The following is a 57,671-nucleotide window of genomic DNA, read 5'->3' on the forward strand; positions in this document are numbered from 1 at the left end:
CAATGAAAACATGTTCATTTATGGCCGCTTTTTCATAAGGAAAATCTGAACGGACGATTGCAGTTTTGCCGGTTGTAGCACCATCTTTCACAATTAAAATATCGCCTTTCTTGATTTTTCCTTTTGTCATTTCATTAAAAAATTCAATTGGGACATATTTAATTTCATCAAAATTGAATTTCCCTTCTGATGTAAGATGCTCTCCCCCGATACTTGGAACACCAGATTTGATATGCTTTGCACCACCTTTTGGACGTCCGCCAGATTCAAAGGTTTCCAGTATTTCCGATAGTCTTGCCAAAACCCAATTTTTAGGCACCGGTTTCATACAACTCATCTGACATACGCTCTTGTAATATAATCATTGGGTATGACATCTATGAATGGTGATTGTTTCAGCTGATAGGATTTTTTTAAAAAAGTGATTCCAGCAGATCTCTTTCGTGCATGAAAAAGGTATAGTTCTCGCTTAGCGCGGGTCATTGACACAAATAGCAATCGAGCAGCTTCAGCACATTCATCTTTGTTTTGCATTTCCGACTGAGTAGGAAATACACCTTCGTCCAACCCAAGTATGAAAACGAAATCTGCTTCCAATCCTTTTGCGCTATGCATTGTAAGCACGCGAGCCGTTTCTTTTCCTACACGAGTGTTTGATAATTCTTCAGTGAATTCAGCTATCTCTTGCAAGAAGTCTTGTGGATTTTTCCATATTCCAAATTGTTTTGTCACAGTATTTAGAAATTCGTGTGCTTCCTTTGATAAATTTGTGCGCATACTATCAAAAATATTATAAATGTTTTCTATAGTTTGACTAGTGCATGACAATTCTTTGAGTGATGCAAAGAGCGATATCTGTTTGTGGAGCGCATGATTCCATATTTTGGCAATACAATCATAAATCTCGCTTTTTTCAGTTTTATTCAAAGTTTCCCCCTCAATCAATGCATTAAGCAGCTCGCGGAGAGCAAAATTATCATCCGCATTATCTAACCACGTTTTTATAACCTGTAGACAATATAGCCCACTTTCATATATATTGGGACGGCAGGTATAATTGACACATTTATTTCGCAGTGCTTTCTTTAATGGTTGGGCGAAATTCCATCTAGGCAATAAGATAAGGACTTCCCCCAACGGCAACAATTCTTTAGCCCTTTGTGCAATTATCTCTGCTTCCTTTACTTCACTGGGTACATCATATATAACTATTTTCTTATTCGTTTGGTTTTTGAATGTGTATACCCCTTTTCCTAAACGGTTAGTGTCAAATCTCATGACAACCTCAAGCGCTCCGCGGAAAATATAGGGTGGACATCTAAAGCAAATATCCTTTTTCTCTATTTTAGCATTCCTATAGTCATTCTGAAAATTTCTTATGAAACGCGGTGTTCCGCCTCGGAAACTGTATATACTTTGATCATCATCACCAACCACCAAAAGCCCATCTGTTTGGTCTTTAGTTAAAAGATTAATGAATCTAAATTGTGCTGCATTGATATCTTGGTACTCATCAACTAATAAGTAACGTGCCCTGGATTGTTCTTTTGTCAATATGTCAGGATAGTGTTGGAGAAGTTCATTAGCCATTATTATCTGATCGTCATAATCAATAGCATTACAACTTCTGAGAAGTTCTGTATACTTTGCACAAATTTTGCATTTGTTGTTATTGGAATCCTTTTTGCAATCTCCCATCCGGCGACACATTTCCGTTTCCTTCGCTATACTTTTATCAATACCAACTATTTGGGCTGCATCTATCATCATAATTGAAAGCAACGGTGGCAGAGTTAATACTCTAATATCTTCAGGTAATTTAACCTTACTATGATTCTCTCTAATTATGCGATAACCAAGGCTATGCATAGTTGAAATATTTGCTGGCTGCATTTCTGGTGGCAAGAAAACATCGCTTTTTTCTTCATCGCTAAGTCGATTCTTCATATTTTTGGCTGCCTCATCGGTGAAGGTTATAACCGTTATCTTGTCTCGGTTGGCTGGGTCTTTCTCGATTAAATATTTTATTTCGAGAGCTAATTGATGGGTTTTACCAGTACCTGGACCCGCAAGTAAAAGAATTGGTCCAGTTTTGCTTGCAAATATACTCTTTGATTTTGCCATTAGAAGGTGTCCGTTATATTAATTATCTGATTCATCACACCTCCATATTTCCATCCCACAGAATTTTATCCATTTCATTCCTACCCCAGAAGTGTGCAGGGTGAAAAACAGAGATGGAGAGACAAGGGGAAACGGAGACAGGGAGGTTGGAAGAAACAAAACTGAGATTGCCACGGCTTGTTTTGGCAGGCTTGTCTGCCTGCGGCAGACAAACAATGACGATAGAACCGAGATTCTGAAACAAGTTCAGAATGACGCTTTGGAGATACTTTACAACTAATAGGAAAGGTTCCATTTCATCTCCCGCAATATACCCCTCACCCTTACCCCCGTATCAAGCACGGGGCAGACTCTCTCCCACAGGGGGCGAGGGGATATAGTAGTAAACCTCGCCATTCTACTCCTTTATAAACCCAATCCTTTTATCTGATTTTTCGGGTGGCGTCATCAGTTGGCGGATTGCATCAAATATCGCCTTAATTTCCGCATCATGTCTTTCAATTCTCCGTTCAAGTTCAGATAATTTGCGTGCAAGTTCTTTGTGAGCAGACAGCATCTGTCTTAACCGGACGAATGCCTTGATAATTATAATACTTATTTTTACTGCTCTCTCGCTTTTCAAAACACTGGCAAGCATTGCAACACCATGTTCTGTAAAGGCATAGGGCAGAGTACTTGAATGTTTCATTGTCTTGAACCGGTGACAAATTGTCACCAGTTCATCTTTTTCCTCTTTTGTTAGTCTAAACATAAATTCTTCAGGGAATCGTTCGCGATTTCGTTTCACCTGTCTATTCAGATATTTCGTTTCTACTCCATATAATTCAGCAAGGTCTCTATCAATCATTACTTTTTGTCCTCTTATCAGAAAAATCTTCTGTTCAATCATTTCCTGCGGGATAATGTCTTTCATCTTCACCTATCCTTTAATTTCTGTCAGAGGAAGAAATAGATGAGATTGACTCCCCGCCAAACATCCGCCATAAAGAGTGGCGGATGGCGGGTCGCAATGACAGAAAATGGGAATATTGTGGAATTAAATTCATCTCAATTCCTTCAGTCTTTTTTCTGCCCAGTATTGACTGGGAATTTTATCTGAGACTGTTTCTTTTAAGCGATTGAGATTTCTTCGGGAGAGTTTGCCTTCATATTGTAAAACACCAACAACAAGTGCCGGACTGACACCTACTTCCCTGGCACAGTCATTAACACGCCACTCTGATATGTAGGTGTCTATGCCTCTGAAATATTCTTTGATTTGAGATGCCTTTATCATTTTTAGTGCATATTCATTGGCTTCTCTTTCCTGTTTGGTGGTCATTGCATCAAGGTTATCAACAAAGTAGTCATTTTTGTTTCTAACATGGCATAGAATATGGGCTATTTCGTGAGCAACTGTGAACCAGAAATTGTCAATCCTGTTATATCGCATTGTGTAAACAATTACCGGATTACCATTATCAAAGAAGGCTGCACCATCAAGGTAAGTTTTCTGCAGATGGCTTAAAACAAAGAATTTTACACCAGCGCTATTGAGGTCTTTCAGAAATTTTTTGATGGACAGGTTTGTTAGTGTATAATTAGCAAAATCATCAGAAATCTGTTTGAACTGATTTTCGCTATATTTACCGACAATAAATATTTTCGCACATTTTTTTGCCATCTGAAACCAGGTATGGGCATAGAATAGATTGAATTGATTATAAGCTGTTGATTTACGGAGATTCGGTAGGGCATTAACATCAAGCCAGGAGAAGTCCAGGTTATCTTTTTTCCAGAAATTAAGGACTTGTGATTTGAGGTCATAGGGGTTTTTGTATCTCTTCAACCATCCTTTTGCAACCATCTCTTTGATTGGCATAAATTTGAAGATTTGTGCCATCATTCCGACGCTCTTTGACCGCTCTTCATCCTGTTTAAGTCTGAGTCTATAATTGGTATCCAGATTGAGCCAAAATTGAGCAGACTGACCAAATGCTTTACTCAATAGTTGTGCAGTTTCAACCGTGATTGTCTGCTTGTTCTTTATCAATTGATTAACCGATTTTAATGACATACCAATAATTGCTGCTAGGTCTTCCTGTCTCCAATTGCGCGCCTTTAATTCCTCTTTTATAAAAGGACCCGGACCAATATTAAAGTGAGGTTTGTATTTTCTTGACATCATTTTAATCCTTTCTATTCATAATGTTTTGATATTTCAATGATTTTAACGACACCGACTGTCTTTTTATCATCAGTCCATTCAATTTCAAACTCCAGTCTATGTTTTTTATCAATCCTGACCGAATATCTCTTATCATAACCTGTCATCTTCTCAAAATGCAATGATGGTGATTTCCATAAATCGTATATGTTGACGGCTGCCTGTAGAATTTCAATTCGTAAAGAAAATTTTTTAACAACTTCAGAACCCAGAACGTATTTTTTGCTCTTGCCCTTCTGGTAAAGTTCAAGCAACTTAGGGTTTCTGAATTTAACTTCCAAGAATTTCTCTCCATATCATAATAACTATATTCAGATTTTGTAAATTGTCAATAGTCATTTTACCTTAAAGGTAAAATTTAAAAATGAAATTCATTTTACCTCACCTTTATTCTTTTCCTTTAAGGGAATGGAAAATGTTAGGCATGGGATTGTTTGCCATTCACTTCGTTCAGGGCAGGCGTTATTTCATTCCTCGCGATATACCCCACACCCTTACCCCCGTATCAAGTACGGGGCAGGCTCTCTCCCACAAGGGGCGAGGGGATATAGTAGTGAACTTCACCATTCTACTCCTTTATAAACCCAATTCTTTTATCTGATTTTTCGGGTGGCGTCATCAGTTGGCGCATGGCATCAAATATCGCCTTAATTTCTACATCGTGCTTTTCTATTTTTCGCTCAAGTTCAGATAGTTTGTGAATCAGTTCCTTATGAGTCGCCAGTATCTGTCTTAACCGGACGAATGCCCTCATTATCGCAATGTTGACCTGTATTGCTCTTTTACTTCTCAAGACACTTGAAAGCATTGCGACACCCTGTTCTGTGAAAGCATAAGGATTTGCTCGTCTTATTCCACCCCAACTTGAAATCACAATTTGTGATTTCAAAGTCTTAAATTCTTCGTCAGAAAGTTGAAACATAAAATCTGGAGGGAACCGCTCTTTGTTTCGCTTCACCGCCTGAATCAACACCCTAACCTCAACACCATATAATTCTGCCAGATGGGTGCTGAGCATCACCTTATGTCCTCTAATCATATAAATTCTCTTTTCAATTACTTCTTGTGGGATTAAATTATTCTTCATAGGCCCCCATTATTCTATATCCTTCGCAGCAGGCTGTCTGCCTGTTGCAGGCAAGTAGCCCCTCACCCTTACCCCCGTATCAAGTACGGGGCAGGCTCTCTCCCACAAGGGGCGAGGGGGTTGTGTGGTGGACCTCTCCCACAGGGGGCGAGGGGATTTGTTAATAGTGGTATTCTGAAACAAGTTCAGAATGGCAAAAATGGAATCTTCAGAATGGCATAAAATCAGATTCATGCAACCAGCACCTCGTTTAGTTCGGATAGAATGGTATTCAATTCTTTGCCAAAGACCTGATTGGCTTTAATCGGTCCGCCTTTTTCAAAAAATGGGGCGAGTTCAAAATCGTCAATTGTGATTGCTAATGATGTGGCAATATGATTTTTTATCATTGTCAGCCAATCCAACTGCTCAGGTGTAAATTTCCTGCCAAGTTTTTCCTGTTCATTCAACCAGGTTCTAAATCTCTGCTCAACGGTTTCAGTAAAAGGCTCCAAGTAATTGCTTTCACCAATTGCAAAACGAATAAGCGAAATAATATTTGTTAATAACTTCTGAGGACCTGCACCCCTGACCCTTGATTTTTCAAGTTGTTCATAGGCAAGCCATAGTTTCTCCGTGGTCAAAAAATATGGCGGTTTGCTTATCGCCTCAGCGAGTTGTTTAATCTCATCGTAGGTTACAAACCTTTTACTGTGAGGTTTACTGTAAATAATCTGGAGCGCGGTCAGTTCATTCTTATTCTCTTCAATAAATTTCTTAAAAGTATCAATCACAGTCCGGGCAGCCTCTTTTGCCTTTTCATCAAATCCGGTTAATAATACAATATCCTTGCTGATTGTATCAATTATCTGCTCGTTTTTCTTTTTAATTTCAATAAGCAAATTTCTCAAATCAGGATTGTTAAAAGGTTTACACGCATCATCAATCAAAATATCACTTGCCTTTGCAATCTGTTCATCAGTTGGCGACTCAGTCTTAAAAATCTCCTTTGCCTTTTCTATCTGCTTATCTGGATCAATTGCATCTAATAACCGATTACTTAAATCCTTAAGTGAATTGCCACCAGATATCTGGGTTATTTTTTCGCTGTCTTTAGAATCAATCTCATGCTCCATCCTCGCCAATCTACCGGCAAGAGATGATATTGCATCCTCATCCCGCACACCCATTGCAATACCAATCAAGAGTTTGTCAAAAGCAACATATCTCTTCCGTTCAAGGGGTTGGGAATCAGTTTTGTCATTTTCACAAACACCAACCGCATCAATGATAACAAAATGGGTCTTATGAAGGGCATCGGGGGTCACTGCCATCAGGTCAGTTGCGTTTATGACCCTTGTACCCCTGCCTTTCATCTGTTCAAAATATACCCTTGATTTCACATCCCTCATAAAAATTATACATTCAAGCGGTTTTATATCTGTGCCGGTTGCAATCATATCCACAGTCACGGCAATCCGGGGATTGTATGAATTATGAAAACTCGCAATCAAATCCTCGGGTTTTTCACCAGTTGTCTTATAGGTTATCTTTTTGCAAAATTCATTTCCTTTTCCGAATTCCTCACGCACAATGTGAACAATATCTTCGGCATGGGAATCATCCTTGGCAAAGATTAAGGTTTTGGGAACTTCTTTTCTTCCAGGAAAGATATCAGTAAAGAGTTTTTCCTTAAATGTTCTGATAATAGTCCTTATCTGGTCTTTGGCAACGACTGAACGGTCTAATTGTGTAGCATCATATTCAAGGTCATCCTCAAGCATTTCCCAGCGCACCTTTCTGGTCAGTTTATCCCTCTTGTCCACATAATAACCGGCATCAATCTTACTGCCCTGCTCGGTGATGGCAGTTTTTATGCGATAGACCTCATAACCGACATTTACACCATCAGCAACCGCATGTTCATGATTGTATTCAGTAACCAGATTCTGGTTAAAAAATCCAAGGGTCTGCTTTGACGGCGTTGCGGTTAAACCAATTATAAAGGCATCAAAGTATTCAAGAACCTGACGCCACAGATTATAGATTGAGCGATGGCATTCATCAGTAATGATAAAATCAAAGGTTTCAATCGGGATTTTGGGATTATAACTGACCTCAACCGGTGTTGTACTTACAATTGCATAATTCAAGATAGATTCTTCTTCAGTCTCTGCATCAAATTCAGGTTCACCTTTAAGCATAGAATAGAGACGCTGGATAGTTGTTATACAAACTCGGCTGACAGGGTCAATGGTATTTGTTGTTAGATGCTGAATATTATAGATTTCGGTAAATTTTCTTCCATCATCAGGTGTTTCATATTCCTGAAATTTTTGTAAGGTCTGTTTACCCAGGGTTCTACGGTCAACCAAAAAGAGAATCCGTTTGGCATCAGCAAATTTGAGTAAGCGATATACCGCACTGATAGCAGTAAATGTTTTACCAGCGCCTGAAGCCATCTGGATTAGGGCGCGGGGTCGGGCATCAAAGAGAGATTGTTCAAGCCCTTGAATTGCATCAACCTGGCAATTTCTCAGTCCTTTGGTAATTAAAGGAGGAAGGTTTCGCAATCTTGCACGCAGGGTGGTTTCTTTGGAGAGAAATTCATTTAATCCATCAGGCGTATGGAAGGCAAATACACGCCGGGAACAGGGTTCAGGATCACGAAGGTCACGGAAAAATGTCTCGGTACCAGTGCTCTCGTAAACAAATGGAAGCGGCAAATGGTGGTGTGGTACATTCTCGGGGAAACCAGCAATGTATTTATCAGATTGGAAATCAACACCACCTAGCGTTGTGCCCTCAGGTTTGGCTTCAATTATACCTGCTGCCTTACCGTTAATAAATAAAAGATAATCAGCAAAACCTGTTTTTAATGGAAATTCCTTGACTGCAACACCGAGTCCAGCATCACGGTTTAGATTATTCATCTCCTGAATAATCCAGCCCGCATCTTTGAGTAATTTCTCTATTTTCTGCTTTGCAAGCTCCTCAGGTTTCATCTATTCGCTCCGTACATAAAAGATTTTTGTATCATAAGTACCAATATCTCCTCAAAATAAAACCTTAGGGGCCATTTCTTAACACTAAAGAACAAACGTTAATCAGTATAAAAAGTATATAAATATTTACAAAAAAGTCAATGGGCGAAGGATTATGTTGAAATACCGAATTAGATAACTATTTTATATCTTCGTTAGTTTTTCTTTATGGATTTTTTCTCCCGCATTCAATATTATAAAATAAACCCCGCTGGGAATCTTTTTACCGCTTTGATTTTTTCCATCCCAGAAGATTGTATATTTACCAGCAGGCTGAAAATCATTATGCAGATTTTTTACAAGATTACCCGATGTATCATAAATTGCAATATTCACCCGTGAGCTATTATTCAATTGATAATGGATTCTAACTTTATCACGAAAGGGATTCGGATTTAACGAAAGAATGCCTTGATTTTTTGATTCCTGCTCCTTTATCCCCACATACTCCTGTCCTGCAGAAAATATAAATAATGGCAGATCGGTCGTCGGTATGCCAAGGGCATTTATGATAGCAGTCCGCTCACTTGAAGAAAAGTTTGCAGTAAAATAACCCTGTAGATTTATACAGGTTGCCTGGAGCAGGGCGCTCGCCCCGGCAAAACCTGCCTCAAGCAATTGATATCTGCTCGCTGTTGTAGCACAATAGACAAAATAATTTGGCGCGGTCTGAGGTAATCGTGGAATTGCACTTCTCAGCTGGGGTCTTCTATCACCATCCGTTACCCTTTCAATCCGATGGTCACGAGAACTTGCACTTCCTGAAGGGAGTCGGATATGGTATCTTTCAACACCCACCGAGCGGACGATATAGATCTTACCAGTGAGATAGTAGTTTGCCACGGCTGAAGGCACGGTTATACCTGCCCTTCCATTTGATGTAGTATGGGGTGTATTGCCATACGATGCCCAGGCAAGCTGGGATAATTGATTAAGATTCAGCTCGGTATCACTAAAAAGATTGCCATACTTCAGATTTGCCAGGGCATTTTCAAGAATGATCGTACCATTGGTATTCGGGTCAGGTAAAGAACCGTTTGAAGAATGTGCCACGCATTCTGATGTTATTCCACTTACCGAACTCATCAATCCATAGACATTCACCATTTGGACAGTCAGAGAAGGGCTCCAGGTGTTATTGGCGTTGGTTGTCGCACTCTCTTTGGGACAGGATGCGGGTTGGTTTGAGTTTGTATTCCAGAACGAAATTGAGGCAAGTTGGGCAAATTGAATAGATGTGCCTGCATCTTCAGCAATATCACTGGCAATTCCCACTTCAAATGCGGCGTTTGATTCTGATTTATGATTTCCTGATAAATGGAGAACAATATCATGAGAATTAGGGTCATAACGATAGACATTATCAGTTCGGGCAACATATATAATACGATTTGTTCCAATCAATGGGGCACGGGATGCTGCCCATAAAATATTAGCAAGAATCTGATCAGAGAGACTGCTCGTGTAACCACTATGATATGAACGCCTGCTATTCAAAACTATCTCTGATGAAAAATTGTTAATCTGTGGTGGTGGTAAATATCGTGAATCTGTAAAGATAGATGAAAGCGGGTTGGTTAAAGGTCTATTTATTAATGAACCAAGACTACCTGCCAGCAGAATTTTTAAAAATTCTCTTCTTTCCATAATAACCTCCGTAAATAAAGTTTATCCATAAATTTTAGTTTGTCAATCCACGCGCCTGGAGGGATTTGAACCCCCGGCCTGCGGGTTCGAAGCCCGCCGCTCTATCCACCTGAGCTACAGGCGCACCTTAAAATGCATCTTCAATATACTCGTATTCTACACCATCCCCACTCTGATTTATCGCCAGAACATCAAAATGAACTTCGGTATCTATTGGTAGATGTCTCTTTTTTAACCATAATAGTGCCACATATTGTATCTTCTTTTGCTTTCTCTTGTTTACTGATTCCTGGGGTAATCCATATTCAAGTGTCCTGCGATATTTTACCTCTACAAAATGGAAAGATTTTCCTTTCCTTAATACCAAATCTATCTCCCCATACCGGCAGCGAAAATTATGGTCAATTATATTGAATCCTTTTTTATTTAAAAATTTTCGGGCAAGTTCTTCACCCTTTTTTCCCAATTGAATTTTATTTATCATCATTCAATAATTTAAATGTCTTTCTGTGAATCGGACAGGGACCGTATTTTTTGATACATTCGCGGTGTAATAAAGTTGGATAACCTTTATGTTTATCAAACCCATACATTGGATATTGTTTATGATATTCAAGCATTATTGAATCTCTCTTTACCTTTGCTAAGATAGATGCTGAGGCAATGTTAATGCTCAAACTATCACCTTTGATAATTGGATATTGTTCTATTGAGAGGGTATCAATCTTTAAGGCATCTATTAAAACAATTTCAGGCTGGGGTGATAGTTTATTTATCGCCTCAGACATTGCCATTTTCGTTGCTTGCAATATATTTACTTCATCTATGACTTCAACCGGAACGATGCCGAAGGAAAAACTGACCGCAGCCTTTTGTATAATAATAAACAACTCTTCCCTTTTTAAAGGAGAAAGTTTTTTTGAATCATCAATCTCAGGGTGATAAAAATTTTTAGGCAGAATTACAGCAGCGGCAACCACTGGTCCGGCAAGAGGACCCCTCCCTGCCTCATCGCAACCAGCAATAAAATCAAATTTACTCCAGAATTCTCTATCAATTGTTTGTTTCAACTTTCTTTTCTTCTATTTTTTCCTCATTTCCTTCTTTTATAGTTACCTCTTGACTCTTTAACTTCTTCACCTTTTTGTTTCTCAAATAGGTAAGTTTTGCCCTGCGTACCTTGCCTCTCCTTTTTACTTCAATTTTGGCGATCATTGGTGAATTCAAAGGAAATATCCTTTCTACACCAATACCGGCTGATACTTTGCGCACAACGAATGTCTTACTTTCGCCACTTCCTTTCATCTGGATCACAACCCCCTGAAAAGGAGAGAGCCTTGTTTTATCCCCTTCAACAACCTTTACATAAACCTTTATTAAATCGCCTGGTTTAAAATCAGGATTTTTCGTCATTTAACACCTCCAATAATATTTCAAGGTCATCTCTTGAGAAAACAACATCGCTCAAAAGTTCTGGTCTTTTCTTCAATGTCCTTTCTATAGCCATTTTTCTTCGCCAGCGGGCAACTGCCTGATGATTGCCGCTTAATAAAATTTCCGGAACTACATAGTTTTTAAAACTTGCGGGACGGGTATAGACGGGCGCGGATAAAATGCCATTTTGCAATGAATCTTCTTTTGCAGAATCAATATGCCCGAGCACCCCGGGCAGTAATCTCGTTATTGCCTCCATAAGGACAATAGATGCTGACTCGCCACCGGATAATACATAATCACCAACAGATATTTCTTCAAGAGATATCAATCTACCCAGCCTTTCATCAATCCCTTTATACCTTCCGCAGATAAGAATTATATCATTTTCTTCAGCCAATTTCTTTACAAGATTCTGGGTGAGGACCTTACCGGTCGGGCTAAAATTGATAATTAAGGATTTTTCTTTTTTTATTGAATTTATTGCCTTCAAAATTGGTTCAAGTTTGAGCACCATCCCTGAGCCACCACCGAATTGATAATCATCCACGATACCATCAATCGTAAAATCCCTTGGATTTAGAATATTTATCTTGATCGCTCCTTTTTCCTGTGCAATTCTCAAGGTCCCACAGGATAGAGGACCGTTAAAGTATTCTGGGAAGATTGATATTATATTAAACTGCATAGTTAAAGGTCTTATTGGGTACTACAAAACAAAGAAGGGTATCAAGGGTAATCCAGTTTCCCCTGATACCCTTTCTTATTAAAAAGGCAAGAGAGGTCAGAATGCATTATTCAATGATTTCCAATACCGCGCGTTTTCCTTGTTTCATTGCTGCCGCGGTAATGATTGTTCGAATTGCCTTCGCGGTTCTACCTTCTTTACCAATAACCTTACCAAGATCACCTTCGCCGACTCTAAGTTCATATATTATGCTCTTTTCGCCAGCGACCTCTTTTATATTTACTTTATCGGGATTATCCACAAGCCCCTTAACGATATATTCTATAAGCTCTTTCATGATGAACCTCCTTTTGCTTTAGAAATTAATTTAGCCACCGTATTGGTAGGCTTGGCTCCTTTAGATAACCAGTATTCAATGCGATCCCGATTCAACTGCAAATTTTTGGTTCTGGGATCGTAATGACCAAGGTTCTCTATGTACTTACCATCTCTTGCCTTTCTTGAATCTATAGCCACAATCCGGTAAAAAGGAGAATTGTGCCTACCCATCCGCGTCAACCGAATCTTAACCATGGTATATTATATTGAAATTCTGCAAAATGTCAATACCTATATGACGATAACCTTATTCCTGCCTGTCATCTTTCCCTGGTACATTGCCTTGTCCGCCCTGCCAATCAATTCATCACGGGATAAGGCATCTTCAGGAAAAGTTGCAACACCAAGGGTCACCGATACATTGAAATATTTACCATCCTGGGCAGGAAAGGGCTTTTCCTCTATTGTCTTTCTGATTCTCTCTGCAATGATGGCTGCAGTTGGTTTATCCGTATCCGGTAAAATGATAATATATTCATCCCCTCCATAACGAACTGCAATGTCTCTTTCCCTGATTACACTCCGCGCCCTTTCACCTATTAACCTCAATGTCTCGCTTCCCACAAGGTGTCCATAATTATCATCAACCAATTTGAAAAAATCCACATCAAAGAATATTAAAGAAATCTTTCCTTTTGTTTTTACCCTTTCTTTTATCAATTCATCAAGTTTTTGATTACAGTATCTGGTGTTATATAGTTTTGTCAGGTCATCAGTAATACTTGTCTCTTCCATTTTGCGATAAATCTGGGCGTTACGCAGGGCAATAGTAACATGTTGAACAAGATTTTCAAATATCTCAAGGTCGTCTTTTGTGAAAGGTTCACCACCAATTTTATTGATGACCTCCACAACACCGATAATCTCATCACGACTTTTCATTGGCACACATAAAATTGATTTTGTTGTAAACTTTGTTTTTTTATCTACTCCATCATAAAAGCGCGGGTCTTTTGACACATCTTCAACAATCAATGACTTACCTGTTCGTGCAACCCAGCCTGCCACGCCCTGGTTTATCTTCAATCTCATACCAATCAGTTTTTCGCCTGCCTCACCTGCCGCTGCTTCAAACACAAGTTCCTGGCGGTCTTTATCAATAAGGAGTATGGACCAGCCTTCAGCCCTGATAAAATCAGCAGTTTTCTCCATAATAATCTTCAATATCTCTTTAGGTTCGAGTGAAGAGTTAATCGCCCGAACAATTTCATTTAATGTTTCCATTTCTTTAATCTTTCTCTTCAAAGATTCCACAGTCTTAAGGTTTGTAAGGTATTGTTCTCTTCGTTTTATTGCTTTTTTTATTAACTTCTTTAAATTGCTGAATGTATAAGGTGTTTTGATTATACCTATTGTATCAGGAATGATTATGTGTTCATATTTTAATTTGTCAGATCCGGGAACCGTTAGTATAATAGGAATGTTCGTATTTAATTCATCAAGGGTTTTTATTATCTTTCTGGCATCAATATTCAAAACAATTATATCAACTTTATCCTTTTTTATTGTTGGAATTATTGCTGATTGCTTTTTAGTCAAAATAACTTCAAGTTCAAGTTTCTTTAAATACCGTAAAAATTTTTCTTTGTCAGCATTATTAGGTTGGTAAAGTAAAATTTTCATTGTAAAGGAATGACCTCATAAAATGGTTTTGCCTTTTTCTTATCTTCGCTATATAGTATCCCCGTTTCATCAATCATCAGATTTCCGGATCTTATTTCAGTCAGGGCTTTTTTCTTATCCAATTCTTCAAGGATATGTATTCCCCTCGGTGCAATAGAAACCTTTAACTCGGGATACACATAACCATGGGGTAATTTTCTCACATCATCAAGAATTCTTAGATATTTTTCAAATGCAGATTCCTCTATGGGAAACTCAAAATTTTCTACATTTAACATAAAGTTTATAAAAGTGGGCAAATCACATATTATTACCGACCTGCCGGGCTGCCTTTCCATTGAATATAGATGGGCATCTGCAAGTATCGGACCTACAAGGTCTGGATCACCATAAGAATTTGCGGATAACACAACATCCCTTTCGGGCAATCCCGATGCAATTCCAATGCCGATTCTAAATAGACTCTTGAATTCGGGGGGTAAGAGTGCATAGGTTACACCATCTATCTCCATTGTTCTTTCTGCGACCGTAGCAAACCAATCACGATAATGCATAAAATTTGCACGGATAAATTCTTCAGCCTTTATTACCATTTCCCGGGCACATAATATCGCCCTTTTTGCCGCATCAAGCGCCGGGATTAATTCCAGCTCTGTTCCTGAGAAGATAGAATACCTTAAATTTATACCCTTGCCGGTTGTGGATTCTGTATAAAGGTGTCCATATAGACTCTCAGAATTTTCTGCAAACCAGATAATACCACCGTCACCAGTGTCTTTCAATAAAAATCCCCCATAATTTTTTCCAATCGCCGCCATCTCTTTAGCAAACTTATATTTAATGCGCTGCTCCTTCAAGGCATTATGCAATTTTATGCCCATATATGATGAACCTCTGATATCATATACAAGGACTGTGATTGCCTTGCGGTATTGCTCAATTAAATTTTTAATTTCTTCTGCCAATTCGTTTTGTCTCTGGCGTAGAATCAGGATTTCTTTACCTTCAAGAAGGTAATAGGTAAGATTGGCTAAATCTCTTATCACTTTTTTGGATTCTTTCTCTGAAGGAGGGAGGCAATTGACAAGTTCAAAAAGGCAACTACCTATATAAGCTGGAATCAAATCTTTTTTCATAAATGTTGCATATGCTTCATTTACTCCATCAAGGTCTAATTCCACACCGAGCAATGCCTTCTTCTCAAATCTCGCTAAAAGTGGTAAATCCCTGCTTTTTTGTTTGTGCAGTTCTTCGAAATAATACATTATATTTTTCGCAAATATCTTTTCTTCCTGTGGATTAAATGTTCCAAATTTTTGAGCGAATGCATATTCCTCAAACAATTCGCCCACCAATTTTTTTCTATCCAGCATTCTCTTTTCTATTATTGATTGAGCATTCTCTTCTTCTTTTATAATCCTTTGCAATTCTGCCTTTTTCTTTTCGTAATCTTTTAAATGATGGACGTTGCCCAAAAAAAGCCTCACCAGACGAGAAAAAAGATTGGATGTTTTTTGAGTTATAAGATCGAAGTCGGCTCCTTTTGCTACAAGATTATCAAGAATATCCTTTAACCCTGCATTCGTTTCTGTATTAAGTGTGAAGATCTGTTCTTTTAAACGTTCTGCATACAGGTCTATGCTGCGCATTTCTTCAACGATTCGTTCACGGTCACGCGTAAGCATAGCACTAATCTTTTTGAATATCTTCAATAACGATGGCTCTGATAAATAATCAAGGTAAATCCTGGGAATTTTATCAACCGCCTCCGCGAAGGTTTTAAATGTCATTCTCTCGATGTCTGCAAGTAAATTTGGCAGGATGTATTCTAATCGTGCATTTATGTATGATTTATGGATAATCAAAAATATCTCACAGGACATTGAATAGTTTTTCAACTCCTGATTGAATTCATAAATTGACTTATAACTTTTAAGATTATCAATCAAGGATATTATCTGTCCGGGGCATTTATCTTTCAAACCGGCAGGAATGGGAAGCCCTGTTTTTCTATGCCCAATATACAACGCCCATTCATAGTTTTTATACTGAGTAATGGGGGCACCAAGCCAGATTAAAAAAAGATTTAAATTTTCAAATATTTTTGATAATTCTTTTGGGAAATCCAGTAACTGGAATCCCAATTTTATATCATCGGTCAATTTCTGAAATCGTTTCTGGTCTAAATATCTTTCTTTAAGAAATTTTAAATACTGACTCTCTTCTTCAATAATGTTATGCAATCCAACAATGTTTATATTATTCATTTTGGCACCTCATAGGATAATTCAAAAAGGAATTTGCCGCGACCGCCCTTACCATCTTTAATCTCTCCAGTTTCTTCTATAGCAATATCGGAAACACCCAGGAGAATTTTTAAACTGCCTGGATGGTATATTTCTTCTCCCATCTTAGAAACAAATATTCGGTAGAAATCAAGTATGAAGCCCCTGCGGGTCAATTTCTGGTTTATCCAGAACTCTAATTCTTGTTCTATATCCATTGACTCCGCAGTAAGTTTAACACCCGTATCACTCAGGAAGGAAAATTTATCAATATTAAGAAGCAAATTAAAAACTGTAGCATCATCACATATAACTGTTGATTTTTCACGGCTCTTTATCTTTGAATAGAAGTTTGATTCACGTACCAGCATGCCTGTCAGGTCAAGTTCACCAAAGGCATTGCGGTCGAGATAAACTTCTTTTGGATATTCTCCAGAAGCAATACCTACGCCAATCTGGAATATGGATTGATATGCCGGGGGCAATGTGGCATAGGTTATACCCTCAAAATCAATCTTCCTGTCTTCTGCTTCTTTAAACCAGTCCTTGTAATGTTCTATATTCTCCTGAACAAAACTTATTGATTCTTTGACCATTTCTAATCCACAACGGACTGCATTGAGCACACTACCGGGCTCTGGTATCTTTGTCTTTTGGTTTTTTATCTCAAAGTTGTTATTAGCGAAAAGAATGATACCACCGTCGCCTGTATCCTTAATTGGCAGTCCGCCGAATTTTTCAATTACTGTTAACATTGTTTCCTGAAAAAGATTTCTTATCTCATTCTCCTTTTCGGCGTTCTGCAATTTCGTACCCATAAATGTTGAACCCCTTATATCGTAAGTCAAGACCGCAATCAGGTTTTTATAACGCGATACACTCAACTTTGGCGTTACTTCAATTAGAGGAACAGTTTTTATCTCTTTTTCCACCACCTGCACCTTACCATTCAATGTTTCTTCTGCTATAAACCGGATATTTTCAGGGGACGGGGTGCCGCTTACCTTTGGATAATAATCAATCAATTCTTCCAGGAGCAGGGTTTTTAAATATGGTTCAAACAATTCTTTAATTATTAAATCAAACCGTTTCATGATTTCTGTAGTATTATATCGCTCTTTAAGAAAGCCAGGGATGCGAAATTCATTTATAAGATTTGCGTATTCTTTATTATTTTTTATCTCATTTGCCACTTCCTTGATAATATTCTGGAATGTCTCATCTTCTATAGTATTTCTTTCGCCAATGAGAAAGAGCAGATATGGGTCCCATTCGTTTTTGGTAATGAATTTAGAAAAATCAGCTATTTTTAATTTCAAAAGTCCTTCTAATTCATTTTCCTGTTTTTGATATTCCTGATATTCAAGGCGAAATCTTCTAAGGTCATAACCGAGAGAAGTCAGATTATGTTTGAGTTTTTTAAGATGAATCTCCAAGCCTTCTTCGGTTGAAAAATTCCTGACCTCATTTAATAAATCATTACTCAAATCGGTGCTTATCTGTTCCATTTTTTTCTCTAAATCTGCAATCTGTTTTTCAATTACCAATTTTTTCTTTCTTGCCTCTTCATAGACACCCTGGGCAGTGCTCTGGATTGCAGTAATCAACTTTAGCATACCATCCTCATTCGGGAATAAAAAACTTGTATTCAATAACGCAGTAATCTTTTCGCGATTGAATGCCTTACCAAGTCTATTAATCTCGTCAATCACGCGCTGAAGTCCTTCGTTATAACTTGTATTCAATAAATTTTTAAGAATACCTGAAAACAATGGCTCCGGAAGTCCCTTTTTAAAAATCAATTTTGCCATTAACTTTGTTAGTTCTGCTCTTGTACTTTTAGGATATAGGGGTATTTTCTCATAGGAATCACAGATTAACCGGTCCTGCACCATAACATTTCTCGTCAGGGAACGTCTTATGTAATTGAATATCTGGTTTACAACGACTCCAATTCTTTCTGCAATGTATGCCTTTTCATCCGCACTCCGGTTTGCAATCTCTTTAGTAAGAATATCCCTTAACAATTTTCTATTCACGATCTCAAAGATAAAAATTTTGTATGGATCAATCTGGGTAAAACGTTTATATATATCAAATATTGTATTACTGTAGCGCTCAAAAAACTCATCCCATTTGCCAATCAATGATTCGTCTTTTAAAAATTTTAAATAGTTAATAACAAATTCTTCTTGAAGGGCGAATAATTTTCTCCCCAGAAAAATAATTTCCTTTCCTTCTTTGTTATCAAAATATTTTAATACAGGATCATTGTTTGATACCTTCTTTAATACCTCAAGATAGCGTCTAAAATTTGTTGAATCACGATAGATCTTTTTCATTCTCTGGTAATAGGGGGTTTCCGTGAGTAAGATTTCTTCAAACTCATTTCTTAGCATTATAATACTCCTTTGCGGTCAGATGTTCCTTATAGGTCTTTGAGAAATGGTGGTAACCATCCCCCCGGGCAACGAAATAAAGATAGTCCACATCTGCTGGATATAATGCTGCCTTTAATGAACTAAGACCCGGTGAACATATTGGTCCGGGTGGCAAATTAGGATATAGATAGGTATTGTAAGGCGAATCATATTTTAAATCTTTTTCTCTGAGATAGGTTATCACTGTATCTGGATTCTTTAATTTATAGGCATAAATTACAGTCGCACAGGATTCAAGTGGGCGATGGAGTTTGAGTCTATTTAAAAATACCCGGGCAATGATTGCCCTTTCTTCATTATATTTTGCTTCTTTTTCAACAATGGATGCGAGTATTACAGTATTTTGAATAGAATCCAATGGAATATCGGTAATGTTTTTAATTTTTGTTTCAAAATTATCAACCATTTTTTTTATTATTTTTGCTTCATCAACATTTTCTTCAAATGAATATGTATCGGGAAAAAGGTAACCTTCGAGACTTCGTAGATTAAGCCCAAGGCTTTTTATGAAATTTCTGTCCTTACACAGGGAAATAAATTTTGCCTTGCTTTGAATAGCATTCTTTTTATACAAAATATCAGCAATCTCCTCTATTATAAGTCCTTCAGGGATTGTGATTGTAATATCGCTCCTCCCTCCTTTAATGAGTTTATATATTACATAGACTGGATTTTTGTAAATAGCTAATTGATGCCTTCCTGAACGGATATGATTTTCTTTTCTGAGAATCTTAAGCCAGAATAAAAATTCATAAGAATTAATGATAATATGTTCTCTTGAAAGAATATCGGCCACTTCTTTCGCAGTGGCATTTTTTGGTATATTAATTTCTTTTTGTCCAAGATTAAGTGGCTGGAGCCAGCACAAAAATAAAATAAAGAATGCTGTAAATAAAAAAAAGATTTTTTTCATAAACTAACATTCTGCCGAAACATTTTCCTTTTGTCGCAAATACTCCTCAAGCATTAAAGAAGCAGAAATCTGATCAAGATTTTTGTTTTTAATCCCAAAATCTTTTAATAATTTTGCTGCGAGCCGGCTTGTATATCTTTCATCCCATAATTGAACTTCAATATTTAAAGATTTTTTTAATCTTGTAACAAATCTCTTGATTTCATCAGACATAGCACTATCTTTACCATCCAGAAGCAATGGATTTCCTATAAGAATCAATCCAACATTATTTTCTTCACAAATAAACTTAAGTCGTTTGATAAGTTCCTTATATGATTTATAGCGAATCGTCAAATAGGGCTGGGCAATAATACCAAGTGGATCCGTAAGGGCAATTCCGATATGTATTTTTCCATAATCAATCGCCATAATCTTCATCGTTAAAATTATAATTATTTTTTTTTTATTGTCAACAATTATTGACTTTTGCAAAATCAGGGATATAATTGAACTATAGGGGGTAAAATGAATAAACTTATTCTTTCGCTCTTTTTAACGCTCTTTGTTTTCTGTGGCGGTCCTCAGGGACCTGTCCCGGGTGGCGCACAACAGGGACCGAATATTGCGTTTGGAACACTCACAGAGGGTGAATTACAAAGATTCATAAAAGTATTGCCCACATTTATTGAAATTGTGGAAAAAGAAGGTAAAGATATACAACTTGATGTCCGTCCCGGTGACATAATGTCAGCATTTCAAGGAATGAGTATCCTTGACAAACAGATTGCAGCACTTGATTCAAAACTGCGGGCGGCAGGTATGGGTTGGAATGAATTCTGGCCTGCTTATGCAAAAACAATGCTTGCTTATGCCGCAATTATGCTTGATTCAATAAAACTTGAAATACAAAAAAGTCAAGCTGAAAATCAGGCACAAATAAGACAAATGGAGGAATTACTAAAGGACCCGAAAATTCCAGAAGCACAGAAAAACGCAATAAAGGCATCCCTTGAGGCGTACAAACAAAGTAGCCAGATTCTAAATCAAGTGGATACAATTTATGCTAAGGTTCCTCAAGCGAATAAAGACCTCGTAAAGAGATATTTTAAAACAATCAGCGATATTTTAAATCGGGACTAAATTTTACTGAGGATTTTTAAGGGTATTTAAAAGCCTCCGTGCACCAGTATCATCCGGGTTAAATCTCAGCCATTCTTCAAGCAATTTTATAGCAGAATCGGTGTCATTGAGGTCAAGATAAGTATCAATCAGCCCATTATATGCGGATGGGTTGCGTGCATTTATTCGCAATGCCTCTTTGAAATATTTTATTGCCCGGTGATAATCACGATTCTGTCTGAATGATTCGCCAATCTGAGCAAATATCTGAGATTCTTTTTTATCAATACGACTGAAATAATAATCTGCTGAATCGGTCTGGTTTAATTGATTAAATAACATTCCAAGGTTAAAATACAATTTCCATGATTCCTTTCCCAGAGATTCAAATAATAAGCCAAAACGCCAGGCGTTTAATGCGCCATCAAAATTATTGTAATCCCTGAGTAGAAATCCTAAATAGATCAAGGCAATTGCATAATTGTAATATAGATTCACAGTGTTCTGATCCTTTATTGCTTCATATCCAAAAAATTCTCCCTCATTCTTCCTCTTTTCAAAATCATAGAGAATCTTTGCCAGTGCTTCATACTTTTGCGGTGAAAAGAATCCCGTATAACGATAGGTTTGGTAAAATAATTCCTTAGTCCTATCAATATTCATATTCCTCGGAAAAGGAATACTATCGCCAGTGACGCGGTAGACAATGCCTTCAATCTTGAGATATGGTTCAAAACCCGTGTAATTTTCATAATCAACTGTAGACGAAAAATAAATTGGCCTTTTGCCTTGATAATTTTTTAAGACCTTCTCTGCAAAACTCTCTGCTTTTACAAAATAATCCTGCGGATTAAGCATTTTACCCGCATTCATAGCAAGAATATCTCTTATCATAATATCTTTCACAAACATAATTTTTCTATCTTCCGACACAAAATACCCCTGTTCACAAATTTTTTTTATGGTTGTATTATCAAAGCTTATTGGCACTCCCCAGTATTTCAAATGTCTGATATACCAGTCGGTATTGATAAGAGAAAGATTTGCCACAATCACATCTCTTCTAACTCCCAAAACTTCCTGAACAAACCATAATGGGAATGTATCGTTATCACCATTGGTGAATATAATGGCATTTGGTGCACAGGAAATCAATAGATTATAACCATAATCACGCGGGATGAAGTTCTTGTATCTGCTATTTAGTGTAAAATTGAAAAATGCCGGCAGGATTGAATATAAAGTCAGGATGGGTATGAGAAGATTTTGAATTTTTAACTTTTTTATTCTTTCAAAAAGTCCTAAAATTCCAAAGGCAATCAAAAGTCCGATATATAAAAAACTTGTATGGAAAAAATAATCACGCTCCCTAACTTCCCTGGGTTGATGAGCAGGGTTTGCATCTGAAGGAGAAAATTTTAAATTGAGATACCCAACTATCCCGATAGAGACAAAAAAGAGTATTAACATTAAGAATACAAATATCCTCTGCTCACTTTTATATAATTCTAATATACCGTTTATGACTAAAAGATAAAATATCAAAAGTAGAAAAAAGCGTAAAAAGCCATTTAAATATTCCGGTGCAATCTGCCAGGAAAGATAACGGATATAAAGGGCAATTTGATGATAAACACCTTCTATTATACCAGCACCTTTGACCTGGGTTTGTCGTGGCAATATCTTCTGCCCTCCATATTGCGAACGATGGAGCACACCAAAAAAGGCAGAGAATGATTCACCTGGTTCATTCATATTAATACGAGGGGCGATATTCTCACCTTTAAGATATTTTTCGGTAATTCTTTTATCTTTATAAAATTCAGTCAAAATCCTTGACCTTATTGGTAGATACAATTCCGAACTCAATCCTATTAGAATAGAAAAGACACCAACCCAGAAGAAAGTTCGATTATTTGCCGTTACATTTTTACCCATTGAAAATACCACTGAAATCAATAGTATCAAAATCAAAATAGCCAGTGCTGGTTTAAGGAGATTATCAGGTAGTAAAAACATATATAAGAATATAACAATCTGAAAAATGCCAAGCAACAAAAATAGTCTGTCCCTAAGAATATGAGGATTGATCAGATAAACAAACACATATATTGGAATAACCATCAAGAATGGAACAAGTTGTATACCTGTGGCAAGAAATATGAGATAAAAACTCAATAAGAGATATTTATTATCCGGTTGATTTTTCTTCACACTCTCATACCAGAGCAATATAAGATAATTTATTAGAACAAAGACAAAGCTCCCCGGTGCATAGACCTCGGTTTCAACCGCATTCCACCAGATTGAAAAATAGAAAGGGATACCAAGCGTCGCAATAAATCCTGCCCATATACCATTATTATTCAAACCCGATTTACTTAATGTCAATATCTTTAATATAATTTTGTAAATCAAAAATACTGAACCGAGAGAAAAGAATATTGCCAGAAGATTCATATGCCAGGCGACCTCTTTAGATATCGGAAAAATCGTAGCAAAAAAACCTATCACCATCAACCAAACCCTACCCAATATCACATAAAATGGCGTGCCTGGTGGATGGGGTATTGCCAGGGTGTAGGCAGAGGTAATAAATTCTCCGCAATCCCAGAAAGAAAGTGTTGGTGCAACCGTGAAAAGATATATAAAGCCGGCAATTATCATTACAATTATAATAAGAATTGCCTTTAAATTTTTTTCAATAATATTCATTAAATTTTTTGTAATAAAACAAATATGGAATATTTATTTAACAATTTTGCCATCTAATCAATATTATAGGCTGTCCAGTTTCTTAAGTGCCTCTTTAATTTGTATATATGTCCTATTCAGTGCCTCAGAAAGAACCTTTGTATCACTTATGACCGGCATAAAGTTTGTGTCACCCAGCCACCTTGGCACAAGGTGATAATGCAAATGGTCAACAAGCCCGGCACCCGCAACCCGCCCCTGGTTTATTCCTATATTAAATCCTTCAGGATGGAATGCCTGATTCATCGCCATTATTGCACGGGAGAGCAGCCTATGGATTGCTATGATTTCTTCATCATTGAGTAACTCAATCTGTCCGATATGTCGAACTGGTGCAATCAACAAATGTCCATTATTATATGGATAGCGATTCATAATCGTAAAACCAAATTCTATTTTTTCAATTATGAAAACCTGTTCTAAATTTTTACTTTTTAATGCGGCACACAAAAAACATTCTTTATTGGGGTTTCTGATATACTCCATTCTCCAGGGTGCCCAGAGTCTTTCCATTTATCCAATCCGGTATTTGTTTAAGTCTTCATCTTTTATTGGGGCAACTTTTATCTTACCGGTCTTTCTACCTTCTTTATACCAGACCTCAACCTGTGGTTCGGATTTTTTATCACTATATCGTGCGACAACCTGGGCAGAAAGTTTCAGAAATTCTTTATCTCCAATAAGTAATCCAATTGGACTTCCGGTATCTGGAACATAAAATAGAAAATCAGCAAGGGAAATAAATTTTTCAAGTTTTTCGTTCTCTTCTTTTTCCCTTCCTACGATAAGTTTTGCCTCAGGAGACAATCTAAAATGCCGACCAATCTTTAACAAAGCGATATCGTCTGGTTTTATCTTTTCCTGGTATCTCATCAAATCCGCCACTCTACGCGAGAAGCCCGGGTCCGTGAGCAAACACCCGCCACTGGGGGTTTGAAATTCTGTAATATTCATTTCCTGTGCCAGGGCAAGGGATTCCCTTCTTGATCTGCCTTTTATCTTTAATAATTTCTCTCTCTTTATCCACCCCTTCTTTTCCGGTATCGTCTCCGGTAATAAACCACCACTCAATGGTCTTACCACCAATCCCTCAAGTTCTGCCTTTTTTACTACAAGATTGAGCATCTCCATCCTCTGCGAAAAAGGTCTCTGGTCAAGAACTTCACCTGTGACTATAAAATCTGCCTTGATTTCTTTCATATACTCCTTTGCCTTTTTGAGCATCAATATTCTGCAATCAACACAGGGATTTAGATTTTCGCCAAAACCGTATTTTGGTGCTCTTATTATTTCAATCAATTCTTCAGTAATATCAATTGTCTTTAATTTAGGAATTTTCGGCAGAGTCTTTGATGGAAGAAATTGATGGGTGAGATGGAGCGGATAACAAGTTATACCCCAATCCTTGACGAGTTCAAGGGCAAGGATTGAATCAAGCCCTCCGGAAATCAATACAACCGCCTTTGGCATTTTTACCCTCCTAATTCCTTCAACATATTTAAGGCACTGGTATCAGAAGGATTTATCATCAACCACTGCCTTATTATCTTTTTCGCTGATGCTGTATCATGCATATCCAGATATGTTGCTAAAAGTGCCATATAGCCCTGGGCGTTTCGCGGCTGTGAGGTGACAATCTCCTGGAAATATTCAATTGCCTTATCATACCTTCCCATTGAACGATAAACCATACCGAGCCTCATTAGATTATGTGGATCTTTTGTCTTTATCTGTGAAAACATAGCATCCGCAGAATCAAGCATTCCGATCTGGGCATAAAGAAGTCCAAGGTTGTAGATAAAAGGAAATTGTTGACCTGCATCAAATGCCAGTGCAAAACGCCAGGCGTTGATCGCACCTTCAATTTCTCCATTTGCCTGCAGTGCAAGCCCCAAGCTGAATAACCCGGCTGCATAATTTCCATAAAGCCGTTCTGAATTTTCATCTCTGACAACATAATAAGCAGGAAATTCGCCTTTTGCCTTTCTGTTTTCAAAATCAACAAGGATCTTTGATAAAAATGGATAGTGCTCAGGTTTGAATAATCCTGTATAACGGAACTGTCTATAAAAGAAATCTTTTGTCTTTTCTATATCAACATTGTAGGGAATCTCCATACTATCCCCGGTTACTCGGTTGACAAGTCCTTCAAGTTTTAAATAAGGGTCAAGACCTTTGTAATTATCCGGTGATACAGTTGAGGCAAAATAAATAGGTCGTTTCCCTTTGTATTCTTTCATATATTTTCTCGCAAATTCATCAAGCGGAATAAAATAATCCCTATCTTTCAAATCAATCCCTGAATTTGTAGCAATTATATGTCTGATCATTATATCCTTCACATATATTATTCGTCTGTCAGATGTCATTTGCGGGGTTAATCTATTTATTATATTCTCACTGAATGAAATCGGAGCACCCCAGTATTTTAAATGCCTTATATACCAATCGGTATTAATAAGGGAGAGATTTGCGACGATAACATCCCTCCTCACCCCCAGGACTTCCTGGGCAAACCATAATGGAAATGTATCATTATCACCATTGGTAAAGATAACTCCATCTTTATCACAGGAGATTAACATATTTATTCCGTAATCCTTAGGAATAAAATTGCCGTAGCGATTGTTTAAAGTGAAATTTGTAAAAAGTGGTATAATACCAAAGACAATTATGCCGGAATACGCACCAATATTGGCGAATCTATTATTTTTACTTTCTTTCTTTATCCATTCTACAAATGCATAAAAACCGAGCCCTACAAGTAAACCAAAATAAACATAGGTAGTATGAAAGAAATAATCACGCTCCCTTACTTCTCTTTCCTGATGTTTGGGGTTTGAATCGGAAGGTGAAAATCTCAAATTCAAATAACCAATCATCGCGAATGAGAGCATAAACATAATGAGCATCATAAAAATGAATAATTTTTTCTCTCTTTTAAAAAGTTCAAATATACCCCATATTCCTGCAGCGTAGAAAATCGTGAGTAAAAGCGCACGCAAAAATCTATTAACACTCTCCGGTGCAATCTGCCAGGATAGATATCTTATGAATAACGCAAATTGCCAGAAATATCCTTCTATAACACTATAGCCTGTCTTTTCCTGAGTCTTGCGCGGCAAAAGATATTGTGGTCCATATTGCCGTCTATGCAGGGCATCATCAAAGGCCTTAAAACTTGCACCCGGTTCACATTCATTTATCCTCGGGGCAATATTTTCACCTTTGAGATATCTTTCCTGTACCGTTTTATCTTTATATAATTCAGTAATCTTCTTTGACCTTATCGGTAAATATAACTCCGTTGAAATACCCACGATTACAAGGGCAACACCAGACCAGAAAAAGCGCCAGTGGGAATATTTTTGGGGATTATTCAAAGGAAGAATAACTGCAATCAGTAGAATTATTCCAAGAATAATAACCAAGAGGGTGTAAAGATTTTCTGGAACAATGAATAACAAAAGAAAGAAAAAAATCTGGAATAAACCGAGCAATATTAATAGCCAGTTCTTTAAATATCTTCTATTCACAATAAAAATAAAACCGTATAAGGGAATAAAAATCAGAAATGGTGTTAAATGTATTCCGGTGGATAAGAATATGAGATAAAAGGCAAGTAAAATATATTTATTTTCAGGTTCTCCTTTCTTTACACCTTCATACCAGAGTATAACAATATAATTCACAAGCAGAAATACAAAAGTTGATGCAGCATAGACTTCGGTTTCTACGGCATTCTCCCATATGGTATAAAAAAAACTCACCAAAAGCGTTGTACCAAATGCGACCAAAATCTGATTTAAGCGGTTCTCTTCCTTTGACCATAATTTGAAAATCTTCAACAAAATTTTATAAAATAGCACCACGGATAAAAGGGTAAAGGTTATTGCAATCAAATTCATATGCCAGGCGACCTCTTTAGATATTGGAAGAATCGCAGCAAATAAACCTATTAACATCAACCAGACCCTGCCCAATATCACATAAAAGGGCGTGCCTGGTGGATGGGGTATTGCCAAAGTATATGATGAAGCAATAAATTCGCCGCAATCCCAGAAAGAGACCGTAGGGGCAACGGTATATAAATAAACAACACCAGCAAAAACTAAAATAATAAAAAGAAGAATCTTCTCAAGTTTATCGTAATTCATAAAACCTCCAGATTTCAATAATAATCAAAAATCAATGCCTGTCAAGAGAGCATTCTTCTGGGTCCTCTCCGATTTTCCTTTTCTTTTAATTTTAAACCTTCATACCAAGTGTTAATATGCTTTTCTTTTTCCGCTATTAATCATAACACTTTTCGCAAATATGTATGAAATGAAAATTTAAATCCACCTCTTTCCCCCTTTCATAAAGGGGATAAAATCAGAATATTCTTCATAATCTACTTCTCCTTTTTGCTCCGGTCTACTTTAACCGTTTTGTAAAGTTTTTTCATCGTTATGCCGGTGCTCTACCAATGTTGTATTTTTGTTTTATCTTTCGTAAACAAATTAATCCAGTTGACCAATAATTAAATATCTATATAATCAGATATGGAATATGCACGCAATCTATGGGACCGCTTCTGGTCCCAGAAACAACCTGAAGCAATATATCCCCCCGTCACGGATATTGTTCAGGAATTGGTTCATTTCATTAACCCTGAAAATAAAATTATCCTTGAACCCGGGGCTGGAACCGGCAGGGATGGAATCCGATTGGCAAGATTTGGGGCAAATGTCTTTTTACTCGATTATTCAGAAAAAAGTTTACAACTGGCAAAGAATTATTTAAAAAATGGAGAATCACGTGTTCAAATGATTATGGCAGACGCACTAAATACACCGTTTAAAAACGAAACTTTTGATGTGGTATTTCACCAGGGGCTTCTTGAACATTTTAAGAATCCATCACCATTAATTAAAGAGAATTATAGAATTCTAAAAAAAGATGGGTTATTGATCGTCGATGTTCCACAAACCTTTCATATTTACACATTGATAAAAAATATTCTTATACTATTAAAATTATGGTTTGCCGGCTGGGAAAGACAATTCACGATTGGTTCGCTTGGTAATTTATTAAAAAGCCATAATTTAGAACCGATACATTACTATGGGGATTGGTCAAGACCAGGGATAATTTATAAAATCGTAAGGGAAATTCTTTTGCGTCTAAAAATCAATCTACCAATGTATCCTAACTATTTTGGACGGCTCACTAAAAAATTTTATGAAATCCAGAATTCACTAAAAAAGAAAAAAATTTTTCTTTATACCGTTCTCTCTATTGGCATTATCGCACGTAAGAAATAAAAGATTGCTTAAATTACTAAACCGTCTTTGATACGATCAATTCTTTTAAATCAATATTTGAGCAGCAAAGCACCCTTGAGACCTGGGCATCGCGGAAATATCGTTCAACCGGATAATCCTTCATATAACCATAACCACCATAGACCTGGATTGCATTCGTTGTGACCTCCGCAACTGTCTGATTACTAAAATATCTGGAAATCGCAGCGGCACGCGAGAAATCTTTATTGTTATCTCTGATGTAAGCAGAGTCATATACAAGATTTCTAACCGCCTCAATCTTTGTTATCATATCCGCAATCATTTCCCTTACCATACCAAAGTTAATGATCGGCTCACCAAACTGAACCCTTTCTTTTGCATACTTTATTGCATTCTCCATACTTCCTTCCGCAATCCCTAAATTTATCGCCGAAAAACATAGATTGGCAAAAGCCCTTATTTCTTCAAGAATAAATTTGCCATCACCATCTTTACCAAGGCGATTGTTTAAAGAAATCTTAGAATTTTCAAAAACAACCTCAGTTATACCGCCTGCATGCATTCCAATGATATTGTCTTTTTTATTTCTGACTACACCTTTGACCGTTTCATCAACTATAACACTCTCAATCTTGCCGTCTGACTCAAAAATGAGTATAAAGGGACCGTTGGCAGTCCCATTCAACAAGAGTTGATTTTTGCCTGTAATTAGATAATAATCACCTTCTCTGAGGATTTTCAGTTCATTGGTCATAATTTCTACAAAACCACCAATGATTTCTCCTGTTGCAGCAGACAGCAGATATTTCTTTTTCTGTTCTTCAGTTCCAAATTTTTCTATGGGATATGAAAATAGAATATTGTGTGTAAGTAGTATCAAAGCGGTTGATGGGCAGATTTTGCTTATCTCTTCAAGGGTTACAATCAAAGAAACGGTGTCCAATGCACAACCACCATAAGACTCAGAAATTGTAGAACCAAGAATACCCATTTCACCAAGTTTTTTGATATTTTCCAGCGGGAATATATTCTGTTTATCAAACTCATCTACCTTTTCTGATATTACTTCCTTGGCAAACTTTCTGATTTCATTCTGTAGCAATAAAGTCTCTTTACTCAATTCCATCTTCACTCCTTTTTGTACCCAACTTCTCTAATAATCTCAAGGGCGATCTGACCCCTTTGAATTTGATTTGTTCCCTCATAAATCTGCGTAATCTTTGCGTCGCGCAGCATCTTTTCAACATTATATTCTCTGAGCAATCCATAAGGACCCATTATTTCAATCGCATCAAGTGTGGTTTTCATCGCAATATCCGAAGGAAATAGTTTTGCAAAAGATGCGGGTTTTGTGGTATTTTTTATTCCTGCATCAATAGAACGGGCAGACGCATAAATCAATGCGCGCGCAGCCTCAATCTCAGTTGCCATATCTGCAATCTTGCGTTGAATATATTGATTGCCGAGAAGATTCTTTTCTGCCGTAAATTTCAGAACGGCTTCGTAAGCACCCTGTGCCACACCCAGACCAATTGCACCCACCCCGGGTCGTGCACGGTCAAAATTCCGCATTGTATAAATAAATCCCATTCCTTCCTTTCCCATTAAGTTCTCCTTCGGTACCCTGCAATCAGAAAATACGAGTTCGGTTGTGGTTGATGTTCTTATTCCAAGTTTATTCTCATGTTTACCAAAATCAAAACCCGGCATTCCTTTTTCAACGATGAATGCGGAAATGCCTCTTGCACCCCGAGATTTATCGGTTGAGGCAAGCACCACATAGACATCGGCAATACTACCATTTGAAATGAATTGTTTAACACCATTTAAAATATAATAATCCCCCTCTTTTCTTGCGGTTGTCTGAATATTAGCAACATCACTTCCTGCCTGGGCTTCGGTAAGTCCAAAGGCACAATAGAGTTCACCACTGGCGATCTTTGGCAGATACTTCTTTTTCTGTTCTTCAGATGCGAAGTAGATTATCGGTCCTGAACCAAGTGCACCAACTGCATAAGCAGTGGCAACACCTGCACAAACCCGCGCCACCTCTTCACAGGCAATACTCATATCCATAATCTTTGCGCCGGTGCCGCCATATTCCTTGGGTATAAAAATTCTCAAAAGTCCTTCTTTTGCCATTCGGTCAATTATCTCACGAGGAAATTCTGCCTTTCTATCGAGTTCATCACGCATTGGAAGAATCAATTCTTCGGCAATCTTTCGCACCTTCTCCTTCAGCGCTTTTTCTTCATCAGTCAAAAAGTATTCCATAAACCTCCTTTTCAAATAAAAAGTTGATAATCTTCAATTCTATAAATTTTTTATTAAAAGTCAAGATTGATAACTGATGTATAGTATATACTTGACTTGAAAATGAAATTGGATAACATAGACCTATGAAAATAAATATAAATAAAAGAATTTTTCTCATTATATCGCTTTTGTGTTTATGCATAACCTGTGGTACACAAAAAAGCGAGGAAAAGATTCTCACAAAAAAAATCAAGCCAGCTCCAGAAGGAATGGTGCTCATCCCCGGCGGATATTTTACAATGGGTTCAGATTCAATAAATGAAGGTCCGAAACATAAAGTCTGGGTTGATACATTTTATCTTGATAAATACGAAGTGACGAATAAAAAATATATGGAATTTGTAAAGGCGACCGGGCATCCAAAACCACCCTTTATCAAAGACTCAAGTTTCAATGCACCTGACCAGCCGGTTGTGGGCATAAGCTATTTTGATGCACTATGTTATGCAAAATGGGCAGGAAAAAGGCTCCCCACCGAGGCCGAATGGGAATATGCAGCAAGGGCTGGGCTTGTTGATAAAGAATTTCCCTGGGGTGATGAACAGCCTTTTAGAAGGTGTAACTATGCACCAGGGGGAGACCTTGAGGCTGATGGCTATAAATATACTGCACCAGTGGGCAGATTCAAACCAAACAATTTCGGATTATATGATATGGCAGGTAATGTCTGGGAATGGTGTTCAGATTTTTATGACACAAACTATTATAGCATAAGTCCGGAAAAGAATCCACCCGGACCTGATTCAGGATATATGAGGGTTGTGCGAGGGGGTTCCTGGTTGAGTTTAAATCCCAAGCATTTAAGATGTGCTTCAAGGATGGGATTAAAGCCATTTGTCCAGGACCGCTATTATGGTTTTCGCTGTGCAATGGATGTAAAAAGAGAAGAATAACTCAAGTATTGACTTATTTTAAATTCTGATTATAATTATTGCGAAAGGAGATTTTATGAAAAAATTAATAGTGTTGGTTCCTGTTGTGCTCTTTTTGGTCGGTTGTGGTGGCGGTGAGAAGGATTACTGGCCACTAAATACCGGAAATGTCTGGGAATACCAGATGGTAACGACTGTAACGACACCCGATACAACTATCACTATGAGCGATACAATGAAGACCGAGGTGACCGGCAAAACCACGCTCAATAATAATACCGAAGTCTATGAAGTCATAACAACCTCCGGGACATTCGCCGATACCTCATACCAGCAGAAAACCGATGATTACATATTCTCTTATGAAGATAAGGCAGATACAGAACCAGATACCATACTTGCTCTGCCCATAGAAGAAGGAAAATCCTGGAATGTTCATAAAGATTCATCATACACTGAAACCATAAAGATAATGACGAAAGAGTCGGTTACAGTCCCGGCCGGTACCTATGATGACTGCTGGAAGGCAATGGATATATACACAGACGGAACTTTCACAGAAACTTCTTATGTCTGGATTGCACCTGATGTGGGCTGGGTAAAAATGACAATGACCGAGGCAGATACCAACTTTACTATGGAGACAAAGGTAGAGTTGATTAATGTCACGATAAAGTAAAAATAATAATAAATAAAAGGGCTGGCTTTGCCAGCCCTTTTTTATTTTTCTTTTAAGTACTTTCTGCCTTTCAGGTTTTCCGGCATATATTCCTGCTCAACCTTTGCATCTGGATAATTGTGTGGATATTTATATCCCTTGCCATAACCGAGTTTTTCCATTAAAGGGGTTGGTGCATTTCTGATATGCATCGGTACTGGTTCGGCAAGGGTTTTTAGTGCATCATCTTTTGCCTCTGAATATGCAAGGTATAATTCATTACTCTTTTTTGCCCGTGCAAGATAAACAACACATTCGGCAAGTGCTAAATCACCCTCGGGTCGACCAATGAAATCTATTGCTTCTTTTGCTGCGTTTGCAATAACGAGTGCCATAGGGTCGGCAAGCCCAATATCTTCTACTGCAAAGCGAACAAGGCGACGGGCAATATATAATGGATCCTCCCCTGCCTCAAGCATCCTTGCTAACCAGTATAAAGAGGCATCAGGGTCTGAACCCCTTAATGATTTGTGTAATGCAGAAATCAGATTATAATGCTCTTCACCTGCCTTGTCATATCTCAATGCCTTTTTCTGCACAATCTCTTCAGCAAGTTTTAAATCAATCTTATTATCTTTTGCGGAAAAGGCACACAACTCAAGGGCATTTAACGCAACCCGGGCATCACCATCTGAGATATTGGCAATAAAATTAAGTGCTTCTTCCGTGATTTCATATTTATTATCAAGCCCTTTTGGAGAGGTCAAAGCCCTTTTTAATATTTTTTTCACATCATCAAAAGAAAGGGGCTTGAGCATATATACCTTTACCCTTGATAAAAGGCTCGAATTCAACTCAAAAGAAGGGTTCTCGGTGGTGGCACCGATTAAAATGATTGTCCCTTTCTCAAGATAGGGTAAAAATGCATCTTGTTGTGCCTTATTGAATCTGTGAATTTCGTCTATAAATATAAGCGTATCACGATTGAATAAGCTCTTTTTCTTTTCAACCCCTTCCATAAATTTCTTTATCTCTACGATTCCACTCGTTGCCGCTGAAAAAGAGACAAAATCTGCTGAAAATTTTTTGGCAAAGAGCCGGGCAATAGTTGTCTTACCGCTTCCGGGCGGACCAAACAGAACCATTGAAAATAACCTTCCCTGTTCTATCTGTCTTTTTATTGGTCCTTCTGGACCGAGGAGATGCTCTTGTCCAAGAATCTGGTCAAAGTCTTCGGGCCTTATTCTATCTGCGAGCGGTGTTTTATCCACGGCTTAAAAAATAAAGATAAAAAAATGGAATATTAAAAATCAATGAATCAAGACGGTCTAAAAATCCGCCATGTCCCGGAAAGACATTTGATGCATCCTTTAAACCTACTTCCCGTTTCATACCAGATTCAAAGAGGTCTCCAACCGTCCCCAAAACTCCTATCCCCAGCGTAATCCATATTGCATCAAATAGATTGAAATTCTTTGCCCACAGTGAATTCAACCACAGGGTAAAAGGGAAGGTGAGAAAGAATGCCGCAAGTGTTCCTTCAATTGATTTTTTCGGGCTCAACTTCTGAGCAAGTCTATGTTTACCCCAGATTGAACCAACGATATAAGCAAATGTATCATATATCCAGGTGAGAATTAAAGGAAGAAGGCTGATACAAAATCCATGTTTTCTTAATAGTATTATGGTTGAAGGAAGTAGGGAAATATAAAAAACACCAAAGAAATTTGCCGAGGCTTCGGCAAGAAAATTTGGTTTACGCCTACTCCCTGGAAAACGCATCACTGATAGGAGGGTAATAAAAAAGAACAGTATAAATCCAGAAAGAAGCAAGGGTATTTCAAAATAAAACAAAAAAGGAATTGTATAACCGGGGAAAAGGACTGCAAGTGTATGGGGATAGATATCCTTTCTGTGCCAGAATCTAAAATATTCATTTGTTGCAAAGGTAATGAAGAATAGAAGCAATAGAGGAAGAAGGATATTGTCAATCCATAATGTTAAAACCACAATAGCAACAAGAAAAAAACCAGTTTTTGTTCTCTTTAATAAATCCTTAAACTGCGCCAAATAGACGCTCCCTGTTTTTAAAGTCTTCTATTGCTTTTAAAAATTCTTTTTTCCTGAAATCCGGCCAGAGGGTCTTTGTAAAGTATATTTCTGAATAGGCAATCTGATACAAAAGAAAATTAGAAATCCTTTCGCGCCGTTCAGCACCGGTTCTAATCAATAAATCGGGCGGTGGAAGGGTTGGGTCATAAAGATATTGTGAAAAACTCTCTTCATTCAGTTTATCAAGGTTAATCTGTTTTTTTCTATCTTCTAAAACAATCTTTTTCACCGCATCAACAATTTCACCCTGCCCGCCATAATTGAGACAGAGGGTCAAAATCAACTCGTCGTTGTTTTTTGTCAGTTTTAATGCCTCATCAAGCGCCTTCCTTGCATTGGGATATAATTCATCCAACCTACCAATCGCATTTATCCGCACCTTGTTTTTATTCAATTCCGGAGTTTCCTTCACAAGCATCTCTTCAAGCATATTCATGAGGGTTTTGACTTCCTCATCCGGCCTTTTCCAATTTTCCGTTGAAAATGTGTAGAGTGTGAGGTACCTGACCCCCAATTCTTTTGTCGCCTTTACAATCACCCGAACTGACTCAACCCCTTCACGATGGCCAATGACCCTGGGCAATCCCCTTTTCCTTGCCCACCTGCCATTTCCATCCATAATTATTGCAATATGTCTGATCTCAGGCACATTGAATTATATAGTAAATATGGCCTTTGTCAATAAACCGATGATTTAATTTTATATCTTGACAAATAAGATATTATGAATATACTATTACGGGATTTTAAAAAGATGGAAAATTACTATAGTATCCTTGGTGTTACCAATACTGCGACACAAACAGAGATAAAGAATGCCTATATGAAACTTGCACGACAATACCACCCGGACAGGTTTACGGACGAAGAAGATAAACGCAAGGCGAATGAACACTTTGCCAAGATTACTGCTGCTTATCGCGTTCTTTCTGACGAGAAATTGAGGGCAGATTATGATAAATCCTTGGAAAAGGGTGTAAAACAGCAAGACCAGGTACAGGAAACCCAGGCAAAAAACGCATTCACGAGGGCAATTGAATTTTTAAAGAATAATGACCCCTGGCGTGCAGTAAATTTATTACGCATTGCGTGTAGATACGACCCTCAGCCAATTTATCTTTCATACCTTGGTCTTGCACTTGTATATACAAGACAATACCAGAAAGAAGGTTTTGAAAAACTTCAGGAGGCTATAAAACGATTGATGTTTAATCCAATTGTTTATGTAAACCTGGGGCTTGCTTATGAATTTACGGGCAATAAAGAACAGGCATTGAAATACTATAATGAGGCACTGAACTGGGATGGAAATAATGCTGCGGCAAAAAAGGGAATTGAAAGACTCCAACCAAAGAATACAGGTTTCTTCTCAAAGCTTTTTGGAGGCAAGAAATGAAAAAAACGACAATTCTTGAGCTCCTTGAAGATCTATGCAGAAATTTATCAATCATAGTGAAGTATGATCGATTTTTTGGTAAAGGTGGATACTGCAGGGTCAAACAAAAATCATTTTTTATTATAAACGAAAGCCTTTCCAATGCTACAAAAGAAGAAATATTTATCAGGGAATTAAAACATTTAAATTTTGACCCGGAATTGATACCTCCAAAGTTAAAGGAAGTTCTTAATAAATGAAATTTGCAATTCTTATCATTTTCATTGCTTTGTTTTTCTGGTTTGCAAATTTAAAAATTTTATTACTAACGCGAGATTGGCCTATTATCCTTATCTTTTTCGGAGCCGTCAATCTGTTTGTATTTCCCAAATATTCAAAGAAAAAGGTAATTGAGGATTTAGAAAAAGGCAAAATAACACCTGAAGAGGCATTAAAGAGATTGGAAAAATTAAGTTAATTAATCATATTTTTTCCACAATTACACCCCAACAGTCTGTTTTTATCTGCACCGGCGAGCCATCCGGAGATTTATATGCAAGTTTATTTGTTAAATATTATTTAAGACACAATAAAAATATCTTTGCTGTTGGTGGCGAAAATTTACGGAATACAAATGTCCGCCTTTTATATAATTATAAAAATTTGAAAACATTTGGTTTTACATCCGGTATCCTTTCATTTATAAAAAATTATTTAATGTACAGAAAAATAGGACGGGCTATTTTCAAAATAAAACCCGATATTTTTATACCCGTAGCGTATCCGGGTGTAAATTTACTGTTGTGCAGATATGCAAAAAGACTTGGTAGCAGGGTAATATATATTTTGCCGCCTCAGATCTGGGCATGGGGATATTATAGAAAATATTTTATCAAAAAATGGGTTGATCTCGTCGTTTCCGTCTTTCCATTTGAATATCGCTTTTATATTTCAAAGAATATAGAAACAAGATACTGGAAGAACCCTTTATTTAATGAATTAAAAAAATATAAAAAGAAGGAACCATCTAACTATATCGGATTTATGCCTGGTTCAAGGATTTCTGAGATTAAAAGAAATATACCCGTGATTGTAGAATTAATAAAAAATTCTAAGGAATTAGAAAATTTTAAATTTATGTTTATCATACATCCTGACTTCGCAAAAACCACATTATTTAATAGATTGGTCCCTGAAAAATTAAAAAATAAGATCAAAATGGTTATTGCAGAACGATATGTTGAGATGGCTAAATGTAAACTCATCTTCACTTGCTCGGGCACGGCATCCTTAGAAACAACTATTATGGACATTCCCCAGATTTTCTTTAATAGACCCGGATTTCTTGACTATCACTTTTTTCGTTATTTACTTAAAATAAAAGAATATAATCTTTCCAATCTATATTATGAAAAAAGAGTCGTTCCGAGCTTTGTCTCAAGGAATAAAAAGCAACTTGTAAAACTGCTCTTGTTTGAATTATATAAATTTTTATCAAATGAGCAATGATTTTTAAAATTATTGACTTGATTAAATTTTCCTATATAATTAAGTATGGAGATTGAAAATCTTGTTACCTGTCATACAGGTATTGGAGAATTGTTAACTTCTGAATTGATAAAACGTGGGGAGACTGTTTATACAGTCTTTCCCAGCCCAAAAGATGTCCCAATGTCTTTTCTGGGTAAGATAAATTTGAAATATGGTTTTGTTAAATTTGACCAGGAATTGAATATTGAAAAAGGATTACCCAGAAAGGTCAAAAATATCTTCCATATTTATGAAACATATTCAGGATCATTTACAAAAATATTTATGGCAAATGTGACCACCACCCTTCTCCTTCTTGAATGGGCAAAAAAGGTAGGAGTGAGTAAATTTATCCTGTTATCATCTGGCGAAGTATATGGATATGGCGAAAATATTGCGGAAAATAATCCTTATAATCCACGAAGCTTTTATGCCACAACCAAGTTTCATGCGGAAACCCTTTCACGATATTATAATAAAAATTTTGAAGTAAAAATCTTACGATTATTTTTCCCATACGGTAAAAATCTTCTCCAGGGATATCTTTATAATCTCATTGAATCTCTTAAAAATACTGGAACAATTGAGACTGATTATGGAGCAATTTGTCCTACTTTGATTGACGATATTATTGAACCATTAATTAAACTGCGCGACCAAACAGGTAATTCTGTTTATAATATCTGCGGTTCATCAATACCACTTCCGCATTTGATTAAAGAAATCGAGTCTGCAATTGGTAAAGTTCCAAAAAAGGTGAGCACAGGAAAGACTGTACTATGTGGTGTTTGCGCCAGGGCAAAAGATGAACTTGGTTTTAAAGAAACATCTTTAAAAAATGGTCTACAGAGCTTAATTAGAACAAATCAATGAACGATATTTTACTTATAAATACAGAAGAAAAAGAATGTGAAGAACCGTTGCTTCCGTTAGAACTTATTTCAATCGCCGGGTTTCTTGAAAAAAATGAGATCTCTGTAAAAATTATTGATTTCAATATAGAAAAAAAACCTTTGGAGCACTGGTTAAATTTATACGAACCAAAATTTTTGGGGATATGGGGAACGACCATTAATCGTTTTGAATCCTTTAATCTTGCGCGAAATGCAAAACTATTTAACAAAGAGATAATTACGGTCTATTTAGGACCAAATGCAACATTTACCGCTAATCAGGTCTTGAAAGATGTTAAGGATATTGATTTTGTAATCAGGGGTGAAGGTGAAGATGTATTATACGAGCTATTGAAGGCATACAGCACAGACCAAAATTTTGAAAAAATACGAGGATTAAGTTTCAGGTTAGACGATAACCCGGTTGATAATCCCCCTGCATCAAGACTGCATCTTGATTCACTGCCTGGACCTGCCTATCATTTATTAGATATAAAAAAATATGAAATTAAGTTGGATTTTATAAAAAAGAAAGGTATATCAGTAAGTTCATCCCGTGGTTGTCTACACCATTGTAATTTCTGTCTTGCAAGCCGGATGTATAATAATTTACTCACGGTCCGCTCAGCAAAAAATGTTGTTGATGAAATTGAACACTTATTAAAAACTTATCATTTCCAGGGGGTTAGATTTTTAGATGCTGTTCTAACCCTTGACCGGGAACATGTTGAAAATTTATGTGATGAATTTATCAACAGAAATTTAAATGTTCCATGGGAATGTGAGGTTCGCCCTGGAACGGTTGATGAATCTCTAATTGAAAAAATGAAAAATGCCGGTTGTTATCTGGTCGGTGTGGGCATTGAATCAGGCAGTCAGAAAGTGCTTGATTTAATGCGTAGAGGCACAACTGTGGAACAGGCACAAAGTTTACTTCAATTGTGTAATAAGGCAGGATTAAAAATAAAAGCATTTTTTTCTTTCGGACATATAAGCGAAACTATGTCGGATGTGGAGAAGACATTTGAGTTTATAGAACAGAATCGCTCATTAATAAGTAAAATAGAATATTCCATTGGCATAAAAATATTCCCGGGAACTTACCTTGAGACTTACGCAAGAAAAAATAATTTAATGCCCGCTGATTTTACCTGGACAAAGTTTTATGATGAACCAAGAAATGAAACTATAATGCAGCCCCGTAATATACCTATTCTTATCCAACCACAATTAGGCTATGAGGAACTTGAAACAATCGCCCTCCGGATTTATTCACAAAAGATGAGTGGCTGGGAAGGAATTAAATCAGGGATTACAAAGATAACCAAGCCAGAAAAAATCAAAAAACTCCAACAATTTTTAAAGTTAAAATTTAAGCAATTTAAGTGAAAATAATCCATTTAACATTTGAAAATTTCCAGGATGTTGCTGGTCTTTTAAGCCGTTCTCATAGAATTTTCGGTGACGAGGGTATATTGGTCACAATGACACATTCAAAATTAGGATTCCCTGACGGTATTTTATTGAATTATCCTTTGTTAAATTCCGAAATAATTAATTTCGTGCGCAAAAACCTGAGACGTGATAATGTCAATGTACCACCGGATGAGTTGAAATTGAAAATCAAAGGCGAAAATTCATTGGAAAAAATTTATTTTAAATCACGAGATTTTTTATGGCTATATAAACTCAATAAATTCTGGCGCCGGTATGATTTTGGCTCTTTTGATATATATCATTTTGATGGTGGTATACCTTTTATATACGGTGATAGAATTTTAAAAAAAATAAAGAATAAAAAAATTGTTGCCCATTTCTTTGGAAGTGACCTGAGAAAATGGGGAATTAATCCTTATTTAAAAGAATATGTACAGTTGAAATTTACCTCTGAGGTTGACCATATAAAAATAGACCCTTCGCTTGTATTCGTTCCTATCCCTTTTGAAGCCCAAAAAATAAAACCAAGGGAAAAAGAAAGTAAAATCTTAGTGGTTGGACATTCGCCTACCAGACGCACAGCAAAAGGAACCAATGAAATAATTGAAATTGTTGAAAAACTCAAAAAGAAAATTAAATTTGAATTTCTATTGATTGAAGGGGTTTCGCATAAAAAGTGTATGGAATTAAAATCAACCTGTGATATTGGAATTGATCAAATCGGCAATTATGCGGGGACTGCTTATGGAAGGAGCGGACTCGAATTTCTTGCCCTCGGCATTCCAACAATTACCGAAATCCCTGAAGAATACGAATATCTATTGCCTGGGCATCCTTTCATAAATGCTAATAAAAGAAATCTTGAAGAGGTATTATACAACTTACTCACAGATCCCGAATTGCGCTATAAAAAAAGAATTGATGGACTGAACTGGGTAAAAGAATTTCCCAATCCTGAACGGGTCATTGGATTGATATATAAAGAATATCAAAAATTGGGTTGGATAAAGATTGCCCAAAAAACTTGATAATAAAATAATTATAGATATAATCATTTATGGAGCGGAGATTTATAAACCTTGGTTATGGTTCGGGCGGGGTATTAACACAGAAATTGATAAAAGAATTGATCTTAAAATACTTTCCGGATCCAATATTAAAAAAGCTTGAAGACTCTGCAGAATTGGAAATCAACAATAAAAATATTGCCTTCACAACCGACTCTTATGTTGTAAATCCAATTTTCTTCCCGGGTGGTGATATTGGCAAATTATCGGTCTGTGGAACGATAAACGACCTTGCGATGAAGGGTGCAATCCCCGAATACATTTCTTTTTCTTTGATCATTGAAGAAGGCTTTAGTTTTGATGACCTTGAAAAAATCCTGATTTCAGCGTCTAAGATAGCAAAAAAAGCAAATGTTCGTATCGTCTGTGGCGATACCAAGGTAGTTGAAAAAGGCAAGGCAGATAAAGTTTTTATCACTACCTCAGGTATCGGACAGATTAAATTAAGATTGGGCAAAGACAGAATAAAACCGGGTGATAAAATAATTATCAGCGGGACAATCGGTGATCATGGTATTGCAATTATGAATCAGAGACTGAATCTAAATCTCAGGGCGAATTTCAAAAGCGATTGTGCCCCATTAAATTTAATAACCAATAAAATCTTTAATAAAAAATTTGGGATTCATTTTATGCGCGACCCAACAAGGGGCGGAGTTGTTGCAGTATTAAACGAAATGGTTGATAAAACAGACTTCGGAATTGTAATAAATGAATCTGAATTACCAATAAAAACAGAAGTAAGGGGTGCCTGTGAAATACTTGGTTTGGACCCGTTGTACATTGCCAATGAAGGAAAATTTATTGCGGTGATAGATAAAAATAATGCAAAAGATTTCTTAATTTTTATAAAGAAGTATCCACTTGCCAAAAACGCAAAGATTATTGGAGAAGTAACAAAAGAATTTTCTGGTGTATGGTTAAGGACATCTATCGGTGGATTGAGACCACTTCTCCAACTTGAGGCAGAAGGCTTACCAAGAATCTGTTAGAATTATGAAGATAGGAATAATCGGGCTGCCCAATGTAGGCAAATCAAGCCTTTTCAATCTTTTAACCCAGGCGAATGCCCAGGTTGCGAAATTTCCATTCACAACAATTGAACGGAATGTGGGTGTCGTAATAATTCCGGATGAGCGATTGGATAAAATTGTCGATCTCACTAAGTCGCCTAAAAAAACCTATGCACACATTGATTTTGTTGATATTGCAGGATTGATTAAAGGCGCATCAAAAGGTGAAGGTTTGGGTAATAAATTTTTATCACACATAAGGGATGTTGACCTTGTCTTGCACATTTTGAGATGTTTCCCGAACCCTGATATCCCCCACACCGATACTGATATAGACCCCAAAAAAGATTATGATATTGTGCGTAGTGAATTATTTCTCGCTGATTTAGAAATTGTCGAAAGAAGGCTTGATAAAATAAAAAAGAAATATGAAGCAAAAGAAGAGTTTGAAATTTTGAATAGAATAAAATCTGACCTTGAAAAGGCACAGGTTCCTAAAGAAAAAATTTCGGATTTACCTTTACTTACAATGATACCCGAGATAATTGTATTAAATTTTGATGAAGATGGAAAATTTAAAACCGACTTTCCCGGTTACAGAATTTCCGTAAAACTCGAAGAAGATATTCTGAATTTCAGCGAGAATGAAAAAATAGAATTAAGAAAAGAAGCCGGATTGGAGCCTGAAGGGGTTAATGGTCTATTAAAATTATGTCTTCAGCAATTATCAATGATTACATTTTTTACAATAAAAGGAGAAGAATCAAGAGCCTGGTTGATAAGATCAGGAACCAAAGTGATTGATGCCGCGGGAAAGATTCACACCGATTTGAAAGAAGGATTCATCAAGGCCGAGATTTTAAGATACGAAGATTTGTTAAGGGCACAAACTTTTGCCCATGCCCATGAACAGGGATTAACAAAGATTGAAGGAAAGGAATACATTGTCCAGGACGGAGATATAATTCTGATAAAATTCAAGGTGTGATTGGCAAATAAAAATATCTGTTAGATTAATAAAATAAATTGCTAAAATATTGCTTGTTGACTTTTTTACGATTTTAAATAGAATAGAGAATGCACTGGAGAAAACTATGATGCAAAATTTTCGTCGCAATACGCGGATTATACTATTTATAGTAGTTGCCGCCTTTGCATTATTAATATTTTTTCAATGGGGACTTGATGTAACCGGTATCTCTCAACGCGAAGAAGTAGATATCGTCAAGATTGATGGTATTCCTGTCTCCTACACGGATTATGTGCGATTTGCCCAGAATAAAGAAAGAGAGACAAAGGGTATTACCCGTGAAGAGATATGGAATTTGATGGTCGACGAGGTAATATGGAATAACTTGATAAAAAAAGAGAACATCAGGGTTGTTGACGAAGAAATCTGGGCAATTATCAAAAGTAATCCGCCACGGGAAATTTACGAATCAGAATTTATGAAAGATAGCGCAGGAAAGTTTGATTATAATAAGTATCTTGAATTATTAAAATCACCCCAGAGCCGACAATGGCTTATGGAATACGAATTCAATCTGAGGAAACAATTACCCAAAGAAAAACTTCGTTCCCTTATCTATACAATGGCGTGGTCCTCTCCTTTTGAGGATAGCATTAGTCTTTCCAAATATTCTGTACTATATGATTTTTCCTTTATCAGTCTACCCTTATTCCGTTTAAGGGGTAAGGTAGCAGCCACAGATGAAGAATTAAAAGAATATTATAACAAGCATATTAAGGATTTTACAAATCCAGAGACAAAGATTTTAAAATATGTATTTTTTGAAAAAATCCCCTCCGCTGGTGATTCAAACGATGCAAAGGAAAAACTTGAAGACCTATTATTGAGGGTTAAGGAAGGAGAGGATTTTCTTGCAGTTGCGCGTGAAGTATCTGATGATACATTAATAGAAAAAAGATTTAAAGATGAAAAAGAACTTCTTCCTTACGAAGGTGATGTCTATAAAAAATTAAAGGACGGGGAAATTTCAAATATAATCCTGACATCCCGGGGTTATGAGGTTATAAAACGCGCAGCCAAAGGAATAATCTATTCAGCTAAAGTTAATATAGATGTTTCGCAAACCACGCTCGGAGAATTGAACGACCGCATTGAATCATTCAAAAACTCAGTTAAGGAATTAGGTTTTGAAGAGGCAGCAAAGGAATATAATCTTTCAGTCCACAAGACCCTTCCTTTAAATCCCGAAAAGATAAATTTTCCTGTGCGTAACCAGGAAGGATTAGCAAAAGAAATAAAAAAGTTAAGACCCAAAACCGTCATTGGACCATTCAGCAGTTTTGGCGGTTATTATGTTTTCGCACTTGATTCTATTATTCCTCAAAAGGTACTGAGTCTAAATAATGACAATGATAAAAATATCATTCGTTCAAGGTATGAAAGGGAAAAATTAAAAAGCACCCTTAGCGATTATCTGAACAATATATTCATACAATTACAGACCGGAACTACATTAGAGAAGATTGCTGAACAGGATACTATATTATTCTTCCAAAGCGGATTGAATAATTTAACCCTTTCTAATATTGAAACACGATATGGTCCAGAATTTACCGGTGTAGTTGCTGCACTTGAAAAGGGACAGGTATCAAAACCATTACTAACCGAATGGGCTGGGTACATTATTCGGTGTGATAATAAAACAGTCATGCCTTTTGATACATCGTTGGTGAAATACATTCAGTATGCAAGGCAGTTACGCTTCCAAAACCTGAGCATGTCAATATTTACACCCAAGAAAATCATTGATAATCGTGATAAATTCTTTGAATAAAAGTGGTTATTGACATCAAATTTGATATTAATATAATTTTATATGGCTCATATTGATAAACTACTTTGTCCTTACTGTCTGTTTACCTCAAAATATATTGACCTGGTAATAAATCAGGATGGCGATTATGTTTGCCCGGAATGTAATACAACATTTTTCTATGAGGAAATTATGCAATTATATGGATTCACACAGATTATTGACAACCAAAGATTAGAAGGCCGTGAACCCTTTACACTCTAATCTTATTCTACCTTTACCGCAAAATTATCTTTAACAATTTCGCCTATTAAAATTGGATTCAGTGGCTTAAAGTATTTCAATTTATTAGGATGTATTATAACAACCATACCAATTCCCATATTGAAAACACGATACATCTCTTCTTCAGGAACTTTTCCTATTTCTTGAATCAATCTAAAAATCGGCGGCACCTTCCAGGAATTCTTTTTTACAACTGCCGAAGTTCCTTCGGGCAATATTCTTTTAATATTATCATAAAATCCACCACCGGTGATATGGGCAAGCCCATGAACATATTTTAATCTTGGTTCAAGTTCCCACCGATATGATTTATGAACTTTCAGAAGTTCTTCGCCGAGTGTGCATTTAAGTTTCGGAATGTAAGTTGAAAGTCCAAATTTTTTAAATAGGACTTTCCTTGCCAGGGTATATCCATTGGTATGGAGTCCGGTAGATCTTAATCCCAGTAGTATATCACCTGGCGCAATTTGCTGGGGATTGATATAATCTTCCTTATTTACAATCCCAACAATAAAACCCACCAGGTCGTATAACCCTTTGGGATAAAATCTTTTTAATTGAGCAGTTTCCCCTCCAATCAATGCCATTCTTTCCTTTTTGCAGGCTGTTACCAATCCCTTTATGATATTCTGCAAAGTATCATTTGTAATTTCAGAGAAACCTATATAATCCATAAAGAACAGCGGTAGCGCACCGGTGGTAAGGATATCATTTACACAGTGATTTACAATATCCATTCCAACAGTATTATGAATACCGGTTGCACAGGCAATAAAAATCTTAGTGCCTACGCTATCAACACTGCTGATAATTAATTTATTATCCATTGGATAAATACCGCCAAAAAGACCGAACAGGGAATCGTCGGGTAAGGTCTTTTCAACCTGTTTCCCAATTCCTTTTTTTATCAAGTTCAAACGGTCAATATCTACGCCCGCATTTTTATATAGCATAACTTCCTACCTATTTTTCAAAGATTGCCTTTACCTCTGCGTTTGCTGGAATTCGATGATGTTTATAAAAGAATATTTTCTTATAATCATAGTAATCTGACTCTATATATGACCTATTAAATAATGAAAAAGAATATTTAAATCGGTTTGAGAGCAAATTGCCTATAAGTATTTCTAAAAAAATGACAATAAGAAACAGAATGATTGTAGCAGGGGCAGAAAGGAATTTTAATGATATTTCCTTTTTTTGTTTTACTACTTTAGGTGTCGGCTTGGCATAGGAAAGTTCTACCTGCCCGGTTGTCAATAGATGATATAAACAGGAATAGGTATGGAATTTTCCCAATCCTGATATATCAATAAGATCATTTACACTACGGTGCCCATCAATCAAGGATAGTACTCTTAATTCATCCTCGGGAAGTTTTAACTTAAGTTCCGGTTTTTCTATTTTTTTAAAGACAAGATCTGGAGAAGTAATTTGACTCACAATTCTGGGCCATTCATCAAAACGACGTGCGGACTCAAGAACAATATTTTCTGTATTTAGCCTGATTTTAATCAGACTTTTTGGATAAATGACCGCGCCCTGTTCAAATTTAAATTCTCCTTCCTGCCAGGTGAAGACCTCGTCGATCACTTCCTGAATTTTAAATCTAATGATTCGTTCAATTTCTTCCATTGTAAGGTATTTATCATCTATAATAATATTCATTATCGGCCTTTTTGTTTCCTCATGAATTTCCTTTATCATTTCATAGAGGTTCTTTTTGATGAAACCTGAACGCACAAGATAGTTTTCAAGCCTCTCGGTCTTTTCTCCTTTTTCAAAGAACGCACCTGTTATCTGTCCTTCAATAAATCCAATATCAACAACTTCATTTTTCTTTTTTATCTTTAATACACCGGTGAGCTTTTCCTGCGCTATCAACTGTAGAATGCTTGCAAAATTTATGCTTTTTAAATCACCTTCAATCGGCATCAGAACCTCCAATTAGTATTAAAAAAGAAATCAGATAACATAAGATTAGAACAATAAGCGCAATAACTAAGAATATTGGACTTAATGGGAAGGATACCCAACCAGAAGGTTTGATAAAATAAGATTTTAATAAAATGGGTGTATAAACCATAATCGCAAAAAAAGAAATAAGTAAACCCCAAAAGTTTTTATTTTTATAAATCAACCCGGCGCCGGGTAAAATAATATTTAAAACAATTGTGAAAATATTTTTACTCAATCTTTTTGTCCTACCAAGGGCATACTTTAATTCTCCTTCTATTTCTTCATTTTTAGTCGCATTCAATTTATTCAGGCATGCACGGCAGTAAAATTCATCCCCGGTTTCTTCAGTACATACTTTACAAACAGCCCTTCCACATATTGAGCAATAATAGGGCGGAGGAAGTTTAAAAGGAATAAATGTGATAAAGAAGACAGCCAGTATGATTATAAGATATTTGACTTTAACAAAACCTCCATTATTTAAATTTTTAGTTATCAAAAGGTTATAAAAATTTTTCAAATTCGGGGCAATATCAACGGGCTCTTTGCTTACACTTACAAATCCCCTCTTTCTTGCCTCTTCCATAATCTCACCGGCGGCAAGATATTCAATCTTTTTGAGTTTCAGTAAGGCAAGATTGAAATATGGTTCACCACGCTCACTATAAGTTGCCTTGCGATACAATTCCTCTGCCCGTTCATCTTCATCGTAGATTGTATAGAGGTTTGCGAGATTATTCATTATATCCACACTTCGAATGTTCTGATTGTAATAAAGATCTTCATACAATGCCATCGCCTCATCATAGGCACCCTGTTTCTTTAATGCATAAGCAAGTACCTCTTTTTCTATTCTTGTCTCTGGATTTATCCTTATATCACTATCCAGGGCAACCATTTGATACATATGATAAACTTTATCATTTCCTTTAAGGAAGGGAACAAAATTAAACATTGAAATTGCGATAGAAGATATGATTATTAAAATTAGATTTATCCTTAACCAATTTTTTTCACGACTGTTGAATATAAATGTCAAAATAACACTGTAAACTATTAGCGAAAGATAAAAATTCCTCAATATGAGCACAGGAATCAAAAGCAGGGCAAATCCGATTATACCCTTGAAAATATTGTGTTTCATAGGGTCAAACCTATGACTCAAGACTGGTAGATAGTAAATCAATTTTGTAAGTATAAACAAAATCGTAGTAAAAAATAAGGTTAGAATAAAAAGTATAAAAAAGTTCCCCAAAAGAATTATTTGATTTCGAAAATCTGAAAACACAGGCAGCGAAAAGGCATGTTTTACAAAATCCATTTTACGATTAGATATTCCCAAAGAAATGAGGGACAGAAAATTTTCTATTGATAAAGAATCAAAATGTATTGCCAGTTTTAATTTATTGTATTGCTCTTTTAAATCTTTAGACTCCTTTGCCTCCCACCTCAATACTCCGGAGAGATAAAAATTTCTTGGGATAGAAATTTTCTTTAAAAATGAATCAACTTTTGTATCATTTGTTCTGCTACGCCAGAACCAGAGTATGACTGGGTCATCTTTATAATCAATAATTTTTGTTTTGTCCTGCATAAGGGCAACAAATATTGATTCACTTCTTGGCGAGTTTATAAAATTCTGGAATTCGTTATTGAAACCTAAAAGGAAGGAAAGAAGAAATACCATATTAGATTATATAAGAATTATCTCAACTGTCAACTACTGCGATGACCTCTTCGCCAGCATACTTAAATAAGCATATATAAAATCATCAATCTCCCCATCCATTACTTTCTCTATCTGCGTTGTTTCATAACCTGTTCGGTGGTCTTTGACGAGTTTATAAGGATGGAAAACATAGGAACGTATCTGATGACCCCAGGCAATTTCTGTTTTCTGTGCCTCAAGCTTATTCAATTTTTCCTCCTCCAATCTCTTATAATAATCGTATAGTCGCGATTTCAAAATCTTAAGGGCAGTCGCCTTATTCAAATATTGTGAGCGCTCATTCTGGCATTGAACGGTTATTCCAGTCGGTATGTGGGTCATCCTTACTGCTGAAGAAACCTTGTTAACATTCTGACCACCATGCCCTCCTGCCCTGAATGTCTCAATCTTCAAATCATCTTCCTTTATTTCAAAATTTACCTCTTCAACTTCAGGATAAACAAAGACTGAAGCAAAAGAAGTATGCCTTTTTTGATTGGCATCAAATGGTGAGATGCGCACCAACCGGTGAATCCCCGTTTCTGCCTTTAATAATCCATATGCAAAATTTCCTTTTACCTCGATGGTCGCATCTTTGATTCCGGCTATATCACCGGGTAATAAGTCTATTATCCGATAAGAGAATTTTTTTGATTGAATATATCGGGTATACATTCTGAGCAGCATCTCTGCCCAATCACATGATTCTGTGCCGCCTGCCCCGGGGTGAATTGTGAGAAGACAGTTCTTATTATCATCCTCCTTACCAAGCAGTAATTGCATTTCTAAATCTTTAATCTTTTGATTTATACTTTTTAGTTCCTGTTCCGCTCCTTTGAGTGTTTCTTCATCGATATCACTGAGTTCAAAAAGTTCACTTAAAAAATTAATTCCATTGTCTATTTCCGTTAGCATATTCAGATAATGCTGTTTCTGGTCTATCTCAGCCATCACTTTCTGGGCTTGTTCTTTATCATTCCAGAAATCTGGCTGACCGGCTTGTTCCTGGAGTTTTTTTAACTGGGTAGAAAGTTTTACCGGGTCAAAGATACTCCTTGAGGTTATTGTACTTTTTTTTCAACTCCTTTACTTCATTTATAGTAACAGAAACTATCTGCTCTGATTTCTTCATATTTCAAATTACTCCGTCTTCTTTTTTGATGAAGGTTTTGTTCTCTGCTGATATTTCTTAACAAATTTCTCAACTCTACCTGCTGAATCAACGATCTTTTGTTTACCCGTGAAAAATGGGTGGCACCGAGAACATATATCTACCGAAATCTTTTCCTTTGTAGAATATGTCTCTACCCGATTACCACAGGCGCAGGTTATCACACACGGAATATATTTAGGATGGATTCCCTTCTTCATTTTTCAAACCTCCTTTTATGTTGCATCACTCATAGATTCTAAGAATTCTTTATTATTTTTTGTCCTTTGCATACGGTCGACAATGAATTCCATTTGTTCAATGGTATTCATCTCGGACAGAAGTTTTCTTAGTATCCAGAGACGATTTATTTCAAATTCGGTAAGAAGTAATTCTTCTTTTCTCGTCCCTGATTTGTAAAGGTCAAGTGCTGGGAAGATTCTACGGTCTGAGAGACGGCGGTCAAGCACCATTTCTAAATTGCCCGTACCTTTAAATTCTTCAAATATAACCTCATCCATTCTGCTTCCTGTATCAATTAAAGCAGTAGCAATAATGGTCAGACTCCCGCCCTCCTCAATCTTCCTTGCTGAACCAAAGAATTTCTTGGGTTTTTGTAAAGCAGTAGAATCAAGACCACCGGAAAGAGTCTTTCCCGAATGTGGTACTATTGCATTATATGCCCGTGCGAGACGGGTGAGACTGTCCAATAGTATCACCACATCCTTTTTTGACTCCACAAGTCGTTTTGCCCTTTCCAGAATTATTTCCGCAACCTCTGTATGACGTTCAGGGGTTTCATCAAATGTGGATGAAATGACCTCGGCTTGAACCGACCTTTCAAAATCTGTTACCTCCTCAGGACGTTCATCAATAAGTAAAACAATTAATTTTATCTCAGGATGGTTCACAGTAATCGCATTCGCAATTTTCTGAAGAATTATAGTCTTCCCCGCCCTTGGTGGCGATACAATCAATCCTCTTTGTCCTTTACCGATAGGTGTGAAAAGGTCTATTATGCGCAATGAAAGGTCATTTTTTTCTTCAATCTCAAGATGGATTCTTTCATTTGGATATAACGGGGTAAGATTATCAAATAAGATTCTCTCCGTAAACTCAGCGAGTGGTATATCATTGACATATTCAATCTTTATCATTGCAAAGTATCGTTCGCCTTCTCTTGGTGGTCGGGCAAGCCCTCTTATGCTATCACCAACCTTCAGATTGAATTTTCTAATTTGCGAAATGGAAAGATATATATCATCAGGACTTTGAAGGTAATTAAAATTCGGTGAACGCAGAAAACCGTATCCTTCAGGATGAATCTGAAGCACACCTTCTACCGGCACGAGCTCAGTCCTTTTTGTCTCTGCTTCAATAATGGCATGTATTAAATCCTGTTTCTTCAGATCCGTATAATTACTCAATCCAAGTTCCTTCGCAATCTGATGCAGTTCAGCAACTTTTTTCTTTTTAAGTTCGGTTATCTCCATAAATTAAAAGCCTCCTTTGCAAAATTATTGCTTTTTATTCAATTCTGCTATGAGAATCAGCCTTCAAGGTTATGACAGAACCATAATTTACTTATTTCGTAATTTTAATATATTATATCCAGTATTTCGTTTGTGTCAAGGGGCTATTTAAATCTTTACCATTCTTTCAATTGCATTAATCGCTCTTAACCTTATCGCTTCATCAACCGTGATTTCATATTTCAAATCTTCTAAAGTCCAAAGGACTTTCTCCAGGGTTGTCAATTTCATATTCGGGCACATCGCATTAGGATTTCCAGGAATGAAGTCTTTATTCGGATTTTCTTTTTTCAACCTATGCAATAATCCTATTTCAGTACATATTATAAACTGCCTATATGGACTATTTTTTGCATAGGCTATCATCTGAGATGTAGAACAGATAGCATCCGCAATCTCCTGAACTTCAATTCTGCATTCGGGATGAACAAGGACCTTTGCCTCTGGATATTCCTCTTTCAGTCTTAATATCCCCTCCTTGGTGAACAGCATATGAGTAGGACAATATCCATTGTAAAGATAAAATTTTTTTTCTGGGACATTGCGTGCAACATAACTGCCCAGATATTTATCAGGAACGAATAAAATCTCTTTCTTATCTAATGCCTTTGCAATCTTAACACCGTTTGCTGATGTGCAACAGATATCTGAAAGTGCCTTAACTTCAGCGGTTGAATTGATATAAGTAATAACCCCGGCCTCGGGATATTTTTCTTTTTCCATATTCAACTTTATAGGATCGATCATATTAGCCATTGGACATCCGGCATGCAAGTCCGGCATCAAAACAATCTTTTCAGGATTGAATATCTTCGCAGTTTCAGCCATAAAATGAACACCACAGAAGACAATCACTTCGGCTGAAACATTTTGAGAAATTTTAGCCAATTCCAGAGAATCACCCAAATAATCACCAATATCCTGAATTTCAGGTAACTGATAATTATGTACCAGAATCACCGCATTTCTTTTCTTCTTTAATTCTTCAATCTTTTTTATTATATCATTCATCTGCCACAATCCCTTTAGAGATCATTATATAATCAATGGGATTGACTGGAACTCCATCAATCCTTATTTCATAGTGGAGGTGTGGACCCGTGGTTTTTCCACTCGTTCCAACATAAGCAATAATATCTCCTCTTTTTATTGATTGTCCCTGTCTCACCGCTGGGTTCTGACAATGGGCATAGATTGTCTCAAACCCTTCACTGTGGCTTATTTCTATGACGACACCAAAATCTCGTTTATTATTAATTTTTCTTACAACCCCATCCGCAGTGGCAATGATGGGAGTGCCAACCGGCGCAGCAATATCTATCCCCTCGTGCATCCGCATCGTGCCTGTAAATGGGTCATGGGCATAACCAAACCCTCGCATAAACCAGCCATTTACCGGAGGGATTGATGGAATCAAATCTTTTAATCTTTCCTTTTTATTTAAATAATCCACTATTGCCTTATTATCTGAATAATTTTGTTCTACCCTGATTAGTAATTTATCAAGTGTTTCTGATAAATTTTTACCTGTTTTTCTTTCTTCCGTTACTTTCTCTATCATTAATTCGTTTATAAACTTCTCAATAGGCATTAATCCAGAAAAGTATTTGAGAACCGTATCTCTCTTTGCCAGACTATCAAGCATAATATTTAATGATTTAATTTCTGATTCCATATGTTCAATGTCTTTCTGAATAATAGCATTTTCTTTTGTCAACAGATGTAATCTTTTATAATCAACCCTGCTTCGGGCAAAGTTGACAATCCCATATATAAATAGCACCATAATTGCAATAATAAAAAGAATTATAAGGCTGACAATGCTCCAGTTAATAAGAAAATTAAAGGTTTTATTCTTCCGTTCATTGACTACAATAATCTCCATGGGGAATCCTCTTGTCATATTATAGCCCTAATTTTAACAAAGTCAAGGACAATTTAGGCATTGACTTTGTCAATAACTCTGATATAATATCATGGTATATGTCAGTTCAGGGTATATTGAAGTCCAGAAACTTTCACAAAAAGGAGGTATAAATGGTTGAAGGAATGGAAAAGACCTTGAATCCCGGCGAGATTTTATTCAACGAAGGGGACAAAGGGGATGTGATGTATTTAATTAAAGAAGGACAGATAAAAATTACGAAAGGCAAAGGTCCGGATGAACGCGTGCTTGCGGTACTAAAAGAAGGAGATTTTTTTGGTGAGATGGCGATAATAGATGGCTCACCTCGTTCCGCAACGGCAATTGCTATTTCAAAAACATCTCTTCTTGTTATTGATAAAGAGACATTCCGGTCAAAAATTCGTGAGAATCCACTGATTGAATATATTTTGGAAACCCTAACCAAACGTCTACGCAACGCCGATGAACAGATTAAACTTTTGACAATAAAGAGTGAAGAAAGAAGAGTCGTTGCTTACATAATCACCAAGGCAAAGGAACTTGGAAAGAGCACATCCGAAGGTATTGAAATTACTCCATTCTCATTTGAGAGTATGGCACTTACTACGGGGATTGAATTAAGCAAAGTAAAAGATTATGTTGATAAACTCTGTCAGGTCAATCTTGTATCATTGAAGAATAATAGTTTGGTTATAAGGGCAGTTGAAGACCTTGATGATTATCTTCGTTATATCGCACTCAAGGAGAAGTTTGAAAAAGCATAATTAAAATGGCGCTTAGTTTAACCGATCGCAAAGAGAAAGAGGCAGAATTAAAAAAACTGCAGGATTTACTCAGTTCAGGCGAAGTATTAAAAAATCCAAAGGAATATGCAAACATCTCCAAACAGTATAAAAAAGTCCAACAATTGCTTCAGAAATATGAAGAATACGAAAAAATTGCAAAGGAAATAGAAGAGATTGAAAGTATATTAAAGAGTGATAATCCTGAACTACGCGAACTGGCGGAAATGGAAATCTTAAATCTAAAAAATAAATTAGAGAATATTGAACAGGATATAGATAACTTCTTAAATCCATTTTATGAAGAATATCAGAAAAATTGTATAATTGAGATTCGTGCTGGTGCGGGAGGCAATGAGGCAACCCTTTTTGCTGCCGATGTCTTCAGAATGTACACAAAATACATTGAGAAAAAAAAGATGAAATATGAAGTCCTTTCATCCCATCCCAGTGACCTTGGTGGATTTAAGGAAATCATCTTCCTTGTTTCAGGTGAAAATGCCTACGGAACATTTAGATTTGAAAGTGGCGTGCACCGGGTTCAGCGGGTTCCAGTAACTGAAGCAAGCGGCAGGATTCACACTTCAACAATTACGGTTGCAGTCCTTCCCGAGATAGAAGAATCGCAGATAGAGATCTCGCCCGATGATTTAAAGATTGATACATTCCGGGCAGGTGGACACGGCGGGCAGAATGTTAATAAAGTTTCATCGGCTGTCAGGATTACACATATTCCCACAGGAATCACCGTTGCCTGCCAGGACGAACGTTCCCAGCATCAAAACCGAGAGAAAGCAATGAAGATTCTCAGAGCAAGGCTTCATGCGATAGAGTCAGAAAAAAAATTCCGTGAGATTGAAAATCAGCGTCGGCGCCAGATCGGTACCGGAGAACGCAGTGAAAAAATAAGGACATATAATTTCCCCCAGAACCGTGTAACCGACCACCGCATTGGTTTGAATTTATACAATCTTCAAAATATCCTCGATGGTGAACTTGATGAGTTAATAGATGCCCTAAAGAAATATGAAAGAAATAATAAGGAAATTAAGTAAAGACTTCGATCTCAGCATTGAAGAAACCGAGCTGCTTGCCTCAACCCTGCTGAAAAGACCACGCTTTGAAATTTATCTCAATAATAATTACGATCCAATGATTGATAAAAGCCTGAGGATAAAATTTACTTTGATAAAAAATGGCGTGCCGGTCGAGTATATCACAAAACAGGTGCAATTCTTAAAATATAATCTTATATTATATCCTGGCGTCTTCATACCAAGGTTAGAAACCGAATATTTTGTAGAACAAATCTGTAAATTAATTAAATTTAAGCCCCAAAGAATATGTGAAATTGGGACCGGATGCGGTGCAATCTCTATCGCCCTTGCCGATTTTTTTAAGGATGCAGAAATAATTGCCACCGATGTCTGTGAATTGGCATTACAGAATGCACAGGAAAATATTTTGAAATATAATTTAGATAAGCGCATTAAATTAATCAGGGCTGATATTTTTACCGCTTTCAAAAAAGGAATTTTTGATTTGATTGTATGTAACCCCCCATACATTCCAAGAGAAAGGATAAAAGCATTACCAAAAAGCGTTAGAGACTTTGAACCGAGAAGGGCATTAGATGGTGGTGAAGGTGGGACTGTGTTTATTAAGAATTTGATTGATCAGGGTCAACGCTATTTAAAAAATTCAATAAATATAGCCCTTGAAATTGACGAAGATGAGATGGAAGATCTTGATTTGTATCTTAAGGGGCGGGGTAAAAATTACTTATTTCTGAAAGATTTATTCGGCAGAGTCCGTTATCTGTTTATCGGGAGATTCAGCAAATGCAGTATGTGAGATTAGTAATAAACAAAAAAAAACCTGATGCCGATAAAAATTTAAAAATTGCTACAAAAATTTTGAGACAAAGAGGGTTTAGATTATCAAATAAACCAGATTTTGTAATAGCACTCGGTGGTGATGGAACCCTGCTCTCCGCAGTCGCAAATTACGCCCATAATGATATGCCAATTTTAGGGGTGAATTTAGGTGGGCTGGGTTTCCTCACCGATGTAAAATTTTCTCACTTCAAAAAAATCCTTGATGAAATTAAAAAAAATCGGTTTCGGATTGAAAACAGAATGATGGTATGTGCTGAATTAAAAAATGCCGTCTTATATGCTTTAAACGATATAACAATCTGCACAAATACACCCGGCAGGGTGGTTGAATTTTCGGCGAAGATAGATGGTGAATATATCTGTAGATTTGTCGCTGATGGGATAATAATTGCCACACCCACCGGTTCGACTGCCTATTCTCTTGCTACCGGAGGACCGATATTGCTGCCGAGTAGCGAGGCAATAATTATGACCCCGATTGCGCCCCATACGCTCTCGGTACGACCCATTGTTTTGACCCCGGATTCTAAAATTGAAATTCAGATAGGGAAAAAGGGAAATGCCATAATCGTCGCTGATGGGCAAAAGAGTAAAATTTTAAAAACCGGTGAAAATATAAAATTTTATAAGGCACCATATTATGTAAAATTGATAAAACCACTCAATTCAACCTTTTTTCAAACCCTTAAAGAAAAATTGAAATGGGGCGGAAGAGAAAATGCTTAAATTCTTGAGGGTGAAAAATTTTGCCCTGATGGAAGAACTCGCTTTGAACTTTGAGCCGGGATTGACCGTGATCACCGGTGAAACAGGGGCGGGAAAATCAATGATTGTTGAAGCAATTGCGGCGCTCTGCGGTGAAAAAATGGATGAAGTTTCAATAAGGACTGGCAAAGAATACGCCGAAATCACCGGAATTTTTGAAATAAATTCTGAGGTCCTTGACCTATTAAAAAAATATAATATTGAGGCTAATGAAGAACTAATAATTAGAAGAAGGATTGAAAGAGGAAAAAGGCAATTCGCATATCTAAATGACCAGATTGTAAGTCTGTCGCGGTTAAAAGAGATTACTATGAGCTTGATTGACCTTGTCGGTCAATATGAAAATCAATCGCTATTCAATGTATCAAACCACTTAAAACTTTTAGACCGATTTGCCCACATCGAAAACCGTCTTGCTGAATACCAGAAAATCTTTGATGAGCATAAAAAATGCCAATTGGAACTTGATGAACTTTTGAAACTACAAAACGAAAAAGAGCAGAAACTGGAAAATCTAAAATACGATATTGACGAAATCGAAAGGGCAAATTTGAAACCCAAAGAAGAAGAGGCACTAATAGAAGAGAAAAATCTTTTACAAACCAGTGAAAAACGGGCAAATTTAATTGATGAGATAA

57 protein-coding genes and 1 tRNA gene (1 of these 58 running past the window's edge) are annotated in these 57,671 nt (G+C 36.7%); 21 read left to right on the forward strand and 37 right to left on the reverse strand.

Features of this window, described 5'->3' with window-relative positions:
- Together ABIL69_06920 and ABIL69_06925 are read right to left on the reverse strand one after the other, a co-directional pair.
- The coding region (locus tag ABIL69_06920; protein MEO0123719.1) for a restriction endonuclease at window positions 1-328 on the reverse strand (328 nt) is incomplete at its 3' end.
- A gap of 5 nt (window positions 329-333) precedes the next feature.
- The gene (locus ABIL69_06925; protein MEO0123720.1) at window positions 334-2,124 is read right to left on the reverse strand and encodes an ATP-dependent helicase; all 1,791 of its coding nucleotides are present in this window, start codon (window positions 2,122-2,124) and stop codon (window positions 334-336) included.
- A gap of 100 nt (window positions 2,125-2,224) precedes the next feature.
- Here ABIL69_06925 and ABIL69_06930 point away from each other — a divergent pair, with 100 nt between their 5' ends.
- Entirely contained in the window at window positions 2,225-2,404 is a 180-nt protein-coding gene (locus ABIL69_06930) for a hypothetical protein (protein MEO0123721.1), read from the forward strand.
- 117 nt (window positions 2,405-2,521) lie between these two features.
- On the opposite strand, the gene ABIL69_06935 is transcribed toward ABIL69_06930, so the two are convergent.
- The 18 genes from ABIL69_06935 to ruvX form a co-directional block, all read right to left on the reverse strand.
- Complete coding sequence (locus ABIL69_06935) at window positions 2,522-3,037, reverse strand: ORF6N domain-containing protein (protein ID MEO0123722.1); 516 nt, start codon at window positions 3,035-3,037, stop codon at window positions 2,522-2,524.
- Window positions 3,038-3,166: 129 nt separating this feature from the next.
- Window positions 3,167-4,291 (reverse strand): HigA family addiction module antitoxin, encoded by a 1,125-nt coding sequence (locus tag ABIL69_06940; protein ID MEO0123723.1) that lies wholly within the window; start codon window positions 4,289-4,291, stop codon window positions 3,167-3,169.
- Between the two features lie 11 nt (window positions 4,292-4,302).
- On the reverse strand, window positions 4,303-4,611 hold the full coding sequence (locus ABIL69_06945; GenBank protein ID MEO0123724.1) for a type II toxin-antitoxin system RelE/ParE family toxin: 309 nt from the start codon (window positions 4,609-4,611) through the stop codon (window positions 4,303-4,305).
- 287 nt (window positions 4,612-4,898) lie between these two features.
- Window positions 4,899-5,417, reverse strand: a complete 519-nt coding sequence (locus ABIL69_06950; GenBank protein ID MEO0123725.1) for an ORF6N domain-containing protein — start codon at window positions 5,415-5,417, stop codon at window positions 4,899-4,901.
- A gap of 230 nt (window positions 5,418-5,647) precedes the next feature.
- Complete coding sequence (locus tag ABIL69_06955; GenBank protein MEO0123726.1) at window positions 5,648-8,401, reverse strand: type I restriction-modification enzyme R subunit C-terminal domain-containing protein; 2,754 nt, start codon at window positions 8,399-8,401, stop codon at window positions 5,648-5,650.
- A gap of 183 nt (window positions 8,402-8,584) precedes the next feature.
- A complete protein-coding gene (locus tag ABIL69_06960) occupies window positions 8,585-10,087 on the reverse strand; it encodes a FlgD immunoglobulin-like domain containing protein (protein ID MEO0123727.1) in 1,503 nt (500 codons plus the stop codon).
- Window positions 10,088-10,137: 50 nt separating this feature from the next.
- Window positions 10,138-10,211, reverse strand: a tRNA-Arg gene (locus ABIL69_06965).
- Window positions 10,212-10,214: 3 nt separating this feature from the next.
- Window positions 10,215-10,574 carry a YraN family protein gene (locus ABIL69_06970; protein ID MEO0123728.1) on the reverse strand — a complete coding sequence of 120 codons (360 nt, stop codon included), beginning with the start codon at window positions 10,572-10,574 and terminating at the stop codon, window positions 10,215-10,217.
- Complete coding sequence (locus ABIL69_06975; protein MEO0123729.1) at window positions 10,561-11,157, reverse strand: ribonuclease HII; 597 nt, start codon at window positions 11,155-11,157, stop codon at window positions 10,561-10,563. Before ABIL69_06975 ends, ABIL69_06970 begins: the two co-directional genes overlap by 14 nt.
- Window positions 11,141-11,500: a 50S ribosomal protein L19 gene (gene rplS, locus ABIL69_06980; protein ID MEO0123730.1), complete on the reverse strand. Its 360-nt coding sequence runs from the start codon at window positions 11,498-11,500 to the stop codon at window positions 11,141-11,143. Before rplS ends, ABIL69_06975 begins: the two co-directional genes overlap by 17 nt.
- Window positions 11,484-12,209 (reverse strand): tRNA (guanosine(37)-N1)-methyltransferase TrmD, encoded by a 726-nt coding sequence (trmD, locus tag ABIL69_06985; protein ID MEO0123731.1) that lies wholly within the window; start codon window positions 12,207-12,209, stop codon window positions 11,484-11,486. Before trmD ends, rplS begins: the two co-directional genes overlap by 17 nt.
- Before the next feature lie 106 nt (window positions 12,210-12,315).
- Window positions 12,316-12,546, reverse strand: coding sequence for a KH domain-containing protein (locus tag ABIL69_06990; GenBank protein MEO0123732.1), 231 nt, complete (start codon window positions 12,544-12,546; stop codon window positions 12,316-12,318).
- On the reverse strand, window positions 12,543-12,782 hold the full coding sequence (gene rpsP, locus ABIL69_06995) for a 30S ribosomal protein S16 (protein ID MEO0123733.1): 240 nt from the start codon (window positions 12,780-12,782) through the stop codon (window positions 12,543-12,545). The genes ABIL69_06990 and rpsP overlap by 4 nt, the downstream gene beginning before the upstream one ends.
- Window positions 12,783-12,818: 36 nt before the next feature.
- Entirely contained in the window at window positions 12,819-14,210 is a 1,392-nt protein-coding gene (locus ABIL69_07000) for a sensor domain-containing diguanylate cyclase (protein MEO0123734.1), read from the reverse strand.
- Window positions 14,207-16,477: a hypothetical protein gene (locus ABIL69_07005; protein MEO0123735.1), complete on the reverse strand. Its 2,271-nt coding sequence runs from the start codon at window positions 16,475-16,477 to the stop codon at window positions 14,207-14,209. The genes ABIL69_07000 and ABIL69_07005 overlap by 4 nt, the downstream gene beginning before the upstream one ends.
- Complete coding sequence (locus ABIL69_07010; GenBank protein ID MEO0123736.1) at window positions 16,474-18,894, reverse strand: hypothetical protein; 2,421 nt, start codon at window positions 18,892-18,894, stop codon at window positions 16,474-16,476. Before ABIL69_07010 ends, ABIL69_07005 begins: the two co-directional genes overlap by 4 nt.
- Window positions 18,881-19,849, reverse strand: coding sequence for an endolytic transglycosylase MltG (gene mltG / locus ABIL69_07015; GenBank protein MEO0123737.1), 969 nt, complete (start codon window positions 19,847-19,849; stop codon window positions 18,881-18,883). Before mltG ends, ABIL69_07010 begins: the two co-directional genes overlap by 14 nt.
- A gap of 3 nt (window positions 19,850-19,852) precedes the next feature.
- Window positions 19,853-20,269: a Holliday junction resolvase RuvX gene (gene ruvX / locus ABIL69_07020; GenBank protein MEO0123738.1), complete on the reverse strand. Its 417-nt coding sequence runs from the start codon at window positions 20,267-20,269 to the stop codon at window positions 19,853-19,855.
- 87 nt (window positions 20,270-20,356) lie between these two features.
- Here ruvX and ABIL69_07025 point away from each other — a divergent pair, with 87 nt between their 5' ends.
- On the forward strand, window positions 20,357-20,971 hold the full coding sequence (locus ABIL69_07025; protein ID MEO0123739.1) for a hypothetical protein: 615 nt from the start codon (window positions 20,357-20,359) through the stop codon (window positions 20,969-20,971).
- A gap of 3 nt (window positions 20,972-20,974) precedes the next feature.
- On the opposite strand, the gene ABIL69_07030 is transcribed toward ABIL69_07025, so the two are convergent.
- The 4 genes from ABIL69_07030 to ABIL69_07045 all read right to left on the reverse strand — a co-directional run bounded on the left by ABIL69_07030 (window position 20,975) and on the right by ABIL69_07045 (window position 27,861).
- Window positions 20,975-23,665 carry a DUF2723 domain-containing protein gene (locus tag ABIL69_07030; GenBank protein ID MEO0123740.1) on the reverse strand — a complete coding sequence of 897 codons (2,691 nt, stop codon included), beginning with the start codon at window positions 23,663-23,665 and terminating at the stop codon, window positions 20,975-20,977.
- Between the two features lie 63 nt (window positions 23,666-23,728).
- A complete protein-coding gene (locus ABIL69_07035) occupies window positions 23,729-24,217 on the reverse strand; it encodes an HIT domain-containing protein (protein ID MEO0123741.1) in 489 nt (162 codons plus the stop codon).
- Window positions 24,218-25,174 carry a tRNA 4-thiouridine(8) synthase ThiI gene (locus ABIL69_07040; protein MEO0123742.1) on the reverse strand — a complete coding sequence of 319 codons (957 nt, stop codon included), beginning with the start codon at window positions 25,172-25,174 and terminating at the stop codon, window positions 24,218-24,220. It lies immediately after the preceding gene.
- A 2-nt stretch (window positions 25,175-25,176) separates the two neighbouring features.
- Window positions 25,177-27,861, reverse strand: a complete 2,685-nt coding sequence (locus ABIL69_07045; protein MEO0123743.1) for a DUF2723 domain-containing protein — start codon at window positions 27,859-27,861, stop codon at window positions 25,177-25,179.
- Between the two features lie 387 nt (window positions 27,862-28,248).
- On the opposite strand from ABIL69_07045, the gene ABIL69_07050 reads away from it, so the two are divergent.
- The gene (locus tag ABIL69_07050; GenBank protein ID MEO0123744.1) at window positions 28,249-29,010 is read left to right on the forward strand and encodes a class I SAM-dependent methyltransferase; all 762 of its coding nucleotides are present in this window, start codon (window positions 28,249-28,251) and stop codon (window positions 29,008-29,010) included.
- Between the two features lie 16 nt (window positions 29,011-29,026).
- Here ABIL69_07050 and ABIL69_07055 read toward each other — a convergent pair whose 3' ends face one another.
- Together ABIL69_07055 and ABIL69_07060 are read right to left on the reverse strand one after the other, a co-directional pair.
- Window positions 29,027-30,118, reverse strand: a complete 1,092-nt coding sequence (locus ABIL69_07055; protein MEO0123745.1) for an acyl-CoA dehydrogenase family protein — start codon at window positions 30,116-30,118, stop codon at window positions 29,027-29,029.
- A 2-nt stretch (window positions 30,119-30,120) separates the two neighbouring features.
- Window positions 30,121-31,266: an acyl-CoA dehydrogenase family protein gene (locus ABIL69_07060; GenBank protein ID MEO0123746.1), complete on the reverse strand. Its 1,146-nt coding sequence runs from the start codon at window positions 31,264-31,266 to the stop codon at window positions 30,121-30,123.
- A 125-nt stretch (window positions 31,267-31,391) separates the two neighbouring features.
- Between ABIL69_07060 and ABIL69_07065 the strand changes: the two genes are divergently transcribed.
- Together ABIL69_07065 and ABIL69_07070 are read left to right on the forward strand one after the other, a co-directional pair.
- Window positions 31,392-32,201, forward strand: coding sequence for a formylglycine-generating enzyme family protein (locus ABIL69_07065; protein MEO0123747.1), 810 nt, complete (start codon window positions 31,392-31,394; stop codon window positions 32,199-32,201).
- Window positions 32,202-32,256: 55 nt separating this feature from the next.
- The gene (locus ABIL69_07070) at window positions 32,257-32,859 is read left to right on the forward strand and encodes a hypothetical protein (GenBank protein MEO0123748.1); all 603 of its coding nucleotides are present in this window, start codon (window positions 32,257-32,259) and stop codon (window positions 32,857-32,859) included.
- Between the two features lie 41 nt (window positions 32,860-32,900).
- Here ABIL69_07070 and ABIL69_07075 read toward each other — a convergent pair whose 3' ends face one another.
- The 3 genes from ABIL69_07075 to ABIL69_07085 are packed head-to-tail and all read right to left on the reverse strand — an operon-like array spanning window position 32,901 to window position 35,599.
- Complete coding sequence (locus tag ABIL69_07075) at window positions 32,901-34,109, reverse strand: replication-associated recombination protein A (GenBank protein ID MEO0123749.1); 1,209 nt, start codon at window positions 34,107-34,109, stop codon at window positions 32,901-32,903.
- Window positions 34,102-34,908 (reverse strand): phosphatidate cytidylyltransferase, encoded by an 807-nt coding sequence (locus ABIL69_07080; GenBank protein ID MEO0123750.1) that lies wholly within the window; start codon window positions 34,906-34,908, stop codon window positions 34,102-34,104. Before ABIL69_07080 ends, ABIL69_07075 begins: the two co-directional genes overlap by 8 nt.
- A complete protein-coding gene (locus tag ABIL69_07085) occupies window positions 34,895-35,599 on the reverse strand; it encodes an isoprenyl transferase (protein ID MEO0123751.1) in 705 nt (234 codons plus the stop codon). The genes ABIL69_07080 and ABIL69_07085 overlap by 14 nt, the downstream gene beginning before the upstream one ends.
- A gap of 75 nt (window positions 35,600-35,674) precedes the next feature.
- Here ABIL69_07085 and ABIL69_07090 point away from each other — a divergent pair, with 75 nt between their 5' ends.
- From ABIL69_07090 to ABIL69_07140, 11 genes are all read left to right on the forward strand, one after another.
- Complete coding sequence (locus ABIL69_07090; protein ID MEO0123752.1) at window positions 35,675-36,346, forward strand: DnaJ domain-containing protein; 672 nt, start codon at window positions 35,675-35,677, stop codon at window positions 36,344-36,346.
- Complete coding sequence (locus tag ABIL69_07095) at window positions 36,343-36,585, forward strand: hypothetical protein (GenBank protein MEO0123753.1); 243 nt, start codon at window positions 36,343-36,345, stop codon at window positions 36,583-36,585. The genes ABIL69_07090 and ABIL69_07095 overlap by 4 nt, the downstream gene beginning before the upstream one ends.
- Window positions 36,582-36,803: a hypothetical protein gene (locus ABIL69_07100; GenBank protein ID MEO0123754.1), complete on the forward strand. Its 222-nt coding sequence runs from the start codon at window positions 36,582-36,584 to the stop codon at window positions 36,801-36,803. The genes ABIL69_07095 and ABIL69_07100 overlap by 4 nt, the downstream gene beginning before the upstream one ends.
- 44 nt (window positions 36,804-36,847) lie before the next feature.
- On the forward strand, window positions 36,848-37,834 hold the full coding sequence (locus tag ABIL69_07105; protein ID MEO0123755.1) for a hypothetical protein: 987 nt from the start codon (window positions 36,848-36,850) through the stop codon (window positions 37,832-37,834).
- Window positions 37,835-37,879: 45 nt separating this feature from the next.
- Complete coding sequence (locus ABIL69_07110) at window positions 37,880-38,728, forward strand: NAD(P)-dependent oxidoreductase (protein MEO0123756.1); 849 nt, start codon at window positions 37,880-37,882, stop codon at window positions 38,726-38,728.
- Window positions 38,725-40,137 (forward strand): radical SAM protein, encoded by a 1,413-nt coding sequence (locus tag ABIL69_07115; GenBank protein ID MEO0123757.1) that lies wholly within the window; start codon window positions 38,725-38,727, stop codon window positions 40,135-40,137. The genes ABIL69_07110 and ABIL69_07115 overlap by 4 nt, the downstream gene beginning before the upstream one ends.
- Window positions 40,134-41,213 carry a hypothetical protein gene (locus tag ABIL69_07120; GenBank protein ID MEO0123758.1) on the forward strand — a complete coding sequence of 360 codons (1,080 nt, stop codon included), beginning with the start codon at window positions 40,134-40,136 and terminating at the stop codon, window positions 41,211-41,213. Before ABIL69_07115 ends, ABIL69_07120 begins: the two co-directional genes overlap by 4 nt.
- Window positions 41,214-41,242: 29 nt before the next feature.
- Window positions 41,243-42,244: a hydrogenase expression/formation protein HypE gene (gene hypE, locus ABIL69_07125; protein MEO0123759.1), complete on the forward strand. Its 1,002-nt coding sequence runs from the start codon at window positions 41,243-41,245 to the stop codon at window positions 42,242-42,244.
- A gap of 4 nt (window positions 42,245-42,248) precedes the next feature.
- Window positions 42,249-43,253, forward strand: a complete 1,005-nt coding sequence (locus tag ABIL69_07130) for a redox-regulated ATPase YchF (protein ID MEO0123760.1) — start codon at window positions 42,249-42,251, stop codon at window positions 43,251-43,253.
- A 106-nt stretch (window positions 43,254-43,359) separates the two neighbouring features.
- Window positions 43,360-45,069, forward strand: a complete 1,710-nt coding sequence (locus ABIL69_07135) for a peptidylprolyl isomerase (GenBank protein ID MEO0123761.1) — start codon at window positions 43,360-43,362, stop codon at window positions 45,067-45,069.
- 42 nt (window positions 45,070-45,111) lie between these two features.
- Window positions 45,112-45,312: a hypothetical protein gene (locus tag ABIL69_07140; protein ID MEO0123762.1), complete on the forward strand. Its 201-nt coding sequence runs from the start codon at window positions 45,112-45,114 to the stop codon at window positions 45,310-45,312.
- A gap of 2 nt (window positions 45,313-45,314) precedes the next feature.
- Here the strand turns inward: ABIL69_07140 and purM are convergent, their stop codons facing one another.
- The 8 genes from purM to ABIL69_07180 all read right to left on the reverse strand — a co-directional run bounded on the left by purM (window position 45,315) and on the right by ABIL69_07180 (window position 53,585).
- Entirely contained in the window at window positions 45,315-46,286 is a 972-nt protein-coding gene (purM, locus tag ABIL69_07145) for a phosphoribosylformylglycinamidine cyclo-ligase (protein ID MEO0123763.1), read from the reverse strand.
- Window positions 46,287-46,296: 10 nt separating this feature from the next.
- Complete coding sequence (locus ABIL69_07150) at window positions 46,297-47,268, reverse strand: DUF4388 domain-containing protein (protein MEO0123764.1); 972 nt, start codon at window positions 47,266-47,268, stop codon at window positions 46,297-46,299.
- Window positions 47,258-48,979, reverse strand: a complete 1,722-nt coding sequence (locus ABIL69_07155; GenBank protein ID MEO0123765.1) for a hypothetical protein — start codon at window positions 48,977-48,979, stop codon at window positions 47,258-47,260. The genes ABIL69_07150 and ABIL69_07155 overlap by 11 nt, the downstream gene beginning before the upstream one ends.
- Before the next feature lie 33 nt (window positions 48,980-49,012).
- Window positions 49,013-50,132 (reverse strand): peptide chain release factor 2 gene (prfB, locus tag ABIL69_07160; GenBank protein ID MEO0123766.1). Its coding sequence is split into 2 segments (ribosomal slippage): window positions 49,013-50,050 and window positions 50,052-50,132, totalling 1,119 coding nucleotides; the frame shifts between segments, so codons are not numbered across the junction.
- Window positions 50,133-50,140: 8 nt separating this feature from the next.
- Window positions 50,141-50,371 carry a 50S ribosomal protein L31 gene (gene rpmE / locus ABIL69_07165; protein ID MEO0123767.1) on the reverse strand — a complete coding sequence of 77 codons (231 nt, stop codon included), beginning with the start codon at window positions 50,369-50,371 and terminating at the stop codon, window positions 50,141-50,143.
- A gap of 15 nt (window positions 50,372-50,386) precedes the next feature.
- Window positions 50,387-51,643 carry a transcription termination factor Rho gene (rho, locus tag ABIL69_07170; protein MEO0123768.1) on the reverse strand — a complete coding sequence of 419 codons (1,257 nt, stop codon included), beginning with the start codon at window positions 51,641-51,643 and terminating at the stop codon, window positions 50,387-50,389.
- Window positions 51,644-51,790: 147 nt separating this feature from the next.
- Window positions 51,791-52,693, reverse strand: a complete 903-nt coding sequence (gene nadA, locus ABIL69_07175) for a quinolinate synthase NadA (protein ID MEO0123769.1) — start codon at window positions 52,691-52,693, stop codon at window positions 51,791-51,793.
- On the reverse strand, window positions 52,686-53,585 hold the full coding sequence (locus ABIL69_07180; GenBank protein ID MEO0123770.1) for a M23 family metallopeptidase: 900 nt from the start codon (window positions 53,583-53,585) through the stop codon (window positions 52,686-52,688). Before ABIL69_07180 ends, nadA begins: the two co-directional genes overlap by 8 nt.
- 134 nt (window positions 53,586-53,719) lie before the next feature.
- Here ABIL69_07180 and ABIL69_07185 point away from each other — a divergent pair, with 134 nt between their 5' ends.
- The 5 genes in view from ABIL69_07185 to recN are tightly spaced (at most 5 nt apart) and all read left to right on the forward strand, a layout consistent with a single transcriptional unit that may run on beyond the window.
- The gene (locus tag ABIL69_07185; GenBank protein MEO0123771.1) at window positions 53,720-54,352 is read left to right on the forward strand and encodes a Crp/Fnr family transcriptional regulator; all 633 of its coding nucleotides are present in this window, start codon (window positions 53,720-53,722) and stop codon (window positions 54,350-54,352) included.
- A gap of 5 nt (window positions 54,353-54,357) precedes the next feature.
- Window positions 54,358-55,425, forward strand: coding sequence for a peptide chain release factor 1 (gene prfA / locus ABIL69_07190; protein ID MEO0123772.1), 1,068 nt, complete (start codon window positions 54,358-54,360; stop codon window positions 55,423-55,425).
- Window positions 55,397-56,224: a peptide chain release factor N(5)-glutamine methyltransferase gene (gene prmC / locus ABIL69_07195; protein ID MEO0123773.1), complete on the forward strand. Its 828-nt coding sequence runs from the start codon at window positions 55,397-55,399 to the stop codon at window positions 56,222-56,224. Before prfA ends, prmC begins: the two co-directional genes overlap by 29 nt.
- Window positions 56,212-56,994 carry an NAD(+)/NADH kinase gene (locus ABIL69_07200; protein ID MEO0123774.1) on the forward strand — a complete coding sequence of 261 codons (783 nt, stop codon included), beginning with the start codon at window positions 56,212-56,214 and terminating at the stop codon, window positions 56,992-56,994. The genes prmC and ABIL69_07200 overlap by 13 nt, the downstream gene beginning before the upstream one ends.
- Window positions 56,987-57,671, forward strand: partial view of a DNA repair protein RecN gene (gene recN / locus ABIL69_07205; protein MEO0123775.1) — the start only. 983 nt of this gene lie beyond the right edge of the window; only the first 685 of its 1,668 coding nucleotides appear in the window; it begins with the start codon at window positions 56,987-56,989; its stop codon lies beyond the right edge, outside the window. The genes ABIL69_07200 and recN overlap by 8 nt, the downstream gene beginning before the upstream one ends.

This window comes from candidate division WOR-3 bacterium, assembly GCA_039802005.1.
Taxonomy (GTDB): Bacteria; Hydrothermota; Tepidihabitantia; order SM23-42; family JAOAFX01; genus JAOAFX01.

Coding starts and splice junctions, on each gene's coding strand:
- ABIL69_07060 (MEO0123746.1), bottom strand. CDS start 31,266: ATGGAATACTTTTTGACTGATGAAGAAAAAGCGCTGAAGGAGAAGGTG.
- ABIL69_07090 (MEO0123752.1), top strand. CDS start 35,675: ATGAATATACTATTACGGGATTTTAAAAAGATGGAAAATTACTATAGT.
- ruvX (MEO0123738.1), bottom strand. CDS start 20,269: ATGAAGATTATGGCGATTGATTATGGAAAAATACATATCGGAATTGCC.
- ABIL69_07095 (MEO0123753.1), top strand. CDS start 36,343: ATGAAAAAAACGACAATTCTTGAGCTCCTTGAAGATCTATGCAGAAAT.
- ABIL69_07055 (MEO0123745.1), bottom strand. CDS start 30,118: ATGGAATTGAGTAAAGAGACTTTATTGCTACAGAATGAAATCAGAAAG.
- ABIL69_07000 (MEO0123734.1), bottom strand. CDS start 14,210: ATGAAAATTTTACTTTACCAACCTAATAATGCTGACAAAGAAAAATTT.
- ABIL69_06960 (MEO0123727.1), bottom strand. CDS start 10,087: ATGGAAAGAAGAGAATTTTTAAAAATTCTGCTGGCAGGTAGTCTTGGT.
- ABIL69_07030 (MEO0123740.1), bottom strand. CDS start 23,665: ATGAATATTATTGAAAAAAATTTAAAGGCAATTCTTATTATAATTGTA.
- ABIL69_07180 (MEO0123770.1), bottom strand. CDS start 53,585: ATGACAAGAGGATTCCCCATGGAGATTATTGTAGTCAATGAACGGAAG.
- trmD (MEO0123731.1), bottom strand. CDS start 12,209: ATGCAGTTTAATATAATATCAATCTTCCCAGAATACTTTAACGGTCCT.
- ABIL69_07135 (MEO0123761.1), top strand. CDS start 43,360: ATGATGCAAAATTTTCGTCGCAATACGCGGATTATACTATTTATAGTA.
- ABIL69_06935 (MEO0123722.1), bottom strand. CDS start 3,037: ATGAAAGACATTATCCCGCAGGAAATGATTGAACAGAAGATTTTTCTG.
- ABIL69_07100 (MEO0123754.1), top strand. CDS start 36,582: ATGAAATTTGCAATTCTTATCATTTTCATTGCTTTGTTTTTCTGGTTT.
- ABIL69_07050 (MEO0123744.1), top strand. CDS start 28,249: ATGGAATATGCACGCAATCTATGGGACCGCTTCTGGTCCCAGAAACAA.
- ABIL69_07115 (MEO0123757.1), top strand. CDS start 38,725: ATGAACGATATTTTACTTATAAATACAGAAGAAAAAGAATGTGAAGAA.
- ABIL69_07130 (MEO0123760.1), top strand. CDS start 42,249: ATGAAGATAGGAATAATCGGGCTGCCCAATGTAGGCAAATCAAGCCTT.
- ABIL69_07070 (MEO0123748.1), top strand. CDS start 32,257: ATGAAAAAATTAATAGTGTTGGTTCCTGTTGTGCTCTTTTTGGTCGGT.
- prmC (MEO0123773.1), top strand. CDS start 55,397: ATGAAAGAAATAATAAGGAAATTAAGTAAAGACTTCGATCTCAGCATT.
- ABIL69_06925 (MEO0123720.1), bottom strand. CDS start 2,124: ATGGCAAAATCAAAGAGTATATTTGCAAGCAAAACTGGACCAATTCTT.
- rpsP (MEO0123733.1), bottom strand. CDS start 12,782: ATGGTTAAGATTCGGTTGACGCGGATGGGTAGGCACAATTCTCCTTTT.
- ABIL69_07200 (MEO0123774.1), top strand. CDS start 56,212: ATGCAGTATGTGAGATTAGTAATAAACAAAAAAAAACCTGATGCCGAT.
- ABIL69_07005 (MEO0123735.1), bottom strand. CDS start 16,477: ATGAATAATATAAACATTGTTGGATTGCATAACATTATTGAAGAAGAG.
- nadA (MEO0123769.1), bottom strand. CDS start 52,693: ATGAATGATATAATAAAAAAGATTGAAGAATTAAAGAAGAAAAGAAAT.
- ABIL69_07110 (MEO0123756.1), top strand. CDS start 37,880: ATGGAGATTGAAAATCTTGTTACCTGTCATACAGGTATTGGAGAATTG.
- ABIL69_07155 (MEO0123765.1), bottom strand. CDS start 48,979: ATGGTATTTCTTCTTTCCTTCCTTTTAGGTTTCAATAACGAATTCCAG.
- ABIL69_07025 (MEO0123739.1), top strand. CDS start 20,357: ATGAATAAACTTATTCTTTCGCTCTTTTTAACGCTCTTTGTTTTCTGT.
- ABIL69_06955 (MEO0123726.1), bottom strand. CDS start 8,401: ATGAAACCTGAGGAGCTTGCAAAGCAGAAAATAGAGAAATTACTCAAA.
- ABIL69_06950 (MEO0123725.1), bottom strand. CDS start 5,417: ATGAAGAATAATTTAATCCCACAAGAAGTAATTGAAAAGAGAATTTAT.
- ABIL69_07045 (MEO0123743.1), bottom strand. CDS start 27,861: ATGAATTACGATAAACTTGAGAAGATTCTTCTTTTTATTATTTTAGTT.
- hypE (MEO0123759.1), top strand. CDS start 41,243: ATGGAGCGGAGATTTATAAACCTTGGTTATGGTTCGGGCGGGGTATTA.
- ABIL69_07065 (MEO0123747.1), top strand. CDS start 31,392: ATGAAAATAAATATAAATAAAAGAATTTTTCTCATTATATCGCTTTTG.
- ABIL69_07140 (MEO0123762.1), top strand. CDS start 45,112: ATGGCTCATATTGATAAACTACTTTGTCCTTACTGTCTGTTTACCTCA.
- ABIL69_07040 (MEO0123742.1), bottom strand. CDS start 25,174: ATGCCAAAGGCGGTTGTATTGATTTCCGGAGGGCTTGATTCAATCCTT.
- rho (MEO0123768.1), bottom strand. CDS start 51,643: ATGGAGATAACCGAACTTAAAAAGAAAAAAGTTGCTGAACTGCATCAG.
- ABIL69_06990 (MEO0123732.1), bottom strand. CDS start 12,546: ATGAAAGAGCTTATAGAATATATCGTTAAGGGGCTTGTGGATAATCCC.
- purM (MEO0123763.1), bottom strand. CDS start 46,286: ATGCTATATAAAAATGCGGGCGTAGATATTGACCGTTTGAACTTGATA.
- ABIL69_07185 (MEO0123771.1), top strand. CDS start 53,720: ATGGTTGAAGGAATGGAAAAGACCTTGAATCCCGGCGAGATTTTATTC.
- rpmE (MEO0123767.1), bottom strand. CDS start 50,371: ATGAAGAAGGGAATCCATCCTAAATATATTCCGTGTGTGATAACCTGC.
- rplS (MEO0123730.1), bottom strand. CDS start 11,500: ATGACGAAAAATCCTGATTTTAAACCAGGCGATTTAATAAAGGTTTAT.
- ABIL69_07035 (MEO0123741.1), bottom strand. CDS start 24,217: ATGGAAAGACTCTGGGCACCCTGGAGAATGGAGTATATCAGAAACCCC.
- ABIL69_07150 (MEO0123764.1), bottom strand. CDS start 47,268: ATGCCGATTGAAGGTGATTTAAAAAGCATAAATTTTGCAAGCATTCTA.
- prfA (MEO0123772.1), top strand. CDS start 54,358: ATGGCGCTTAGTTTAACCGATCGCAAAGAGAAAGAGGCAGAATTAAAA.
- ABIL69_06940 (MEO0123723.1), bottom strand. CDS start 4,291: ATGATGTCAAGAAAATACAAACCTCACTTTAATATTGGTCCGGGTCCT.
- mltG (MEO0123737.1), bottom strand. CDS start 19,849: ATGAAAAAAATCTTTTTTTTATTTACAGCATTCTTTATTTTATTTTTG.
- ABIL69_06970 (MEO0123728.1), bottom strand. CDS start 10,574: ATGATGATAAATAAAATTCAATTGGGAAAAAAGGGTGAAGAACTTGCC.
- ABIL69_07010 (MEO0123736.1), bottom strand. CDS start 18,894: ATGCTAAGAAATGAGTTTGAAGAAATCTTACTCACGGAAACCCCCTAT.